Source organism: Micromonospora xinjiangensis, assembly GCF_056150165.1.
Map to the genome: position 1 here is coordinate 1 of NZ_JAXCFO010000007.1, position 55,610 is coordinate 55,610.

At 73.8% G+C, this 55,610-nt stretch carries 58 protein-coding genes, 1 tRNA gene, 1 pseudogene and 1 riboswitch (1 of these 61 running past the window's edge); of the genes and pseudogenes, 40 read left to right on the top strand and 20 right to left on the bottom strand.

Annotation, left to right across the window (positions count from 1 at the left end; genetic code table 11):
• Positions 1-139: 139 nt before the first annotated feature.
• Positions 140-1,507: a hypothetical protein gene (locus SM573_RS23705; protein WP_474617112.1), complete on the bottom strand. Its 1,368-nt coding sequence runs from the start codon at positions 1,505-1,507 to the stop codon at positions 140-142.
• Between the two features lie 269 nt (positions 1,508-1,776).
• Between SM573_RS23705 and SM573_RS23710 the strand changes: the two genes are divergently transcribed.
• Both SM573_RS23710 and SM573_RS23715 read left to right on the top strand, forming a co-directional pair.
• Positions 1,777-2,160, top strand: a complete 384-nt coding sequence (locus tag SM573_RS23710; protein WP_474609642.1) for a MazG-like family protein — start codon at positions 1,777-1,779, stop codon at positions 2,158-2,160.
• Positions 2,161-2,729: 569 nt separating this feature from the next.
• Positions 2,730-3,323 (top strand): hypothetical protein, encoded by a 594-nt coding sequence (locus tag SM573_RS23715; RefSeq protein ID WP_474617113.1) that lies wholly within the window; start codon positions 2,730-2,732, stop codon positions 3,321-3,323.
• A gap of 129 nt (positions 3,324-3,452) precedes the next feature.
• Here the strand turns inward: SM573_RS23715 and SM573_RS23720 are convergent, their stop codons facing one another.
• The gene (locus SM573_RS23720) at positions 3,453-4,895 is read right to left on the bottom strand and encodes an MFS transporter (protein WP_474609640.1); all 1,443 of its coding nucleotides are present in this window, start codon (positions 4,893-4,895) and stop codon (positions 3,453-3,455) included.
• 83 nt (positions 4,896-4,978) lie between these two features.
• Entirely contained in the window at positions 4,979-5,215 is a 237-nt protein-coding gene (locus SM573_RS23725; RefSeq protein ID WP_474609639.1) for a hypothetical protein, read from the bottom strand.
• Positions 5,216-5,375: 160 nt separating this feature from the next.
• On the opposite strand from SM573_RS23725, the gene SM573_RS23730 reads away from it, so the two are divergent.
• Together SM573_RS23730 and SM573_RS23735 are read left to right on the top strand one after the other, a co-directional pair.
• Entirely contained in the window at positions 5,376-6,527 is a 1,152-nt protein-coding gene (locus tag SM573_RS23730) for a geranylgeranyl reductase family protein (protein ID WP_474617114.1), read from the top strand.
• A 229-nt stretch (positions 6,528-6,756) separates the two neighbouring features.
• The gene (locus tag SM573_RS23735) at positions 6,757-6,942 is read left to right on the top strand and encodes a hypothetical protein (RefSeq protein ID WP_474609637.1); all 186 of its coding nucleotides are present in this window, start codon (positions 6,757-6,759) and stop codon (positions 6,940-6,942) included.
• Between the two features lie 68 nt (positions 6,943-7,010).
• On the opposite strand, the gene SM573_RS23740 is transcribed toward SM573_RS23735, so the two are convergent.
• Positions 7,011-8,798 (bottom strand): bifunctional metallophosphatase/5'-nucleotidase, encoded by a 1,788-nt coding sequence (locus tag SM573_RS23740; RefSeq protein ID WP_474617115.1) that lies wholly within the window; start codon positions 8,796-8,798, stop codon positions 7,011-7,013.
• Between the two features lie 168 nt (positions 8,799-8,966).
• On the opposite strand from SM573_RS23740, the gene SM573_RS23745 reads away from it, so the two are divergent.
• Positions 8,967-9,869 carry an SDR family oxidoreductase gene (locus SM573_RS23745; protein WP_474617116.1) on the top strand — a complete coding sequence of 301 codons (903 nt, stop codon included), beginning with the start codon at positions 8,967-8,969 and terminating at the stop codon, positions 9,867-9,869.
• A 29-nt stretch (positions 9,870-9,898) separates the two neighbouring features.
• Here SM573_RS23745 and SM573_RS23750 read toward each other — a convergent pair whose 3' ends face one another.
• Both SM573_RS23750 and SM573_RS23755 read right to left on the bottom strand, forming a co-directional pair.
• Positions 9,899-10,558: a nucleotidyl transferase AbiEii/AbiGii toxin family protein gene (locus SM573_RS23750; RefSeq protein ID WP_474617117.1), complete on the bottom strand. Its 660-nt coding sequence runs from the start codon at positions 10,556-10,558 to the stop codon at positions 9,899-9,901.
• Positions 10,555-10,896 carry a hypothetical protein gene (locus SM573_RS23755; protein WP_474617118.1) on the bottom strand — a complete coding sequence of 114 codons (342 nt, stop codon included), beginning with the start codon at positions 10,894-10,896 and terminating at the stop codon, positions 10,555-10,557. Before SM573_RS23755 ends, SM573_RS23750 begins: the two co-directional genes overlap by 4 nt.
• A gap of 190 nt (positions 10,897-11,086) precedes the next feature.
• On the opposite strand from SM573_RS23755, the pseudogene fdh reads away from it, so the two are divergent.
• From fdh to SM573_RS23795, 8 genes and pseudogenes are all read left to right on the top strand, one after another.
• A pseudogene (fdh, locus tag SM573_RS23760) lies at positions 11,087-14,341 on the top strand (formate dehydrogenase); the annotation flags it as partial.
• Between the two features lie 8 nt (positions 14,342-14,349).
• Complete coding sequence (locus SM573_RS23765) at positions 14,350-15,396, top strand: 4Fe-4S dicluster domain-containing protein (RefSeq protein ID WP_474610251.1); 1,047 nt, start codon at positions 14,350-14,352, stop codon at positions 15,394-15,396.
• Entirely contained in the window at positions 15,393-16,511 is a 1,119-nt protein-coding gene (gene nrfD / locus SM573_RS23770) for an NrfD/PsrC family molybdoenzyme membrane anchor subunit (RefSeq protein WP_474609632.1), read from the top strand. Before SM573_RS23765 ends, nrfD begins: the two co-directional genes overlap by 4 nt.
• A 58-nt stretch (positions 16,512-16,569) precedes the next feature.
• Positions 16,570-16,665: transfer RNA gene (locus SM573_RS23775), tRNA-Sec, on the top strand.
• A gap of 20 nt (positions 16,666-16,685) precedes the next feature.
• Positions 16,686-17,990 (top strand): L-seryl-tRNA(Sec) selenium transferase, encoded by a 1,305-nt coding sequence (gene selA, locus SM573_RS23780; RefSeq protein ID WP_474609631.1) that lies wholly within the window; start codon positions 16,686-16,688, stop codon positions 17,988-17,990.
• Between the two features lies 1 nt (position 17,991).
• Entirely contained in the window at positions 17,992-19,746 is a 1,755-nt protein-coding gene (gene selB / locus SM573_RS23785) for a selenocysteine-specific translation elongation factor (RefSeq protein ID WP_474617119.1), read from the top strand.
• 48 nt (positions 19,747-19,794) lie between these two features.
• Complete coding sequence (locus tag SM573_RS23790; protein ID WP_076471704.1) at positions 19,795-19,992, top strand: hypothetical protein; 198 nt, start codon at positions 19,795-19,797, stop codon at positions 19,990-19,992.
• Between the two features lie 118 nt (positions 19,993-20,110).
• The gene (locus SM573_RS23795) at positions 20,111-20,275 is read left to right on the top strand and encodes an amidophosphoribosyltransferase (RefSeq protein ID WP_474610250.1); all 165 of its coding nucleotides are present in this window, start codon (positions 20,111-20,113) and stop codon (positions 20,273-20,275) included.
• Positions 20,276-20,308: 33 nt separating this feature from the next.
• Here the strand turns inward: SM573_RS23795 and SM573_RS23800 are convergent, their stop codons facing one another.
• Positions 20,309-20,962: a hypothetical protein gene (locus SM573_RS23800; protein WP_474609629.1), complete on the bottom strand. Its 654-nt coding sequence runs from the start codon at positions 20,960-20,962 to the stop codon at positions 20,309-20,311.
• A gap of 128 nt (positions 20,963-21,090) precedes the next feature.
• On the opposite strand from SM573_RS23800, the gene SM573_RS23805 reads away from it, so the two are divergent.
• The gene (locus tag SM573_RS23805; protein WP_474609628.1) at positions 21,091-21,288 is read left to right on the top strand and encodes a hypothetical protein; all 198 of its coding nucleotides are present in this window, start codon (positions 21,091-21,093) and stop codon (positions 21,286-21,288) included.
• Here SM573_RS23805 and SM573_RS23810 read toward each other — a convergent pair.
• From SM573_RS23810 to SM573_RS23820, 3 genes are all read right to left on the bottom strand, one after another.
• Positions 21,285-21,758 (bottom strand): hypothetical protein, encoded by a 474-nt coding sequence (locus tag SM573_RS23810; protein ID WP_474617120.1) that lies wholly within the window; start codon positions 21,756-21,758, stop codon positions 21,285-21,287. The genes SM573_RS23805 and SM573_RS23810 overlap by 4 nt on opposite strands.
• Positions 21,755-21,967, bottom strand: a complete 213-nt coding sequence (locus SM573_RS23815) for a phosphatidylethanolamine-binding protein (protein WP_474609626.1) — start codon at positions 21,965-21,967, stop codon at positions 21,755-21,757. Before SM573_RS23815 ends, SM573_RS23810 begins: the two co-directional genes overlap by 4 nt.
• A 140-nt stretch (positions 21,968-22,107) precedes the next feature.
• Entirely contained in the window at positions 22,108-22,986 is an 879-nt protein-coding gene (locus tag SM573_RS23820) for a universal stress protein (protein ID WP_474617121.1), read from the bottom strand.
• Positions 22,987-23,102: 116 nt separating this feature from the next.
• Here SM573_RS23820 and SM573_RS23825 point away from each other — a divergent pair, with 116 nt between their 5' ends.
• From SM573_RS23825 to SM573_RS23895, 15 genes are all read left to right on the top strand, one after another.
• Positions 23,103-23,849: an SAM-dependent methyltransferase gene (locus tag SM573_RS23825; RefSeq protein ID WP_474609624.1), complete on the top strand. Its 747-nt coding sequence runs from the start codon at positions 23,103-23,105 to the stop codon at positions 23,847-23,849.
• 97 nt (positions 23,850-23,946) lie between these two features.
• The gene (locus tag SM573_RS23830; RefSeq protein ID WP_474609623.1) at positions 23,947-25,110 is read left to right on the top strand and encodes a PP2C family protein-serine/threonine phosphatase; all 1,164 of its coding nucleotides are present in this window, start codon (positions 23,947-23,949) and stop codon (positions 25,108-25,110) included.
• 50 nt (positions 25,111-25,160) lie between these two features.
• A complete protein-coding gene (locus SM573_RS23835) occupies positions 25,161-25,631 on the top strand; it encodes a MarR family transcriptional regulator (protein ID WP_474609622.1) in 471 nt (156 codons plus the stop codon).
• A gap of 317 nt (positions 25,632-25,948) precedes the next feature.
• The gene (gene clsA / locus SM573_RS23840) at positions 25,949-26,587 is read left to right on the top strand and encodes a cardiolipin synthase ClsA (protein ID WP_474609621.1); all 639 of its coding nucleotides are present in this window, start codon (positions 25,949-25,951) and stop codon (positions 26,585-26,587) included.
• On the top strand, positions 26,584-27,519 hold the full coding sequence (locus tag SM573_RS23845) for a DUF881 domain-containing protein (RefSeq protein ID WP_474609620.1): 936 nt from the start codon (positions 26,584-26,586) through the stop codon (positions 27,517-27,519). Before clsA ends, SM573_RS23845 begins: the two co-directional genes overlap by 4 nt.
• The gene (locus tag SM573_RS23850; protein ID WP_091588778.1) at positions 27,516-27,848 is read left to right on the top strand and encodes a small basic family protein; all 333 of its coding nucleotides are present in this window, start codon (positions 27,516-27,518) and stop codon (positions 27,846-27,848) included. The genes SM573_RS23845 and SM573_RS23850 overlap by 4 nt, the downstream gene beginning before the upstream one ends.
• A gap of 10 nt (positions 27,849-27,858) precedes the next feature.
• Complete coding sequence (locus SM573_RS23855; RefSeq protein WP_474617122.1) at positions 27,859-28,812, top strand: DUF881 domain-containing protein; 954 nt, start codon at positions 27,859-27,861, stop codon at positions 28,810-28,812.
• Positions 28,813-28,867: 55 nt separating this feature from the next.
• Positions 28,868-29,248, top strand: a complete 381-nt coding sequence (gcvH, locus tag SM573_RS23860; protein ID WP_474609618.1) for a glycine cleavage system protein GcvH — start codon at positions 28,868-28,870, stop codon at positions 29,246-29,248.
• 214 nt (positions 29,249-29,462) lie between these two features.
• Positions 29,463-29,915 (top strand): oxoglutarate dehydrogenase inhibitor Odhl, encoded by a 453-nt coding sequence (gene odhI, locus SM573_RS23865; RefSeq protein ID WP_007071101.1) that lies wholly within the window; start codon positions 29,463-29,465, stop codon positions 29,913-29,915.
• 50 nt (positions 29,916-29,965) lie between these two features.
• Positions 29,966-30,667 (top strand): transcriptional regulator FtsR, encoded by a 702-nt coding sequence (gene ftsR, locus SM573_RS23870; protein ID WP_474610249.1) that lies wholly within the window; start codon positions 29,966-29,968, stop codon positions 30,665-30,667.
• 196 nt (positions 30,668-30,863) lie between these two features.
• On the top strand, positions 30,864-31,328 hold the full coding sequence (locus SM573_RS23875; protein ID WP_120331353.1) for a bifunctional nuclease family protein: 465 nt from the start codon (positions 30,864-30,866) through the stop codon (positions 31,326-31,328).
• 216 nt (positions 31,329-31,544) lie between these two features.
• Entirely contained in the window at positions 31,545-32,141 is a 597-nt protein-coding gene (locus tag SM573_RS23880; protein WP_474609617.1) for a MerR family transcriptional regulator, read from the top strand.
• A 566-nt stretch (positions 32,142-32,707) separates the two neighbouring features.
• The gene (locus SM573_RS23885) at positions 32,708-33,106 is read left to right on the top strand and encodes a group I truncated hemoglobin (protein WP_474609616.1); all 399 of its coding nucleotides are present in this window, start codon (positions 32,708-32,710) and stop codon (positions 33,104-33,106) included.
• Positions 33,107-33,108: 2 nt separating this feature from the next.
• Positions 33,109-34,284 (top strand): globin domain-containing protein, encoded by a 1,176-nt coding sequence (locus SM573_RS23890; RefSeq protein WP_474609615.1) that lies wholly within the window; start codon positions 33,109-33,111, stop codon positions 34,282-34,284.
• 52 nt (positions 34,285-34,336) lie between these two features.
• On the top strand, positions 34,337-35,017 hold the full coding sequence (locus SM573_RS23895; protein WP_474609614.1) for a DivIVA domain-containing protein: 681 nt from the start codon (positions 34,337-34,339) through the stop codon (positions 35,015-35,017).
• A gap of 64 nt (positions 35,018-35,081) precedes the next feature.
• Here SM573_RS23895 and SM573_RS23900 read toward each other — a convergent pair whose 3' ends face one another.
• Complete coding sequence (locus SM573_RS23900) at positions 35,082-35,735, bottom strand: NAD(P)H-binding protein (RefSeq protein WP_474609613.1); 654 nt, start codon at positions 35,733-35,735, stop codon at positions 35,082-35,084.
• 56 nt (positions 35,736-35,791) lie between these two features.
• Here SM573_RS23900 and SM573_RS23905 point away from each other — a divergent pair, with 56 nt between their 5' ends.
• Together SM573_RS23905 and gcvP are read left to right on the top strand one after the other, a co-directional pair.
• Positions 35,792-36,652 (top strand): NAD-dependent protein deacetylase, encoded by an 861-nt coding sequence (locus SM573_RS23905; protein WP_474609612.1) that lies wholly within the window; start codon positions 35,792-35,794, stop codon positions 36,650-36,652.
• Positions 36,653-36,758: 106 nt separating this feature from the next.
• A riboswitch (glycine riboswitch) is annotated at positions 36,759-36,856 on the top strand.
• Positions 36,857-36,929: 73 nt separating this feature from the next.
• Entirely contained in the window at positions 36,930-39,752 is a 2,823-nt protein-coding gene (gene gcvP / locus SM573_RS23910; RefSeq protein WP_474609611.1) for an aminomethyl-transferring glycine dehydrogenase, read from the top strand.
• A gap of 103 nt (positions 39,753-39,855) precedes the next feature.
• Here gcvP and SM573_RS23915 read toward each other — a convergent pair whose 3' ends face one another.
• Complete coding sequence (locus SM573_RS23915) at positions 39,856-40,056, bottom strand: DUF5999 family protein (RefSeq protein ID WP_091588789.1); 201 nt, start codon at positions 40,054-40,056, stop codon at positions 39,856-39,858.
• Between the two features lie 147 nt (positions 40,057-40,203).
• Between SM573_RS23915 and SM573_RS23920 the strand changes: the two genes are divergently transcribed.
• The 3 genes from SM573_RS23920 to SM573_RS23930 all read left to right on the top strand — a co-directional run bounded on the left by SM573_RS23920 (position 40,204) and on the right by SM573_RS23930 (position 43,521).
• Positions 40,204-41,370 (top strand): chorismate-binding protein, encoded by a 1,167-nt coding sequence (locus SM573_RS23920; protein WP_474617123.1) that lies wholly within the window; start codon positions 40,204-40,206, stop codon positions 41,368-41,370.
• Positions 41,371-41,572: 202 nt separating this feature from the next.
• On the top strand, positions 41,573-42,262 hold the full coding sequence (locus SM573_RS23925) for a helix-turn-helix domain-containing protein (RefSeq protein ID WP_474609609.1): 690 nt from the start codon (positions 41,573-41,575) through the stop codon (positions 42,260-42,262).
• Complete coding sequence (locus tag SM573_RS23930; RefSeq protein WP_474617124.1) at positions 42,259-43,521, top strand: MFS transporter; 1,263 nt, start codon at positions 42,259-42,261, stop codon at positions 43,519-43,521. Before SM573_RS23925 ends, SM573_RS23930 begins: the two co-directional genes overlap by 4 nt.
• 89 nt (positions 43,522-43,610) lie before the next feature.
• Here the strand turns inward: SM573_RS23930 and pip are convergent, their stop codons facing one another.
• Positions 43,611-44,561: a prolyl aminopeptidase gene (gene pip, locus SM573_RS23935; RefSeq protein WP_474617125.1), complete on the bottom strand. Its 951-nt coding sequence runs from the start codon at positions 44,559-44,561 to the stop codon at positions 43,611-43,613.
• Between the two features lie 41 nt (positions 44,562-44,602).
• Between pip and SM573_RS23940 the strand changes: the two genes are divergently transcribed.
• A complete protein-coding gene (locus SM573_RS23940; protein ID WP_474617126.1) occupies positions 44,603-45,091 on the top strand; it encodes a MarR family winged helix-turn-helix transcriptional regulator in 489 nt (162 codons plus the stop codon).
• 51 nt (positions 45,092-45,142) lie between these two features.
• Here the strand turns inward: SM573_RS23940 and SM573_RS23945 are convergent, their stop codons facing one another.
• Positions 45,143-45,955: an ABC transporter permease gene (locus SM573_RS23945; RefSeq protein ID WP_474609605.1), complete on the bottom strand. Its 813-nt coding sequence runs from the start codon at positions 45,953-45,955 to the stop codon at positions 45,143-45,145.
• Positions 45,952-46,911, bottom strand: coding sequence for an ATP-binding cassette domain-containing protein (locus tag SM573_RS23950; protein ID WP_474617127.1), 960 nt, complete (start codon positions 46,909-46,911; stop codon positions 45,952-45,954). The genes SM573_RS23945 and SM573_RS23950 overlap by 4 nt, the downstream gene beginning before the upstream one ends.
• A 74-nt stretch (positions 46,912-46,985) precedes the next feature.
• Here SM573_RS23950 and SM573_RS23955 point away from each other — a divergent pair, with 74 nt between their 5' ends.
• Together SM573_RS23955 and def are read left to right on the top strand one after the other, a co-directional pair.
• Positions 46,986-47,753 (top strand): TetR/AcrR family transcriptional regulator, encoded by a 768-nt coding sequence (locus tag SM573_RS23955; RefSeq protein ID WP_474609603.1) that lies wholly within the window; start codon positions 46,986-46,988, stop codon positions 47,751-47,753.
• A gap of 10 nt (positions 47,754-47,763) precedes the next feature.
• The gene (gene def / locus SM573_RS23960) at positions 47,764-48,273 is read left to right on the top strand and encodes a peptide deformylase (protein WP_474609602.1); all 510 of its coding nucleotides are present in this window, start codon (positions 47,764-47,766) and stop codon (positions 48,271-48,273) included.
• A 33-nt stretch (positions 48,274-48,306) separates the two neighbouring features.
• Here the strand turns inward: def and SM573_RS23965 are convergent, their stop codons facing one another.
• From SM573_RS23965 to SM573_RS23975, 3 genes are read right to left on the bottom strand one after another with little or no spacing between them, the layout of a single operon-like run.
• A complete protein-coding gene (locus SM573_RS23965) occupies positions 48,307-49,080 on the bottom strand; it encodes a GNAT family N-acetyltransferase (protein WP_474617128.1) in 774 nt (257 codons plus the stop codon).
• Positions 49,081-49,085: 5 nt separating this feature from the next.
• Entirely contained in the window at positions 49,086-49,856 is a 771-nt protein-coding gene (locus SM573_RS23970) for a sulfite exporter TauE/SafE family protein (protein ID WP_474609600.1), read from the bottom strand.
• A 54-nt stretch (positions 49,857-49,910) separates the two neighbouring features.
• Complete coding sequence (locus SM573_RS23975) at positions 49,911-50,384, bottom strand: LysR substrate-binding domain-containing protein (protein ID WP_474617129.1); 474 nt, start codon at positions 50,382-50,384, stop codon at positions 49,911-49,913.
• Between the two features lie 144 nt (positions 50,385-50,528).
• On the opposite strand from SM573_RS23975, the gene SM573_RS23980 reads away from it, so the two are divergent.
• From SM573_RS23980 to SM573_RS23990, 3 genes are all read left to right on the top strand, one after another.
• Positions 50,529-51,308, top strand: a complete 780-nt coding sequence (locus SM573_RS23980; protein ID WP_474617130.1) for an endonuclease/exonuclease/phosphatase family protein — start codon at positions 50,529-50,531, stop codon at positions 51,306-51,308.
• Positions 51,309-51,450: 142 nt separating this feature from the next.
• On the top strand, positions 51,451-53,559 hold the full coding sequence (locus SM573_RS23985) for a M14 family zinc carboxypeptidase (protein ID WP_474617131.1): 2,109 nt from the start codon (positions 51,451-51,453) through the stop codon (positions 53,557-53,559).
• Between the two features lie 77 nt (positions 53,560-53,636).
• Positions 53,637-54,284: a fasciclin domain-containing protein gene (locus tag SM573_RS23990; protein ID WP_474617132.1), complete on the top strand. Its 648-nt coding sequence runs from the start codon at positions 53,637-53,639 to the stop codon at positions 54,282-54,284.
• 11 nt (positions 54,285-54,295) lie between these two features.
• Here the strand turns inward: SM573_RS23990 and SM573_RS23995 are convergent, their stop codons facing one another.
• Together SM573_RS23995 and SM573_RS24000 are read right to left on the bottom strand one after the other, a co-directional pair.
• Positions 54,296-55,312, bottom strand: coding sequence for a hypothetical protein (locus tag SM573_RS23995; protein ID WP_474609595.1), 1,017 nt, complete (start codon positions 55,310-55,312; stop codon positions 54,296-54,298).
• On the bottom strand, positions 55,305-55,610 hold the final stretch of the coding sequence (locus SM573_RS24000) for a tyrosine-type recombinase/integrase (RefSeq protein WP_474617133.1). It continues 711 nt past the right edge of the window; the window shows 306 of its 1,017 coding nt (coding positions 712-1,017); its start codon lies beyond the right edge, outside the window — the gene reads right to left on this strand; the stop codon is at positions 55,305-55,307. Before SM573_RS24000 ends, SM573_RS23995 begins: the two co-directional genes overlap by 8 nt.

Below are 55,610 nucleotides of genomic sequence, written 5' to 3' on the forward strand. Positions count from 1 at the left end.
AGTACTGGAACAGCTGACAACCCGCACAACCACAACCGCAACCACACACTGACACTGCTGGCCGGCACCCGAACCCGGGTGCCGGCCAGCGGCATGTCCGGACACCGGTCGACACCCCGGGTGGGCGACGTCGGTGTCGTCAGCAGGGGGCGTAGAGGCGGCGGGTGCCGACCCCGGCCGCGTACGCCGCCCGGTCGCTGAAGCGGCAGCCGTAGTCCGCCGCGGCCACCGCCGCCGGCGAGGTCACCGGGTCACCGGCCGGTCGTGTGCCGGTGCGTACCCAGGACACCAGGTCGTCCCAGGCGGCGCCGGCCTCGGTCGGGGTGAACTCGCAGTGCTGCGACGCCCGGATGGCCCGCTGCACCAGCAGGCGGCCGCGACCGTGCCGGGCCACGTCCTCGGCGTACGCCTGCTCCATGGAGAACGGTACGAACAGGTCCCCGAGGCCGTGCAGGCTGAGCACAGGGGCGCTGGGCCGCCCCGCCACGCGGGGCACCTCGGTCAGCGTCGGGAGCAGCCGCTGGCGCGGGTTCTCCGGTGCTACCCGGTGCACGGTGGCGTTCACGTCGACGGGGCTGTTGGGGCGGTAGCGGGTGAACAGGTTGGTCGACAGCTGCCCGGGGCGCTCCGCCGCGGAGTCGCCGCCGTTGGTGACGCTGATCGAGAAGAGGAAGTCCTTCCACACCGCGAACGCCGCGGTCGCGCCGGGGCGCGGCCCACCCGAACGGTTCACGGTGATCTCCCGCAGCTGTTTGCCTCGCTCGTTCGTGGTGTCCGGCCCTGTCGGGGTGAGACCGGTCAGGCCCAGCGCCGCCTGGATGCGGGGCACCGCCTCGGTCAGGTAGTCCGGTGGCGTCGGGTACGCCGGCACCCCGGCGAGCGCCTGCGCGACCAGGTTGTAGTCGAGGAAGAAGTCCAGCAGCGTCTGGTCGCCCAGCACCCCGCACATGGGCAGGGCGCCGTCGTAGTAGCCAGGGTACTGCTCCAGGGAACGAGCGATGATGTAGCCGCCCATCGACACCCCGGCCAGGTACGTCCGGTGCGGACGCTTCACCGTCCGCGCGAAGTGGTCGGCGAGGTCCTTCGTGCCGAGCACCCCGGACCGGATGTGGAACCCGTTGCGGTCGTACGACGACGCGGCCCACGCGTACCCCTGCGACAGCAGGCGCTCCCGCAGCCCGAAGCCGGGCACCTCGGGGGAGAGGACCTTCCCCTGGCCCCGGTAGCCGTGCGCCCACATGACCAGGTCGCCGTTCCACTTGGCCGGCATCTCGATGATGTAGCCGGCGTGGCGGTGCACGCCCTGGCGTACCGTCGTGGGCTTGCCGCCGACGACCAGCGGCGCGAGCGGCGGATTCTCGATCGTGTAGCCGGGCAGTGGCCGGGAGCCGTCGCGGTCGCGGCCGCCGGCACCCGCCGGCGCGGCGGCGGTCAGCCCCAGCAGGACGGTGACGGTGGTGGCGGCCGCGAGGACCCGGCGGAGGCTGCGGACGGACGAGGACAGCATCGGTGCTCCCCCTCGGACGGGTGCCGCCCAGCGGGCGACCAGGCGGGACGGATGCCTACCGGCCGGTAGCGCCCCTGAACGTAGGCCGGCGCGTCGAACGATGTCAATGGGAGGCCGAGCCTGCGGTCAGTGTCTTCGCCGCTCCTAGCCGCCGGCCCGCCGCCGTCCGCGCTGGTTCGGCGCCCCCCCCCCGGCCGCTGCCGCCCATCCCGCTCCAGATGGTCGGCCCGACGGATCGCGGCGGGGGCCGCTCCGGTTCACTGGACCGCGTGGAGCACTTCTCGACGCGGGAGGGCGACAGCCGGGTCTGGGCTGCGGCGCGCGCCTTCCGTACCTGGCTGGACGCGACCAACGGCACCGGCGACACCGAACTCACCTGCCGCATCCTGAAGCTCACCGAGGAGGCCGGCGAGGTGGCGGGTGCCTGGATCGGCACGCTCGGGCAGAATCCGCGCAAGGGTGTGACGCACACCCGCGAGGACGTGGCGGCCGAACTGGCAGACGTCGCCTTCACCGCCCTCGTCGCCATCGAGAGCCTGGGCCTGGACGCGCGTACGGTGCTGGACCGCTGCGCCGACAAGGTGCACGACCGGATCCCGCGCGACCAAGATCCGCGCAACTTCCGGGAAGTTGTGGCCTCATCCGGGCCGTGAGGCATCAATTTCCATGAGGTGTGGGCGGATCATCCCTGGCTGCGGCCCCGGCTCGAACGTTGCGTCCGTCCACCGGATTTCCGCACCGCCGGGCCTCGGTGGGGCGGCAGAGCGTGTCGCGAAGGAGATCAGGGCGCGTCTGGGCGGTTTCGGGGTGTGACCGGCGGCATCCGGGGGGCGGAATCGGTGGCGGGGTGGGGGCGTTGAACACCCCTGACGATCGAGGTAGCAGCCCCCGGGCGGCCGATCAAGGGCCGCTCGAACCCGGGCTGCCGGACCCCGGAATGACGGCGGACGCCCGGTCGTTGCACACGGACCGGCCCGGGTGGCCGCCCGCGGAGAGCGACCGACCACCCCGGGAATGACGGCCGGCCCCCGGTCGTTGCACACCATCCCGGCGCGGTGAGGCCCCGGCCTCCCGACCGCCGAACCCCGGGCAGACGCGAACACCCCCCGATTCGCGCACCCCGACAAACCCCCCGAGTCTTTGAGCGCCTGATGAGGTGCCGCATCCGTCACGCCACCCCCTCTTGTGGTGTGTGGGTGCCTGACCCCCAAGGAGCTTTCCCATGAACACGATCATGCGTAAGAGCGTCCTCGGTACCGCTGGTCTCGCCTTCGCCGGTGGCATCATCGGCGGCCCCGTCGCCGCCCACGCCGCCACCCCCACCCCCGAGGTGAAGCCCGTCGCGGTGGTGCAGGCCGACAAGCCGGGCGTGGACACCACCAAGCTGATCCCCCACGGCACCCAGGGCGCGCAGTCGCACATCGACCTGGACGACGAGCAGATCGCGAACGTCAAGGCGATCATCGCGGCGACGAAGAAGTCCGGCCTGGACGAGCGGGCCGCGGTCATCTCCATCGCCACCAGCCTGCAGGAGTCGAAGCTGGAGAACCTCGGCCACCTCGGTGACCGCAACGACCACGACTCGCTGGGCCTGTTCCAGCAGCGACCCAGCTCGGGTTGGGGCACGCCGGAGCAGATCACCGATCCGGAGTACTCCACGATGGCGTTCCTGAAGGGCCTCAAGCAGGTCGACGGGTGGCAGGACATGCCGCTGACCGACGCCGCGCAGACCGTGCAGGTGTCGGCGTACCCGGACGCCTACGCCCAGTGGGAGCAGCAGGCCGCCGACCTCGTCGCCCAGTACTGGAACAGCTGACAACCCGCACAACCACAACCGCACACTGACACTGCTGGCCGGCACCCGAACCCGGGTGCCGGCCAGCGGCATGTCCAGGCGTCCACACCGACCAGCGGAGGGCCGGCGTGCTCGGCGCACGGACGACGGTCAGTGGTCGTGGCGGCGGCTGAGGAGGATGTCGACCAGCGCGGCGACCAGCGCCAGCGCGATGATGATCGTGGCCGCCATGAGCGAGTGCTCGAACGCCGTCGTGTAGTCGCCGTTGTTGCTGGCCAGCGAGGCGAAGAACGACGAGCCGACGGCGGCGATCCCGGCGGCCGTGCCGATGCGCTGGCCGGTCTGGAGCATGCCCGCCCCGCTGCCCGCCTGGGGTACGGGCACCTGGGAGAGGGTGAGCGTCTGGTTGGGTGCGATGACCAGCCCGCTGCCGATGCCGGCGATCAGCAGCGGCGCCGCCGTCACCCAGGGGGCGGGGGCGTGGGGGAAGGCGTCCAGGGCCAGTGCGGTGCCGATGAGGCCGACGACCACCGCGAGCAGGCCGCCGGCGACCAGTGGTCGGCCGAGCCGGTTGACGTACCGGCCGCCGAGGGCCGACGCGGCCGCGGAGCCGAGCGCGAACGGGGTGATGGCGAGGCCGGCGACGAGCGGGCTGTACCCGTGCCCGTTCTGGAGGAACAGCGTGAAGATGAAGAAGATCGCGGTGAACCCGCCGAAGTAGATCAGCGCGATCAGCGACCCCAGGGTGTAGGAGCGGAAGCGGAACAGCCGCAGGTCGAACAGCGGTTCCCGGGTGCGGGCGTACCGGTGCTCCCAGACGGCGAAGGCCAGCAGGACCAGCAGTCCGGCCGGGATCAGCGCCCACTTCCATGGCGTACGCCACTGTTGCTCCTGCACGAGCGGCAGCAGCACGAGCAGTACGCCGACGCCGAGCAGCACCACGCCGACGGGGTCGAACCGGTGCCGGTCGCCGTGTCCCTGCTGCCGTCCCGGCAGCAGCCGCCAGCCGAGGATCACCGCGACGACGCCGACCGGCACGTTGACGAAGAAGACGTACCGCCAGCCGTGGGCCTGACCGCCGAGCGCGATGAGCAGCCCACCGAGGAGCGGCCCGACCGCGGTGGAGATGCCGATGGTGGCGCCGAGGAGCCCGAACGGGCGGGCGCGTTCGGGCCCGCGGAACAGTTCCTGGATGACGCCGGTGACCTGGGGGTTGACGATGCCGGCCGCGGCGCCCTGGAGGAGCCGGGCGATGACCAGCCAGGTGGGGGAGGGCGCGAGGCCGGCCAGCGCGCTGGTCACGGTGAAGAGCGCGATGCCGAAGACGAAGGCGTTGCGGCGGCCCCGGGCGTCGCCGAACCGGCCGGCGGGCACCAGGGCGAGGCCGAAGGTCAGCGCGTACCCGGAGAGCACCCACTGGAGGTCGCTGGGGGACGCGTGCAGGGCGCGGTCCAGGGAGGGCACCGCCACGTTGACGATGCTGACGTCGAGCAGCGTCATGAACGCGGCGACGAGACCGACCCCGAGGGCCTGCCAGCGTCGCCGGTTCTCGGCCGGGTCGATGTCCGCCGGCCGGCCACCCGCCGCGCTCATCGCGCCCCCCGTTGACCGTCGATCATGCATTCCTGACCGCTACCCCGGTCATTGCGGGGCGAACCGTCGTGGGACGTCCGTCGTCACGCCATCTGGCGCGCGCAGAACCGGGGGCCGAAGTCGAGGCCGGCCATCGGCGAGTCCTCGCGGTGCAGCAGGTTCTTCTCGGTGAGCAGGTGCAGGGGCGCGTTCAGTTGCTCCTCGGTCAGCCCCGCCTCCTCGGCGATCATGTCCGGGTACGGCACCTGACCGCGGGCCTCCAGCGCGGTGACCGCCTGGTACACCCGTTCCTCGATCTCCGACAGTTCCACCCGCTGCATCGTGTCCTCCTCGTGCTCGCGTCCGCCTCCGTGCCGGCGGTTGCGCTGCGCCGGTTACCCCCTGCGTGACCGAAGATGCCCACCCGATCGAGGGGTGGCGGCCGCTCGACACGCGCCTGCCGGCGGTCTGCGGACCCGTCCGGTGCCCTAGGCTGCTCGGGTGGTCGTCTGGGATCTCGCCGTGGTCGGCGCCGGCCCTTCCGGGCTCTCCGCCGCGCACGCCGCCGCGCGGGCGGGCGTACGCACCCTCGTGCTGGAGCGGGCCGAGCACCCGCGGTACAAGACCTGCGGCGGCGGTCTGATCGGCACCTCCCTGGCGGTGGTGTCGGACCGCGTCGAGGTGCCCGCGCACGACCGGGTGGACCGGGTCACGTTCACCCAGGACGGGCGACGCGGCTTCACCCGACGGCACCGGGGTCCGCTGCTGACCATGGTGCGCCGGGAGGAGTTCGACGACCGGCTGCGGGCGGCCGCGGTGTCCGCCGGGGCCGAGGTGCGCGAGCGGGCGCCGGTGCGCGCCGTGGCGCAGGACCCGGAGGGCGTACGCCTGCGGCTGGCCGACGGCGAGACGGTGCGGGCGCGGACGGTGATCGGGGCGGACGGCTCCTCGGGGGTGACGGCGCGGCACGTGGGCGTCCGGTACCGGCAGGTCGACCTCGGGCTGGAGCTGGAGCTGGAGGTGTCGCCGGAGCAGCAGGAGCGCTGGCGTCGGCACGTCCTGCTGGACTGGGGGCCGTTGCCCGGCTCGTACGCCTGGGTGTTTCCCAAGGGTGACCGGCTGACCGTCGGGGTGATCGCGGCGCGGGGGGAGGGGGAGCGGACCCGCGAGTACCTGCGTCGCTTCGTCGACCGGCTGGGCCTGGCCGACGCGCCGGCGGCCCACGACTCCGGGCACCTGACCCGCTGCCGGGCGGACGATTCGCCGCTGCGCCAGGGCCGGGTGCTGGTCGTGGGGGACGCGGCCGGTCTGCTCGAACCGTGGAGCCGGGAGGGCATCAGCTACGCCCTGCGCTCCGGCGAGCTGGCCGGCGCGGCGGTCGCCGAGGGGGACCTGGCGGGCTACGAGCGGACGGTGGCCGAGCGGCTCCTGCCCTCGATGCGGGCCGGTTTCCGGTTGCTCGACCTGTTCTCGCGCCGGCCGGGCGCCTTCCACGCGCTGGTGGCCACCCCGCCGGGCTGGCGGATGTTCGTCCACTTCTGTCAGGGACGGGCGAGCTTCGACCAGGCGATGGCCCGACCGGAGGCGCGTGCCGTGCTCGCGCTGCTGGACCGCCTCCCGGGGCGCGGCCGGCGGGACGTGTTGGCGTCCTGAGAGGACCGCCCGGTCCGGCGAGGCGACCCTGCCCACCCAGGTCGGCAGGGTCCGACGACGAACCCGGTTCGACGCGGTCCGCGCCCTCATGTCAACCAGGATCCTAGGATGCCTTACGCGGTGTGACGTCCATCGTGTGAACGCGGCGGGGCGAGGCAAGCGGACGAACGGACGACGCCCCTCGGCGCCGCACCGGGGCGAGAATGAGGCTGCCCGGAGGAGGTGGCCGATGAACGACACACACGGGGACGCGCGCTTCACCGACGAGGAACTCGCCTTCCTGCGACACGCCCGGTTCGGCGAGCTGCCGCCCGCGGTCCGCCCGGAGGAGCGCGTCGAGCTGACCGAGACGGACCCGGGACGGGGCGCCCCCGACGACGCCCCGGAGCGCTGGGACCTGCGGCACGGCGCCTGAGGCGCCCAGGGCCGCGCGCGGACGGGCCGCGGGCGGTCAGCGCCCGCGGCCCGTCACCGGAAGGTGGGTCAGAAGACCGGCACGCCCTCGCGCACCAGCCGCCAGTTCGGCCGGAAGAAGTCGGCCGGGTCGATGGTCCCCTTCGCCTGCGCCCAGTCGATGAGCAGCTGCCGGATCTCCTGCTGCTCGTTGTAGACCTGGGTCTTCACGATGCCGGGGAAGTTGCCGCCGCCGCTGCGCCGGTAGTTGTTCACCGCCACCACGAACCGCGCGTCGTCCGCCACCGGGGTGTCCGTGCCGGCCAGGACGAGGCGGGTGATCCGCTGGCCCACCGGCTTGGCGATGTCGATGTCGTAGTCGACGCCGGAGAGGGCGTCGTAGTTGTAGTCCGGCACCGACGGGTCGCTGATGGTCTCCGGGTCGACGGGGGCGCCGGGCGCGAGGGTGACGAAGTACTTCGCCGAGTACTCCAGGTACGCCCGGACCTCGGCGCCGGTGAGCACCACCGCCTCCAGGGTGTTGTCGAAGACGTAGAGCCCGGCCACGTCGCGGATCTTCACGTCGCCGGCGGGGAAGACCGCGGTGCGGCTGAACGGCGACGCCTGCGACAGCACCGGCAGGTCGGCGTACTCGGTGCCGGCCAGCGCCGCGGTGACGGTCTCGGCCTGGACGTGGTTGATGAAGTCCAGGATCGGGGTGTCCTTGTACCGGGACTCCACGGTGGACATCTCCTCGGTGGCGCGCGCCACGACCTGGTTCACGTACGCCACGGTCTTCTTGTGCTGGGCGCGCACGGCGGCGAGGACCTTCGGGTCCTCGACGACGGTGTTGGTGTTCAGCATCGTGGCGGACTTCCTGGTGATCGTCCACCGACCGTGCTCGCGGGCCAGCGTGAAGTCCATCCGGGTGAGCCGCTGGCCCCACTTCGACGGCTCGGAGAGCAGCACCTGCTGGCCGGTGCGCTCGTTGGTCATGAACTTCTCGACGACCTCGTTGTGCGCGTGGCCGAAGAGGATCGCGTCGATGCCGGGCACCTGCTGGGCGATGAGCGCCACCGGGTTCTCGTTCGGCAGCTCGGGGCCGTAGCTGGAGGTGCCGCTGTCGCCGCCGTGCGCGGAGATCAGGACGATGTCCGCGCCCCGCTGCCGCATGATCGGCACGTACCTGGCGGCCGTGGCGACCATGTCGTCGAACCGCAGCCGGCCCTCGACGTTGGCGCGGTCCCAGATGGCCACGCCGGGGTTGGTGAGGCCGAGGATGCCGACCCGCAGGGTCGGCGCGGCGAAGCCGAGGGAGACCTTCTTGATGACGTACGGCAGGAAGGCCGGCTTGCCGGTCTTCGCGTTGACCGCGTTGGCGGCGAGGGCCGGGAAGCCGAGCTGCCGGATCCACAGGTCCAGCAGGGGCAGGCCGTAGTTGAACTCGTGGTTGCCCAGCGTCACGGCGTCGTAGTCGATGATGTTCATGGCGCGCGCCATGGGGTGCTTCTCGCCGGTGCTGGTGATCGGCTCCTGCTTGGCGTAGAACGTGGCCAGCGGGGTGCCCTGGATGGTGTCGCCCGCGTCCAGCACCAGGGTGGCCTTGCCGCGCCGCTCGGCCCGGATCTGGTTGATGAGGGTGGCGAGCTTGGCGACGCCGATGTCGTTGTGCTTGCTGTCGTCGTACTCGGCGTCGCGGTAGTAGTCCCAGTTGTAGACGTTGCCGTGGGTGTCCGAGGTGCCGAGGAGGGTGAGGTCCCAGGTCCGCTTGGACGCGCCGGCCGCCTGGGCGGGGGTCGCGGCGATCAGCGGGGCGGCGGCGGCCGCGGCCGCGGCGGCGAGCACTCGCCGGCGTGAGGGGCCGGAGGGAGACGTCATGACGTGCCTTTCCGTGGGGGTACGCGCGCTGGTCGGCGCCGAAGCGCACCATAACCACCTCCCGTCACTCCCGTCGCGGCGGCCCGTGCCCGGCTCCCCGCGGTCGTTTCCGCTCGCGGGGTGGGGGTAGGGCCAGCGGGAGGGTTTCGACGGCGCGAGGAGACACCGGTGGGCGAGGACCAGTACGGCCAGCAGGACCCGACGAGCCAGTACGGCCAGCGGTCGGGGCAGCCGAGGCAGCAGCACCCGCCACCGGGCACCACCGGCGAGATGGTCCCGCGGCCGGATCACGGCGAGCGGTCGTACCGGGGCAGTGACCGGCTGGCGGGCCGGCGGGCACTGATCACCGGGGGTGACTCGGGGATCGGCCGGGCGGTGGCGATCGCGTTCGCGCGGGAGGGCGCCGACGTGCTGATCTCCTACCTGGGGCAGGAGGAGGACGAGGACGCGCGCGACACCGTCCGGCTGATCGAGGAGGCGGGCCGGCGCGGGGTGGCGGTGCGTGGCGACCTCACCGACGAGCGGCACTGTCGTGCCCTGGTGGAGCGGGCGGTGCGCGACCTCGGCGGGCTGAACGTCCTGGTGAACGTGGCGGGTTACCAGATGTCGCAGGGTGAGGGCATCCTCGGGGTGAGCACCGAGCAGTTCGACCGGGTGATGAAGACGAACCTGTACGCGATGTTCTGGCTGTGTCAGGCGGCGATCCCGCACCTGACGGAGGGCTCGGTGATCATCAACACGTCGTCGATCCAGGCGTACGAGCCGTCGCCGCAGTTGATCGACTACGCGACCACGAAGGCCGGTATCGCGAACTTCACCAAGGCCCTCGCCGCGGGTGTGGCGGACCGGGGCATCCGGGTGAACGCGGTCGCGCCGGGCGCGGTGTGGACGCCGCTGATCCCGGCGACGATGCCGGAGGAGGCCGTGGAGTCGTTCGGCGCCGGCGCGCCGATCGGCCGGCCCGGGCAGCCGGCCGAGCTGGCCCCCGCGTACGTCTTCTTCGCCTCCCAGGAGTCGAGCTTCGTCACCGGCGAGATCCTGGGCGTGACCGGAGGCCGCCCGATCACCTGAGCGTCGGCGCGTGGGGCACGCGGCCGGGGTCAGCGCGGCCAGGCGGCGAGGCGCGCGCGGACGCGGGCGACCGCGGCGGCGTCGAGCCCGTAGCGGGCGAACCGCTGTTCGGGGATGCGGTCCAGGTAGCGGCCGGCGGCGCGGACGTCGTCCGGGTCCAGTGCGGGGTCGACCTGGCGGGCCAGGTCGAGCAGCTCGGCGACGCCGTAGTGCTCCAGGGCGGCCGAGACGTCGATGTAGTCGCGGACCTCGCGGCGGTTGACCAGTGCGGCGATCTTGTTGGCGACCAGGTCGCGTACGTCCATGACCGGGCCGAGGTCCATGACGACCGGGCTGCGGTGCCGGTCGAGGCGGGCCAGGCTCAGCCGGATCTGCCGGCCGTCGCGGCTCACGACGAAGTCCTTCATGTCCTGTTCGTACCCCTCGAACAGGTCGGCGAGGTCGCCGTCCGGGTCGGCGTCGGCGACGGCGAACCCGGCGCGTTCCAGCGCGGCCCGCACCCCGGCGGCGGCCGCGGCGGCGGCGCCCTCGACGTCGGCGAAGAGGTCCACGTCCTCGGTGGGTCGGGCCACGAGCCCGTGCGCGGCCCAGGCCACGCCGCCGCCGAGCACGAACCGGTGCGGGCCGGCGGCGGTGAGCGCCACCCGGGCCACCTCGCGGTAGAAGTCGTGCAGGTGCGGGGTGCTCACGCCGTGCGCAGCGCCGGGTGGCGGCTCTCCCAGGCCTGGCGTACCCCGCGCGGGAGGTTGAGCAGGCGCCACACGCGGCGCAGCACACGGCCGTTGACGAGCACGCGGAGGTCCTCGGCGCGGGTCGTCTCACGGAGCACGTTCTCGTAGAGCCAGAGCAGCTGGTCGGGATCGCCCAGGTCGAAGGCGCGGTCGGCGTTCCACATCAGCCGTACCGGCAGCTCGACGACGCCGCGGGTGGGGCCGGTCAGCTCGGCGAGGGTGCGGGTGACGACGGCAGGACGACCCGGGCGGGCCAGGAAGGCCACGCCGGCCGCGGTGGGGAAGGCGCCCTGCATGCTGTCAGGGTAACCCCATCGCGACCCGTCGCCGCCCCCGCCGCGGCGGATCTTGGTAGTAGAGTGCCCCCGAGAGGCGTCTCCGACCCGGTGTGCGAACGCGGTGTTTCCTCGGGCTCGGGTCGCGCGGGCGCTCCGGCTGGCCTATGTTCGTGGAGTCGGCGTCGACGGGTGGAGGGAGGTGCCGCGGATGGGCATCCGCACCTTCATCGAGGGTTGGCCGGTCTATCGGCAGCTCACCGGCACCGATCCGCTGGGTCGGGGCGCGGCGGCGCAGTCCGAGCACTCGGCGGAGTTGACGGCTCGCACGGAGACAGCCGACAGCATGGCGCGCTCCGTCTGCCCCTACTGCGCCGTCGGTTGCGGCCAACGGGTCTACGTGTCCGACGGGCGGGTCACCCAGATCGAGGGCGACCCGGACAGCCCGATCTCCCGCGGGCGGCTCTGCCCCAAGGGCGCGGCCAGCAAGAGCCTGGTCAACAGCCCGCTGCGCCAGACGAAGGTCCGCTACCGCCGCCCGTACGCGACGGAGTGGGAGGACCTGGATCTCGACGTCGCGCTCGACATGATCGCCGACCGGGTGCTCGCCGCGCGCGACGAGACCTGGGAGGACGTCGACGCCGAGGGCCGGCCGCTCAACCGGACGCTGGGCATCTCCAGCCTGGGCGGGGCGACGCTGGACAACGAGGAGAACTACCTCATCAAGAAGCTGTTCACGGCGATGGGGGCGCTCCAGATCGAGAACCAGGCGCGCATTTGACACTCCGCCACCGTCCCCGGTCTGGGGACCAGCTTCGGTCGCGGTGGCGCGACGGACTTCCAGCAGGACGTCGCCAACGCTGACGTCATCGTCATCCAGGGCTCGAACATGGCCGAGGCCCACCCGGTGGGCTTCCAGTGGGTGATGGAGGCGAAGCTGCGCGGCGCCAAGGTCTTCCACGTCGACCCGCGGTTCACGCGCACCAGCGCGCTCGCCGACACGTACCTGCCGATCCGGGCCGGCACGGACATCGCGCTGCTCGGCGGGGTGGTGCGCTACATCCTGGAGAACGAGCTCGACTTCCGGGAGTACGTGGTGGCCTACACCAACGCCGCCACCATCGTCAGCGACCAGTTCGTCGACGCCGAGGACGCCGACGGCCTCTTCTCCGGCTTCCACCCGGAGACCGGCTCCTACGACCAGACGAGCTGGCAGTACGCGGGCCAGGAGGGGGACGCCGGGAAGGAGGACACGGCCCAGGCGCGGGAGACCGCGGCCGGCCTGCGGCACGAGTCGCACGGGATGCCGATCCCGGGCGTGGTCCACCGGGACGAGACGTTGCAGCATCCGCGCTGCGTCTACCAGATTCTGAAGCGGCACTACGCCCGCTACACGCCGGAGATGGTGGAGCGGGTCTGCGGCATCCCGCAGGAGAAGTTCCTCGAGCTGGCCCGGGCCTGGACGGAGAACTCGGGCCGGGAGCGCACCGGGGTGCTCATCTACTCGGTGGGGTGGACGCAGCACAGCGTCGGCGTGCAGTACATCCGCACCGGCGCGATCATCCAGACGCTGCTGGGCAACATCGGCCGCCCCGGCGGAGGGATCCTGGCGCTGCGCGGGCACGCGAGCATCCAGGGCTCCACCGACATCCCGACGCTGTTCAACCTGCTCCCCGGCTACCTGCCGATGCCGCACCACGAGAAGCACCCGACGTTCGACAAGTGGGCCGACAGCATCCGGCACCCGGGGCAGAAGGGCTACTGGGGCAACGCCCGCGCCTACTGCGCGAGCCTGCTGAAGGCGTACTGGGGTGACAAGGCGACGCCGGAGAACGACTTCTGCTACGGCTACATGCCCCGGATGACTGGCGACCACGGCACCTACCAGCAGGTGCTCAACATGATCGACGGCAAGGTGAAGGGCTACTTCCTGCTCGGGCAGAACCCGGCCGTCGGCTCGGCCCACGGCCGGGCGCAGCGGCTCGGCATGGCCAACCTCGACTGGCTGGTGGTCCGCGACCTGTTCATGATCGAGAGCGCCACGTTCTGGAAGAACGCCCCGGAGGTGGCCACCGGCGAGATCGTGCCGGAGCAGTGCCGCACGGAGGTGTTCTTCCTTCCCGCCGCGTCGCACGTGGAGAAGGAGGGCACGTTCACCCAGACCCAGCGGATGCTCCAGTGGCGCGAGAAGGCCGTGGAGCCGCCGGGCGACGCCCGCTCCGAGCTGTGGTTCTTCTACCACCTGGGCCGCAAGCTGCGGGAGAAGCTGGCCGGGTCCGACAAGCCCCGCGACCGGGCGCTGCTCGACCTGGCCTGGGACTACCCGACTGAGGGCCCGTTGGCCGAGCCGAGCGCCGAGACGGTGCTCCGGGAGATCAACGGGTTCGAGGTGGCCACCGGCCGCCCCCTGGGCAGCTTCACCGAGGCCAAGCCGGACGGCTCCACGGCGATGGGCTGCTGGATCTACAGCGGGGTCTACGCCGACGGCGTGAACCAGGCCGCCCGGCGCAAGTCCCGCCACGAGCAGAACTGGGTGGCCGGCGAGTGGGGCTGGGCGTGGCCCGCCAACCGGCGCACGCTCTACAACCGCGCCTCCGCCGACCCGCAGGGACGGCCGTGGAGCGAGCGGAAGAAGTACGTCTGGTGGGACGAGGAGAAGGGCGAGTGGACCGGCTACGACGTGCCGGACTTCGAGAAGACGAAGCCGCCGTCCTACCGTCCCGCGCCCGGCACCAGCGGGCCCGAGGGGATCGCCGGTGACGACGCGTTCGTCATGCAGGGCGACGGCAAGGCCTGGCTCTACGCCCCCACCGGGGTGGTCGACGGGCCGCTGCCGACGCACTACGAGCCGGCCGAGTCGTTGATGCGCAATCCGCTCTACCGGCAGCAGGCCAACCCGACCCGCAAGGTCTACACGCACCCGGTCAACTCGGTGAACCCGAGCCCGCCGGAGGAGCACTCGCAGGTGTTCCCGTACGTGTTCACGGTCAGCCGGCTCACCGAGCACCACACGGCGGGCGGGATGAGCCGCATGGTGCGACCGCTGGCCGAGTTGCAGCCGGAGATGTTCGTGGAGGTCTCGCCGGAGCTGGCCGCCGAGGTGGGGGTCACCCACCTGGGGTGGGCGCACCTGGTGAGCGGGCGTGCGGTGATCGAGGCGAAGGTGCTGGTCACCGACCGGCTCACCCCGCTGCGGGTGGAGGGCCGGGTCATCCACCAGGTGTGGATGCCGTACCACTTCGGCTACGAGGGGCTGGTCACCGGTGACTCGGCGAACGACCTGTTCGGCATCACCCTCGACCCCAACGTGCTGATCCAGGAGAGCAAGGTGGGCACCTGCGACGTACGGCCCGGCCGCCGGCCCACCGGCGCCGCCCTGCGGGAACTGGTCGAGGACTACCGGCGGCGCGCCGGCATGGTGGCGGGACGGTTCTCCCCGGTGGTCACTCCGCCCGACGCCGGGGGGCCACGGTGATCCCCGACCCGCACAGCCTCTCCGGTCCGCTCGACCCGGCGCCGGAGGCCGGCTGGTCGCAGGCGCCGCCGCGGATGGGCTTCTTCACCGACACCAGCGTCTGCATCGGGTGCAAGGCGTGCGAGGTGGCGTGCAAGGAGTGGAACGACGTGCCCGCCTCGGGCCTGGACCTGCTCGGCATGTCATACGACAACACCGGCGCGTTGACGGCGAACTCGTGGCGGCACGTCGCCTTCATCGAGCAGCCCCGGCCGGCCGGGCACCGCACGCCGCCGTTCGCCGGGGACCCGACCGGCGACGTGACGGCCAGCCCGTCGTCGGCGGCGGTCGGGGCGACCACCGGCAACCCGACCGGCACCGATCCGGGGGTGCCGCCCGGCTCGCCGGAGGCGGCGGCCCGGATGGCCGCGGGGCCCGAGTTCCTCGGCATGCCCGGCTCGCAGCCCCCGGGGCGGGCCACCGGCGCGGAGAGCCGCTCCGACTTCCGCTGGCTGATGATGTCGGACGTGTGCAAGCACTGCACGCACGCCGCCTGCCTGGACGTCTGCCCGACCGGCTCGCTGTTCCGCACCGAGTACGGCACGGTCGTGGTGCAGGAGGACATCTGCAACGGCTGCGGCTACTGCATCTCCGCGTGCCCCTACGGGGTGATCGACCAGCGCAAGGGCGACGGGCGGGCGTGGAAGTGCACGCTCTGCTACGACCGCATGGGCGCCGGGAAGACCCCGGCCTGCGCGCAGGCCTGCCCGACCGAGTCGATCCAGTACGGCCCCCTGGAGGAGCTGCGGGAGCGGGCGCAGGCCCGGGTGGCCGTCCTGCACGAGCGGGGCGTGCCGGAGGCCCGCCTCTACGGCCACGATCCCGACGACGGGGTCGGCGGCGACGGCGCGTTCTTCCTGCTGCTCGACGAGCCGGAGGTGTACGGGCTGCCGCCCGACCCGGTGGTCACGACGCGGGACCTGCCGAAGATGTGGAAGCGGGCGGGGCTGGCGGCCCTGGCCATGGCGGCGGCCGCCGTGGCCGCGTTCGTCGGAGGTTCCTCGTGAGTTCCGAGCACCCGCCGGTCGGCGACCGGTTCCGCCGCTACCGCGACGGTCTGCACGACGCGAGCGCGGACGGTGGCTCGGCGGCCGGCGGCGACACCGCGGTGGTCCCGGGCCGGCCGTCGGGCCGCCGCCGTGGCGGTCGGGGCGGTGGTGAGGAGCTGCGGGTCCCCGAGGCCGAGTTCGTCTCCTACTACGGTCGACCCGTCCTCAAGCCGCCCGTGTGGCACAAGGACATCGCCGCGTACCTGTTCACCGGTGGCCTCGCCGCCGGGTCGTCGCTGCTGGCCGCGGGCGGGCAGCTCACCGGCCGTCCGGCGCTGCGGCGGGCGGGCCGGGTCACCGCCCTCGCGGCGATCGGCGCCAGCACCGGCTTCCTGATCAACGACCTGGGCCGGCCGGCGCGGTTCCACCACATGCTGCGGGTGGCGAAGTTGACCTCGCCGATGTCGATGGGCACCTGGATCCTCGCCGTGTTCGGCCCGGCGGCCGGGGTGGCCGCGGTCGCCGAGGCGGCGCCGCTGCTGCCCGCGCGGGGACTGCTCGGGGTGGCCCGCCGGCTGCTGCCCCCGGTCGGGCAGGTCGCCGGGCTGGCCGCGGCCGCCACGGCGCCGGCGCTGGCGACCTACACCGGTGTGCTGCTCGCCGACACCGCGGTGCCGTCGTGGCACGAGGCGTACGGGGAGCTGCCCGTCGTGTTCGCCGGCAGCGCGCTCGCCAGCGGCGCCGGGGTGGGTCTGCTCGCGGCGCCGCCCGCCCAGGCTGGTCCCGCCCGCCGGATGGCGGTGGCCGGCGCCGCCCTGGAACTGGTCGCCGCGCACCGGATGGAGACGCGACTCGGTCTGGTCTCCGAGCCCTACCGCACCGGCCGCCCCGGCCGGTTGATGCGCGCGGCCCGGGCGCTCACGGCGGCCGGCGCCGTCGGGGCGCTGCTGGGCGGCCGCAGCCGCGCCGTGTCGGCGCTCTCCGGGGCCGCGCTGCTCGCCGGCTCGGTGGCCACCCGCTTCGGTGTCTTCTCCGCCGGGGTGGCGTCGGCCCGGGATCCGAAGTACACGGTGGTGCCGCAGCGGGAGCGGCTGGAACGCCGCCGGCAGGCCGCCGCCGACCCCGTCGACTGACCACCGGCCTTTCGACCTCTGCGCGCGCCCGCGCCGCCCTTGTGGTCAAATGCTCCGTGGAGGCGTTCAGGCGGCTGGTGCCCCTCCCGGTCTTCAAAACCGGTGTGGTCCGGGACCCGGGCCAGGCGGGTTCGATTCCCGTCCGTCTCCGCCAACATCGTGGGGGATGACGTGATGCGCGACGGGCAGAGCGACCTGCGGCGCCGCGTGCCCCGCACCGACCTGCTGCTCGCCGATCCCGGGCTGGCCGCCGCCACGGCCGTTCTCGGCCGTGAACGGGTCAAGGCGGCCGTGACCGCCGCGCAGGAGCGGGCGCGGCGCGGCGAGATCAGCCCCGACGAGGTACGCGACGTCGCGGTCGCGGCCCTGCCGGCGCCGGCGCCCCGGTCGGTGCTCAACGCCACCGGCGTGGTGCTGCACACCAACCTGGGTCGCGCCGCGCTGTCCCGGGCCGCGGTCGACGCGCTGCTCGCCGCCGCCGGGCACACCGACGTGGAGCTGGACCTGGCCACCGGGCGGCGGGCCCGCCGGGGCCGCGAGGCGCTGGAGGCGTTGGCCGCCGCGGTCCCCGCGGCCGGCGCCGTGCACGTGGTGAACAACGGCGCCGCCGCGCTGGTGCTCGCCGCGACCGCCCTCGCCGCCGAGCGGGAAATCGTGGTCAGCCGAGGCGAACTGGTCGAGATCGGCGACGGTTTCCGACTGCCGGACCTGCTGGCCAGCACCGGCGCCCGGCTGCGGGAGGTCGGCACCACCAACCGCACCTCGCTGGCCGACTACGCGGCGGCCGTCGGCCCGCGCACCGGCTTCCTGCTCAAGGTGCACCCGTCGAACTTCCGCGTCACCGGTTTCACCTCCGCCGTCGGTGTGCGCGAGCTGGCCACCCTCGGCGTGCCCGTGGTCGCCGACATCGGCTCCGGGCTGCTGGCCCCCGACCCGCTGCTGCCCGACGAGCCGGACGCGGCCACCACCCTGCGCGCCGGCGCGCACCTGGTCACCGCCAGCGGGGACAAGCTGCTCGGCGGCCCACAGGCCGGGCTCCTCCTCGGCGATGCCGAGCTGGTCGAGCGGCTGCGCCGGCACCCGCTGGCCCGGGCGTTGCGGGTGGACAAGCTGACCCTGGCGGCACTGGCGGCCACCCTGCACCGGCCGGACACCCCGACCCGGACGGCCCTGCACGCCGACCCGGCGGCGCTGCGGTCCCGGGTGGAACGGCTGCGGGAGCGGCTCGGCGCGGACGGGCGCAAGGCCGAGGTGGTGCCGTCGGTGGCGGTGGTCGGTGGGGGCGGCGCACCCGGCGTGGAGCTGGAGTCGTGGGCCTTGAGCCTGCCCGAGCGGTACGCCGCGCCGCTGCGCACCGGCGAGCCACCGGTGCTCGGCCGGCTGGTGCGGGGCCGGCTGCTGCTGGACCTGCGCTGCGTGCCGCCGGAGGCCGACGAGGCGGTACGCGCCGCCGTGCTGGCCGTGCCGGGGGACGACTGACGTGTGGGTCGTCGCCACCGCCGGGCACGTCGACCATGGCAAGTCGACGCTGGTCCGGGCGCTGACCGGGATGGAACCGGACCGGTGGGCCGAGGAGCGCCGCCGGGGCATGACCATCGACCTCGGCTTCGCCTGGACCACGCTGCCCTCCGGCGGCACCGTCGCGTTCGTCGACGTGCCCGGCCACGAACGGTTCGTGCCGAACATGCTCGCCGGGGTCGGCCCGGTGCCGGCGGCGCTGATCGTCGTCGCCGCCGACGAGGGCTGGATGCCGCAGTCGGCGGAGCACCTCGCCGCGCTGGACGCGCTCGGCGTGTCGTACGGCCTGCTGGCGGTGACCCGCGCGGACCTGGCCGACCCGGGCCCGGCGACGGCCCGGGCCCGGGCGGAGATCGCCGCGACCTCCCTCGGCGCGGTGGAGACCGTCGCGGTCAGCGGCCTGACCGGCGCGGGCCTGCCCGAGCTGCGCGCGGCGCTGGACCGGCTCGCCGCGCGCCTGCCCAGCCCGGCCGGCGACGGCCCGGTCCGCCTGTGGGTTGACCGCAGCTTCACCATCCAGGGCAGCGGCACGGTGGTGACCGGCACCCTCGGCGCCGGCCGGCTGCGGGTCGGCGACGAGCTGGAGCTGGCCGGCACCGGTGAGACGGTGCGGGTACGCGGCCTGCAGACGCTCGGCGTGCCCGTGCCGGAGGCGGTAGCGGTGGCCCGGGTGGCGGTCAACCTGCGGGGCACCGCCCGGGACCGGCTGGCGCGCGGTGACGCGCTGCTCACCCCCGGTCGGTTCCACCGCACGGAGGTGGTGGACGTCCGGGTCGGCGGCGACCCGGCCGCGGACCTGCCGGCCACCCTCACCCTGCACGTCGGCTCGGCCGCGGTGCCGGCCCGCGTACGCCCGCTGGGCCCGGACACGGTACGGCTGCGGCTGGCCCGGCCGCTGCCGCTGCTGATCGGCGACCGGGCCCTGCTGCGCGACCCGGGCCGCCACCACGTGGCCGGCGGCGTGACGGTCCTCGACGTGGCACCGCCGCCGCTGTCCCGCCGCGGCGCGGCCGCGGCCCGCGCCGCGGTCCTGGCCGGGCTGGACGGCCGCCCCGACCTGGCCGGGGAGCTGCGCCGCCGCCGGCTGGCCCGGGTCGCCGACCTGACCCGGATGGGCGTGCCGGTCGACGCCCGGCCGGTGGCCGGCGACTGGGTCGCCGATCCCGGGCACTGGCGGCAGCTCGGCGTCCGGCTGGCCGAGGAGGTGGCCCGGCACGCCCGGGAGCACCCGCTGGAGCCGGGCGTGCCCGTGGAGACGCTGCGGCAGCGGCTCGCGCTGCCGGACCGCGCCCTGGTGCAGGCGCTGGTGCGGCCGCCGCTGCGGCTGAGCGGGGGACGGGTCACCGCGGCCGCCGGCGACGCCCTGCCGGAGCCGGTGGCCCGTGCGGTGCGGCGCATCCGCGTCGAGTACGGCGACCGGCCCTTCCAGGCCCCGGAGGCGGACCGCCTGGCCGACCTGGGCCTGGGGCCCCGGGAGATCGGCGCCGCCGTCCGCGCCGGTGCGCTGCTGCGCCTCGCGGAGAACGTGGTGCTGCTGCCCGACGTCCTCGACGACGCGGTGCGCGTGCTGGCCGGGCTGCCGCAGCCGTTCACCCTCTCCGCGGCCCGGCAGGCCCTCGACACCACCCGCCGGGTCGCGGTGCCGCTGCTCGAACTCCTGGATCGGCGCGGCGCGACCCGCCGACTGCCCGACGACGCACGGATCGTGGTGAGCTGAGCGGCCAACCCGCTGTGCCGGCGCCCGGCCGTCACCTACCGTGACGCCATGGACCCTTCCGCGGTCTGGCGGGACCGGCAGCACAAGTGGCGGATCGAGGCGTACCGGGCGCCGGACCTGCGGTTCGCCATCTTCGCCACCAACGGCACCACGGAGTCCGCGCCGCTGTGGCTGTTCGGGATGTCGGCGCTGGCCCGGTGGCTGATGACGCACGCCATCTCGCTGGACGACCTGGAGAGCGACTGACCGGCGACGGGGTACCGCTCCGAGCCGGCCCCGGGTCGCCCGGACGGGGGACAACGCCCCGTTCCGCCGCCTTCGGCCGCTCGCCGTCCGTACTGTGCGGTATGTGAAGGACCGAGGGCTGCGGACGTTCGTGACCGTGCTCGCGGGGCTCGCCGTGATCTACTTCGGCACCAGCGGCCGGGACCCGGACGAGGGACGGGGCCTCACCGGCGGGCTCGTGGTGCTCGCCGTGCTCGCGTCGGTGCTGGTGTGGCACCTGACCAAGCCCGGCCCGGCGAAGTGATCCGCCCGCCCGCTCGTGACCGGCGCGGGCCGCTCAGCGCCGGGCCGCGTCGTGGGTGATCTGGTCGGCGGACTCCTGGCCGAGCGCCACGCGGACCAGGGCCGAGGCGAGCCGGCCGAACTCGGGCCCCCGGGCCAGTCCGGCCAGCTTCTCCGTCGAGGTGGGCAGCCCCAGCTGCTTCGCCCCGGCGAGGGTTCGCCGGTCGGCGAAGGGCCGCAGGTCGGCCCAGACCGTCTGCGCCTCCCGCAGGAAGATGTCCGCACCCGTCGGCCCGATGCCGGGAAACTCGGTGAGCAGCCGGCGCAGCGCGGCGGGTTGACCGCCCGCCTCCCGGTGCAGCCGGCGCAGGTCACCCCGCCAGCGGTCCAGGCAGAGCCGCGCGCCGTCGCCGAGCATGCTGGCCGTCCGCTCGTCGTAGCGGCGGTAGTGGCCGCGGCCGAGCGCGTCGACCCGCTGCTGCCAGGTCGCCGCCTCCATGGCCTGCGGTGTCCGGTAGCCGGCGGCGAAGAGCTCGCGCGCGGCCGCCACCGCTACCGACGCCCGGATCCGGGTGCTCAGCAAGGTGGCCAGCACCAGCAGCTGATACAGCGGTCCGGGCCGGTCGGCGAGCCGGATACCGGCTTCCTCGGCGTACGTGGTGCCGCCCCGGTCCAGCAGGACCCGGGTCACCGCACGATCATCGCCCACGCGGGTGGTGTACCCGCCCGCCGGCCGGCTAGCCCCGCACCGGGCCCGGCGATTGCCGCCGACGGCGGCGGGTAACCCACCGTGGAGGCGGTCGATGCCGAGCCGTCCACCCCGGAAGGGAGACACCGGTGGTCAATCCGCAGCAGGAGGAGTTCCGGCGCAACAACAAGGGCGCCACGAGCCAGGACAGCAAGGGGCCGAAACCGACCGGACACCCGCTCAACCGCGGGTCGTCCCGCGGCGACCAGGGCCGGCCGGTTCCGAAGGGGCAGGCCTCGCCGTACGGCCCGTCCGGTGCCCTCGCTGACGACGAGAGCGAGGACTAACGGCGTTTTCCTGGCGGCCGCAGCCGGTTCCACGTGGCGGCGGCCGCCAGTCCGTACGCCAGGTGGGGCACGATGTCGGCGATCCAGTCGGAGCGCCGCCAGGTGCGCGGGTCGGTGACCTTCAGCACCGTCAGCGAGCCGTCCGTCATGGTCATCGCGCCGAGGCCGAGCAGACCGCCGGCCGTCACCAGGGGCCAGCGGCGACCGCGCGCGAGCAGCGCGAAACCGACGCCCACGCCCACACCGGTGGCGTAGCCGAGCAGGGCCCCCAGCCCGGAGCGGCGGTTCGTCGCCTTCGGCGCCGGGCCGAGGTTCACGTGCGCGGCGCCGGCCAGGCGTCCCGCCGCGTCGTCGGGGGTGCTGCTGGCCGGTCGGGCGCGCACCGTCATGTCCAGGTACGTCACGACGTTCAGGACGGTGCTGCCGACGGCACCCGCGATGGCGCCGTCGGTCAGCTCGCTCGTCCTCACTTCGGGTCGCCCGGTTCGCGCTCGCCCTTCGGGCCGTACACCCGTTCGCCGCGGATCACGCCGCGCTGGCCCCGGTCCTGCTGCAGGATCCGGTTCGCGACCTCGTCGGCGTTGCTGTCGGGTACGCGCCGTCCGGAGTTGTCGATCGCGTTGCGTATCCGCGCCCGCTGCTTGTCGTACGCGTTGCTGCCCGGCCGTGGTCCTGGCATCACTGCCTCCTCCGGTCGCTGTCGCCGATGGCTCCGCAGCGTCTACCCGTTGCGGGCCCCGGCACACCGGGGCGCGGCGGCCCGCGGCCCGGCGCGACGGGCCCGCCGGCCGCGCGTGGAGCAGCGAGGGCGCGCCCGGTTCAGCGTGGCCCGCGGACCACGGCGACCGGGCAGCCGGCGTGGTGCAGCGCCGACTGGCTCACCGACCCCAGCAGCAACCCGGTGAACTCCCCGCGCCCCTGCCCGCCCACCACCAGCAGCTGGGCGTCGCGGGACGCCTCGGCGAGCACCCGGGCCGCCCGGCCGCGCACCGCCCGGCCGGTGACCCGCAGCTGCGGGTACCGCTCGGCGAGCCCGGCGAGGGACTCGGCGAGCACCCGCTCCTCGTCGCTGTGCAGCTGCGCCTCGTCGTACACCAGGGGCTGCATGTCGCCCGGGCCGGTGGAGACGGGGTGGCGGTAGGCGTGCAGGGCCAGCAGGTCGGCGCCGCGGGCCGCGGCGGTCTCGGCGGCGAACCCGACGGCGAGCGTGGACACCTCCGAACCGTCCACGCCGACCACGACGGGCCCGTCGGCGCGGACGGTGCCGCGGGCGACCAGCACCGGACAGTCGGCGTAGGAGGCCACCTGGATCGCCACCGACCCGACCACCAGGGCGGAGAAGCCGCCGAGACCGCGGTCCCCGAGCACGATCATCGCGGCGGTGGGTGTCTCGCCGAGCAGCACCGCGGCGGCCTCCCCGTCGATGATCTCGCCGGAGATCCGGAGGTCCGGGGCGGCCGCCCGCGCCTCGGCGACCGCGTCCGCCACCAGTTGTTCGGCCTCGTCGCGCAGCCCTCCGCCGGGCGCCCCGGCCGGCACGGACAGCGGCACGTGCAGCAGTGGCCAGACGAAGCCGTGCACCACCCGCAGCGGCCGCTGCCGGCGGGCCGCCTCGGCGGCGGCCAGGCGGACGGCGCGCAGCGCCGGCTCCGAGCCGTCCACGCCGACGACGACCGCCGCACCGTCCGATGAGTTCATGTTCACCTCCTGCGCCTGCGGCCAGTATTTCCGGCGGTGCCGTGGTGACGGAGCGATACCGCGCAGGACGCCCGGTCGGTACGCTGACGGCGACCACCGGGGAGGGAGCGTCATCGATGGTTGAACCCGATCAGCCGAGCACCGCACGTATGATCGACTTCTGGCTCGGCGGGGATCACCACTTCCCGGTCGACGTCGCCGCCGCGCGCGCCTTCGAGCAGGCGTACGGGCCCTGCGCGCCGGTCTTCCGTGAGCTGCGCGCCTTCCTCGGCCGGGCCGTGCGGGCGATCGCCGCGCGCGGGGTGGACGGGTTCCTGGTGTTCGGCGCCGGGGTGCCCACGAGGGGCAACGTGCACGAGGTGGCGTCCGAGGCCACGGTGCTGTACACCGATGTCGACCCGGTCACCATCCGGCTGGGGCAGCGCATCCTGGCCGGCAGCGACCGGGCCGGCTACGGCTACGGTGACGCCACGGACATCGGCACGATCGACCCGGCTCAGCTGCACCGGTTCGTGCCGGGGTGGGGGAGGCGGCCGGTGGGGGTGGTCTTCCTGGGTCTCGCCGCGTTCCTCGACGACGACACGCTCACCCGCACCCTCGACGAGCTGTACACGGCGGCGGCGCCGGGCAGCTGCCTGGCCATCGACTTCGACACCGAGGAGCTGGCCGGCCACCCGGAGGCCTTGGCGATGATGGGCCCCGCCTTCCGGATGCGGTCTCCCGCGGCGTTCCGGCCTCTCCTCGGCCGGTGGGTGCCCACCGAGGACGGTGTCGTTCCGGTCACGCACTGGCGTGCCGAGGGTGAGCCGCCGCCGGTTCCCGACGCCTTCCACGGTGCGGTGGCGGTGCGCGGGGAGGACTAGGCGTCGTCCACGTCGCCGGGCGGGCACCGTCCCGTCCGGGTGTCAGGCGCCCTCCGTATGATGCTTGCCCTACAGCAAGTTTCTCGGAGGAGCAAGAATGGTGGACCCGCCGGTGTCGCGTGCCCTGCGATCGGCCCCGCCCGACCAGGTGGCGGAGGCGGCCGATCGTGCGATCCGGGGAGCGCTGGGTGCCACCCGCAGCGACGTCTTCATCGCCGACTACCGGATCAGCGGGCTGTGGCCGGTGCTCGACCCCGACCTGCCGGAGGCGGGCTTCCTGCCCTGCGCTGGGGTGGCGCAGCGCTGCTTCAGCAGTCAGCGGCCGGTCCGGGACGCCGCCGAGGATGGGCGGTGCCGGCTCTACCTGCCGCTGTCGGTGTGGGGGGAGCGGCTCGGGGTGCTCATGATCGAGCTGCCCGGGGCGCCCGGCCCCGGCGTGGAGGAGCAGGCCGTCGACATCGCCGGCGACCTGGCGATGGCGCTGCGCGCCGCCGACCGGGAGACCGACCGCTACCGGCGGATGCGGCGGCGGGAACGGCTCACGATGGCCGCCGAGATGCAGTGGGAGCTGCTGCCGGGGCGCAGCGTCAGCCACCCCACCTTCCAGCTCGCCGGGCAGCTCGAACCGGCGTACACGGTGGGCGGCGACCACTTCGACTGGTCCGTCGACGGGGACCGGCTCACCGTCACGGTGCTCAACGGCGACGGGACGGGGCTCGGCGCGTCGATGCTCACCGTCGTCGCGGTCAACGCGATGCGCAACGCCCGCCGCTCCGGCGGTGGCCTGGCCGAGCAGGCCGAGCTGGCTTCCGACACGCTCTACTACCAGCACCGCGGTCGGCGTTACGTGGCGACGCTCCTGCTCGACGTGGACCTGACCACAGGGCGGGTGCACGCCGTGGACGCCGGCTCGCCGCACGTGCTGCGGATGCGTGGGGGCACCGTGGAGCCGATCGGGCTGGACCAGCAGCTGCCGTTGGGCATGTTCGCCGAGGCCCGCTACGACCTGCAGGAGTTCGCGCTGCTCCCCGGCGACCGGCTGTTCGTGGTCAGCGACGGCGTGTGGGCGGCCGACCCGACCGGCCAGGAGCCGTACGGCGAGCGGGCGATGGCCCGGGCGATGCGCTCCACACGGTTGCAGCCGGCGGCCGAGGCAGTTGGTACGGTGTTGCGCGAACTGCGCGCCCACCACGCGGACACGGATCTGCGCGACGATGCCGTCGTGGTCTGCCTGGACTGGCACGGCTCGGACGCCGGTTGAGCGGGCACCGCGGCCGGGCGCAAGCGGGACGATGGCAGGGGACGGATCGAGTGGAGCGATTTCCTGATCTCGCCGCGGCGATCGACGCCGCCGCCGCATCGCTCGTCCAGGTGCTGGACTCGGCCGTGTCGCGTCACCAGGTTTCGGTCTCGCCGACGCAGCTACGCGTGTTGTCGCTGATCAGCTCCCGGCCGGAGACGAACGTCAACCGGCTGGCCGAGCTGCTGGACGTGGTGCCCTCCTCGGCCAGTCGGCTCTGTGACCGGCTGGAGGCCACGGGGCTGCTGCGCCGGGCCGCGGATCCGCGGGATCGGCGCGAGGTGCGGCTGCTGCCCACCCCGGCGGGGGAGGAGCTGCTGCGCGACCTGGCCGAGCGACGCCACCGCGCCGTGCGGGCGGTGCTCGACCGGATGCCGGCCCGGACCCAGCACGAGCTGCTGCTCAGTCTGTCGGCCTTCGGCCAGGCCGCCGCGTCGGCGGCCGCCGAGGAGCAGGCCGACCAGAGGGTACGCACCGCCTGACGCGCGCCGCGGCGAGCCGAGAGCCGTTCCCCCGCACCACTAGTATCCTAGGACGCCTTACGGGTGGTGTCCGGCACCACACATCGCACACGCACCGGCCCCGAAGGTCGGGGCGACCAGGGGCGACGAACAGCCCGATATAGTGGCAGCGCAACTCACCCGGCCCGTGATCGGCGATCACGGGCCGGCATCAGGGGACGGTCCCGTTCGGCGGGGCCGCAGAGAGGGCGCCGGCGATGGCCGGCCCGACAGCGCGTGGTCCCTCCGCACCGCCCGGCCTCGGTCGGGGCGGCGGAGCGTGTCGCGAAGGAGGTTCGGTGTCGCGTCGGCCGGCTGGGGCGGAGCAACCACGGGCCTCCGACGACACCGAGGGTGCGTCCAGCGGCCGGGTCCTGACCGTGCCCAACCTGATCAGCTTCCTGCGGCTGATCGGCGTACCCCTTTTCCTCTACCTCCTGCTGGTCGCCCGCGCGGACGTCGCCGCGATCGTGGTGCTCGCCGTCGGTGGCACCACCGACTGGGTCGACGGCTGGATCGCCCGCCGGCTCGGCCAGGTCAGCCGGCTGGGGGAGCTGCTCGACCCGCTCGCCGACCGGCTCTACATCCTCGCCACGCTGGTGGCGTTCACCGCCCGGGAGGTGGTGCCGTGGCAGTTCACCGCGGCGCTGCTGGCCCGCGAGCTGCTCCTGCTCGGGTCGCTGGGCGTGCTGCGGCGCTACGGGTACGGCCCGCCGCCGGTGCACTACGTCGGCAAGACGGCCACGTTCCTGCTGCTGGCCGCGTTCCCAACCCTGCTGCTCGCGGCCGCCGCGCCGGGCGCCGCCGACGTGGCCGGCGCGATCGGCTGGGGTCTCGCCTGGTGGGGCCTGGTGCTCTACTGGGTGGCCGGCGCCATGTATGTCATCCAGGCCGCGCGGCTGGTGCGCGCCGCGCGCGGCGCGGGAGCGGCGGCGTGAGCGCCGGCGAGGAGGAGCGCCGACGCCCGGCGCGGGTGTACGCGCCGGACTTCCTCACCGAGCTGTTCCGCAACCCGCTGGAGCCGGGCTACGCCGCGGCGGCGGAGCGCCGGCGGCAGCACGGTCCCGCGCCGGCGTGGCGTACCCGGTCGACCCGGGCGGTCACCGTCGTGGTGCTCCTGGCGCTCGGGTTCCTCCTGGCGGTGGCCTACCGGCAGACGATGGAGGACGAGCCGGGGCGCAGCCAGGCGCGCTCGGGGCTGGTGGCGCAGATCAGGGAGCGGGAGCGGGAGACCGACGAGTTGTCCGCGCGCGCCGACCAGCTGCGGGAGGAGGTCAGCCGGCAGCGGGACGCGGCGCTGAGCGGTTCGGCCGCCGCGCGGCTGCGTGATCTGGAGGCGGGCACCGGGTTGGGCCGGGTGCGTGGCGACGGGGTGGTGGTCCGGTTGGCGGACGCCCCCGGTGGCGGGGATGCGGTGACGGGTGCGAACGCGGGTCCGCCGCGGGTGCTCTACAGCGACCTTCAGGGCGTGGCGAACGCGCTGTGGAGTGCCGGCGCGGAGGCGATCGCGATCAACGGGCAGCGGTTGACGGCGACGTCGACGATCCGTACGGCCGGCGACGCGATCCTGGTCGACTTCCGCCCGGTGACGGGGCCGTACGAGGTGTCGGCGATCGGGCCGGGGGCCATGAAGCGGCGCTATGAGCAGAGTCGTAACGCGGAGTTGATGCGGGACGTGGCCCAGCAGACGGGTCTGTCGTTCGGTGTGCGGGAGGCCGATGACCTCACCCTGCCGGCCGCACCCGAGCCGCAGCTACGCTACGCGGAGCCACCGGGCAGCCCGAGCCCCTCGCCGTCGGGTGCTCGGTCCGCCAGTCCCGGGTCGTCCGGCTCGGGGACGTCTCCCAGCCCCTCCGGAGGTGGTCGATGATCGCGGTGCTGGCGTTGCTCGCCGGTGTGGTTCTCGGGGTGTGGCTCGATCCCACCGTGCCCGCGGCGTTGCAGCCGTACCTGCCGATCGCCGTGGTGGCCGCGTTGGACGCGGTGTTCGGTGGGGTGCGGGCGAAGCTGGACCGGATCTTCGACGACAAGCAGTTCGTGGTGTCGTTCATCTCGAACGTGCTGGTGGCGGCGTTGATCGTGTATCTGGGTGACCAGTTGGGTGTGGGTGGCCAGTTGTCCACGGGTGTGGTGGTCGTGCTGGGCGTGCGCATCTTCGGAAACGTGGCGGCGATCCGCCGGCACCTGTTCCGGGCGTAGGTTCTAGGCGATGAGCGACGAGCAGACCGAGACCGGTACGGGGTGGCCGCAGCCGGCGGGCCCGGCTCGCCCGGCGGGGCCGGGTGGTGAGCCGGATCCGCGGCCGGACGCGCCGGACCCGGATGAGCTGAGCCCGTTGGCGCCGGAGGCGGAGCCGGCCCGGGAGGAGCGTTCCGACGCGGTGGTGGAGCCGGTCGAGGACGCGACGGTGGAGCTGTCCGGTGCGGGGCCGTCGGTTGGTGCGGGGGAGTCGGTGCCGTCGGCGCGGTCGCGGTTGTCGGCGGCGAGTGTGATGATCGCCGCGTTGTTGGCGCTGCTGGGCTTCACGCTGGTGGTGCAGTTGAAGACGACGTCGACGGATCCGGCTGCGGGGGCGACCCGGCAGGAGGACCTGGTGCGGATCCTGTCGGACCTGGACGCGCGGGAGAGCCGTCTGCGGCAGGACATCGCGACGTTGGAGGAGAGTCAGCGTCAGCTGCGCTCGGGTGAGCAGGGCCGGCAGGCGGCGTTGGACGAGGCGACGCGGCGCGCGGACGAGTTGGGCATTCTGGCGGGCACGTTGCGGGCGACGGGTCCGGGTCTGGCGGTGCGGTTCGAGGCGGGCGCGAAGCCGATTTCGGCGATGCGGGTGCTGGACGCGGTGCAGGAGTTGCGGGGCGCGGGCGCGGAGGCGATGCAGATCTCCGGTGGGGACCGGGCTACGGTGCGGATCATCGCGTCGACGTACTTCCTGGATGGGGAGAACGGTTCGTTGGTGGTGGACGGGCGTCGGTTGACGGGGCCGTACACGATCACGGTGATCGGTGATCCGGCGACGATGCGTACGGCGTTGAACATTCCTGGTGGGGTGGTCGCGTCGGTCCGTGGTGACGGCGGTAACGTGATCGTTGAGGATCGTGAGGCTGCCGAGGTTTCGGCGCTGCACGCGCCGATCAAGCTGGAACACGCCCGTCCGGTCTCGTGACCGGCGCGGCTGCTGCGGGTGGGTGCCCGGAGCACGATGGTGAAGGACGCGTCTGTTGATTCCTGAGGATCTGCGATACACCGCCGAGCACGAGTGGGTGGCGGGTAACGGCACCGGCTCGGTCCGGGTCGGCATCACGCACTTCGCGCAGGACGCGCTGGGTGACATCGTGTACGTCCAGCTGCCCGACGCGGGTGCGGTGGTGGCGGCCGGTGAGTCGCTGGGGGAGATCGAGTCGACCAAGAGTGTGTCGGAGATCTACGCCCCGGTGAGCGGTACGGTGGCCGCGCGCAACGAGGCGCTCGGCGACACTCCCGAGGTGATCAACACTGACCCGTACGGTGCGGGTTGGTTGGTGGAGATCACGCCGGATGATCCGACGGCGGTGGACGGGCTGCTGACTGCGGGCGCGTACCGCGAGCTGACCGAGAGCTGAGTGTGCTCGATCCGGTGCGCCTGTTGAGTCCGCGCGTCCGGTTGCCCTGCATTTCGGCGCTGGCTAGGCTCGCCCAGTCGACCGAGAACCCAATAGTTGAGCGTTGCGGAATTGCCTTCCCGGGCACGGGGAGCCAGCCGCCGGGTGTGCGACTGCCCGGCGGCCAGACCCGCCATTACCCGACGCCGACCGAACAGATCCGTGAGGTGGTCCCATGACGCGGCCAGACGACGAGTTCCCCCCGCTCGACGTCACTTCGACGCTCAATCTCGGTTCGCTCGATGAAGTGCTGGAGGGGCCGGACACCGATGTGGTGCCGAGCCGGATGTCCGGCTCGTTGCCGCCGGGTATGGCGCTGCTGGTGGTTCGTCGTGGTCCGAACGCGGGGGCCCGGTTCCTGTTGGATCACGATGTGACGACGAGTGGCCGGCACCCCGACAGTGACATTTTCCTCGACGACGTGACGGTGTCGCGGCGGCACGCCGAGTTCCACCGGGACGGTGGCACGTTCACGGTGCGGGACGTGGGGAGCCTGAACGGCACGTACGTGAATCGGGAGCGGGTCGAGGCTGCCACGTTGAGCAATGGTGACGAGGTGCAGATCGGCAAGTTCCGTGTGGTGTTCATCGCCGGTCCGCGCCCGGAGGAGGAGGCCGGCCGGGGGTGAACGAGCCTGCGGCCTCCACGTCACCGGGGGCGGCCCGGTCCCAGCCGCTGATGAGCATCGGTGAGGTGCTGGGTCAGCTGCGGGTGGACTTCCCCGATGTCACGATCTCGAAGTTGCGGTTCCTCGAGGCTGAAGGGCTGGTCGAGCCGCAGCGTACGGCGGCGGGTTACCGGAAGTACAGCTGGGACGATGTGGCGCGGTTGCGGTTCGTGCTGACCGCGCAGCGGGACCAGTACCTGCCGTTGCGGGTGATCCGGGAGCAGTTGGCCGAGTGGGATTCGACAGGTGTGGCGCCGGGGCGGTCGCGGCCGACCCTGGTGGCGGTCGGTCCCGGTGGTGAGGTGCCGGGTCGGGAGGCGGAGGAGCCGGCCGAGTCGTCGGAGGTGCGGCTCGGCCGGTCGGATCTGTTGTCCCGGAGCGGGTTGGCCGAGTCGACGCTGGCGGAGTTGGAGCGGCTCGGTGTGGTGGTGTCGGATCCGCCGGGTTGGTACGACGGGGACGCGTTGATCATCGCGCGGGCGGTGGCGGGTCTGGCGGCCTACGGGTTGGAGCCGCGGCATCTGCGGGGCTACCGGTCGGCGGCCGACCGTGAGGTGGGTTTGTTCGCGCAGTTGGTGGCGCCGTTGGCGCGGCAGAGTGATCCGGCGGCGCGGGCGCGGGCGGCGGAGACGGCGCGGGAGTTGGTGGCGTTGTCGCAGCAGTTGCACGCCGCGTTGGTGCGGGTGGGGTTGCGGTCGACGTTGGGTCGTTGACGGGTCGGGGTGTGTCCGCCGCCGCTGGTGGTGTGCGGAAAGATCTCGGTCGGGAAGCGTGTCGTAGGCTTGCCGGGGTAACCCCTTTCTGGCGCGGGCGTGGTGCGGGTAGCGCGTGGGACGGCCGTGTCGCGGTCCGTGTACCGTGCAGGGAAGGGTGCGGTGCGGCGTAGGTGACAACGACACGGAGGCGGCGGTGCGCGAGCTGAGCGTGGTCGGAGTTCGGGTGGAGCTGCCCAGCAACCAGCCGATCGTCCTGCTCAGGGAGGTCGAGGGTGACCGCTATCTGCCGATCTGGATCGGCGCGGTCGAGGCGACGGCGATCGCCTACGAGCAGCAGGGTGTGAAGCCCGCTCGGCCGTTGACGCATGATCTTCTGCGGGATGTGCTCGCGGCGCTGGAGGCGCCGTTGCGGGCGGTGGAGATCACTGAGCTCAAGGAGAACGTCTTCTACGCCGATCTGTTGATCGGTGACGGGGTGCGGGTGTCGGCGCGGCCGAGCGATTCCATCGCGTTGGCGTTGCGGGTGGGTGCTCCCATTCGTTGTGCCGAGCAGGTCCTCAGTGAGGCGGGGATCGTGATCCCGGACGAGCAGGAGGACGAGGTGGAGAAGTTCCGCGAGTTCCTGGAGCAGGTGCGTCCGGAGGACTTCGCGGGTTGAGCGGCGGTCGTCCCGGGGGTTCGGGGCGGCTGGTCGGTTTGGGGCGTGGCGTCACGGTGGGTGACGTCATGTTTCGTGTGGTGATCTTCCGGCGGCTGCGCGGCGTGTCGCGGCCGTTCCTCCGTGGTAACCCCTGAAGGTCGCTATAGGGTTGCCGTGTCGAGGGGTCGCGTCCCGGAAACGACGCGGCACCGCACGGGCGGGGAGGTTGTCCGGATGCACGAGCCGCGGAATTCCGATCCGGGTACGGAACTGGACGAGCCGGGTGTGGCGCCGCCGGGGTGGGCGACGGACGGTGACGGTTCGGTCGGCTACCGGGGAGTGACGGCCTGCCACGCGGTGGGCATCAGTTACCGCCAGTTGGATTACTGGGCGCGCACCGGGCTGGTGGTGCCGAGCGTGCGGGACGCCTCGGGTTCGGGCACTCAGCGGTTGTACTCGTTCCGCGACCTGGTGGTGTTGAAGGTCGTGAAGCGGTTGCTGGACGCCGGGGTGTCGTTGCAGAACATCCGCAAGGCGATCGACGCCCTGCGTTCCCGCGGTGTGGAGGACCTGGCCGGGATCACGTTGATCTCGGACGGCACGACGGTGTACGAGTGCCGGTCCCCGGAGGAGGTCGTCGACCTGTTGCAGGGCGGCCAGGGGGTGTTCGGCATCGCGATCGGTGGGGCGTTCAAGGAGATCCAGGGTTCGCTGTCGCATCTGCCGGCGGAGCCGGCGGCGGGTGCGGGGGTGGCCGAGGGCGAGCCGGCGGCGTCGGAGTCGGTGGGTGACGAGTTGGCGGCGCGGCGGGCGCGGCGGCGGGCCGGCTGAGCGGTCGTCGCGGCCGTTGTCGTGCGGTCCGCCGGGGCGCCGGTCGGCCTCGACGTCGGGATCTGTGACGCAGGGTGTGGGCGACACGCCGACGTTTGTTGCAATTTTCATGGTGACGCTGCGTGCATGTTGCTGCGTGGCTGTTCGCTGATCAACCGTTCGGTGTGCTGTGCCGTACCGGCGGTGGAGTGTGGGCTGGCGGGAAGGATGAGCCTGGTCAGGCGATCGGGCATGGCCTGTCCTGGGTGGTCAGCGGCGGGTGACCTGGCGCGGGGGCTCGGTGTGTGGGCTGTTTCCGCTGTGGACGGTTGGCCGTCGATGGTGACCGGTGGTGGTGTGGCGGTCGCGCTTCGTGGCTCGCGGGACGGCCTGGTCCGTCACCGTCCGTGGTGGCCGGTGTCAGGAATCCGATAGGGGGGCCCTGACCGCTGCGGCGCGACGCGCTATGGTCCGTCATCGGTCGCCCGGGGCGCGTGTCGCTGTCCGGCGTCGCCTGCGTTGCCGGTCGACCGTTTGCCCCTCCGCGCCACCCCTGCGCGATCCCCTCCACTTGGGAAGGAACGACCGTGACGGTTACGGAAGAGGCCACCCCCGTCTCGCACTACCAGCGCATCGGTGGTGCGAGTTCGGTGAAGGCGGCTGTCGAGCTGTTCTACGACAAGGTGCTCGCCGACCCGGAACTCGTCGGTTACTTCACCGACGTGGACATGGTGGGCCAGCGTCGGCACCTGGCGTTGATGCTGACCGTGGTGCTCGGTGGTCCGAACGAGTACACCGGCCGGGGGTTGGCGGAGGCACATCAGCCGCTGAACATCCCGGTGGAGCACTACGCGAAGGTGGGCGCGCACCTGAGCGCGACGCTGACCGAGCTGGGGGTGCCGGCGGACGTGCTGGCGCACGTGCAGACCGTGCTGGGTGAGGTGCAGGACCAGGTGGTGGCTGCCGGGACCCGTCCGGGCGCCTGACCGTGGACGTCGCACGGCTCAAGCAGAGCTGGTCCCTGGTCGCCGAGCACGGCGACCAGGTGCCGCTCTACTTCTACTCGACACTGTTCCTGGCTCACCCCGAGACGCGGCAGATGTTCCCGACGAACATGGCCGGTCAGCGGGACCGGTTGGTCACCGCGTTGGGGCACATCGTGACCAACGTGGACCAGGTGGACCGGCTCGTCGGGTTCCTGCAGGACCTCGGCGCGGACCACCGCAAGTTCGCGGTGCGACCCGAGCACTACCCGGCCGTGGGTGAGGCGCTGCTCGCCACGTTGCAGCACTTCCTCGGCGAGCAGTGGACCGAGGAGCTGGCCCAGGACTGGGCGGGCGCGTACGGGCTGGTGTCGAAGGTCATGATCGACGCCGCGCAGGCCGCGGAGGCGGTGAGCCCGCCGTGGTGGGTGGCCGAGATCGTGGCACACGAGCGGCGCACGTTCGACGTGGCGGTGCTGACCCTGCGCCCGCAGTACCTGCTGCCGTTCACCCCCGGCCAATCGATCGGGGTGTCGCATCCGTCGGCGCGGTCGTGGCGGTACTACTCGCCGGCGAACGCGCCGCGCGCGGACGGCACCCTGGAGTTGCACGTGCGGGCCGCGCCCGGCGGTGCGGTCTCCTCCCGGCTGGTGTACGGGTCGGCGGTGGGTGACCAGGTCCACCTGGCCGCGCCGGTGGGGGACCGGTTGACGCTGCGGCAGGCCGGGTCCAGTGATCTGCTGCTGTTGGCGGGCGGCACCGGCTGGGCGCCGGTGAAGGCGCTCGTGGAGCAGGTCGCGGCGGAGGGCTCCGGCCGCCGCGTCGACCTGTACGTGGGTGCCCGCTCGCGGATCGAGTTCTACGACACGGACGCGATCGAGAAGTTGGCGTCGTCGTTCCCCTGGCTGTCCGTGACGTACGTGGCGGGGATGGATCCGCTGCGGCCCGGGGAGTTCGTGCACGTGACGGACCGGGCGCTCGGCGACGCTGACTGGCGGTCCCGGCACGTGTACGTGTGCGGCTCGGACGAGATGGTCTCCCACTCGCTGAAGGTGCTGACCGGCGCCGGCTACCACCCGGGGCAGGTGCACCACGAGGGGTTCGGCAAGCACTGGTACGGGCCGGCGTGGCGGTCGGCGTTGGACCCGTCCGCCCCTGACAACTCCGGAGGTGCCCGGTGAGCGCGACGAGCGGACTCGGCAGCGCCGTGGCCACGAACGAAAGGTCAGCCCGGTGAGCGCGACCCCGATCAGCAGGTACGACGGGATGCAGCAGGCGTCCGCGGTGCAGGTGCGGATGACGCCCGACCGGGTGCGCCGGTGGGAGTTCTCGGCGGCGTCGTTCACCCGTCGCGGCTACGACAACGCCGAGGTGGACCGGTTCCGGATGCAGGTCGCCGACGAGCTGGACCTGCTCTCGGCGCAGATCGCGACGCTGCGGGCGGAGAACGAGCGCCTCAACGACCGGGTGGAGCTGCACCGGCACGGGGTGATTCCGAGCAAGAACACGGCGGTGAACCTGCCGGCCGCGAAGGAGGTGAACCTCCTCTCGGCGGCGCAGCGGGAGGCCGAGCAGATCATCGCTCAGGCGCACGACTACGCCCGCCGGGTCGCCGAGTACGCCCGCACGCAGTACGAGAGCTACATGCAGGCGGCGGTGGAGGAGGCGAAGCAGGAGGCCGAGCGGGCGGTGAAGGAGTACCGCAGCAACGCCGGGCCGAGCTTCGACGACTCGGTCGCCACCCGGGAGGCGCTGCGGATCTTCGGCGAGATGATGATCTCGCACATGCAGGCCGCGGCGCGGCACCTCGACGACGGTAGCGAGCAGTTGGCGCGTACGGTCGACCGGCTGGTCGGTGAGGCTGTGAGCGCCGGGGCGCGGCAGACGGCGTTGCCGCGTCACCAGCAGCGCTGACACCCTGGCCCCGGTCGGCTCGCGGGCCGCGTGGGCCGACCGGGGCCGCCACGGCGCCCGCCGGTCAGGTCGCGGCGGCGACGGCCTCGCCGATCGGGGTGTCCCCGCCGACGAGTTCCAGCACCAGACCGGCGCTGGCGGGTCGGTCCAGCAGCGCCACGAGCACCCGGGCGACGTCCGCGCGGGTCACCGCACCCCGGTCGACGTGCCGGGCCAGGGTGACATGCCCGGTCGGTGGGTCGTCGGTGAGCCGGCCGGGGCGCAGCACGGTCCAGTCCAGGTCGCGGGCGGTCAGGTCGTCCTCGGATGCCTTCTTCGCCCGCAGGTAGGCGGCGAACACCTCGTCGGTGCCGGGCGCGGGCGCGCGGTCCACCCCCATGGACGAGATCAGCAGGTAGCGGCGGACACCGGCGCGCTGGGCGGCGTCGGCGAGCAGCGCGGCCGCGGCCCGGTCGACGGTGTCCTTGCGGGCGGCGCCGCTGCCGGGGCCGGCGCCGGCGGCGAAGACCACCGCGTCGGCGCCCGCGAGGTGCCCGGCGACCTCGGTCACGTCGGCGCGTTCCAGGTCGCAGAGCACCGGCCGGGCGCCAGCCCCGGTCACGCCGGCGGTGTGGTCGGGGTTGCGGATCAGGCCGACGGCGGTGTCGCCGCGGTCGGCGAGGTCCCGGGCGAGCAGTCGGGCGATCTGGCCGTGCCCTCCGGCGATGACGACGCGCATACCGTCAACCTAGTCGCCGCTGGGCGGCCGGTCGTGCGCTGAGGCAGCATGGACGCGTGACGGAGACGATCGACGCGCTGGCCGAGCGGGTGGCCGCCGGCGGTGTCGTGGTGCTGAGCGGGGCGGGGCTGTCCACCGAGTCGGGCATCCCGGACTACCGGGGGCCCAGCGGGGTCGCCCGCCGGCACACCCCGATGACGTACCAGGTGTTCACCCGGGACCCGGTGGCGCGGCGCCGCTACTGGGCGCGCAGCCACCTGGGGTGGCGGCTGATGGCGGGGGCCGCGCCGAACGACGGGCACCGGGCGGTCGCCCGGTTGCAGGACGGCGGTCTGGTCGACGCGGTGATCACGCAGAACGTCGACGGGCTGCACACGGCGGCGGGCAGCGAGCGGGTCGTGGAGTTGCACGGTCGGCTCGACGAGGTGGTGTGCCTCGACTGCGGCAACCAGACCTCCCGGGAGGAGCTGGACCGGCGGCTGCGGGAGGCGAACCCGGGGTTCGACGCGCGGGTCGCCGCGGTCAACCCCGACGGGGACGTGGAGCTCGACGACGCCGAGGTGGAGCGGTTCCACGTGGTCGCGTGCACGTTCTGCGGCACCGGCACGTTGAAGCCGGACGTGGTGTTCTTCGGCGAGACGGTGCCGGCGCCGCGGGTGGCGCGCTGCTTCACGCTGGTGGAGCGGGCCCGGCTGCTGCTGGTGCTGGGGTCGTCGTTGACGGTGATGTCAGGGCGGCGGTTCGTGCTGCGCGCGGCGAAGCTCGGCATCCCCGTGGTGATCGTCAACCAGGGGCCGACGCGGGGTGACGCGTACGCGGCGCTGACCGTGGACGCGCCGCTGGGGCGGGTCCTGCCGGCGCTGGCGGAGGCGACCCTCGGCGCCGCGTCGACCGTGGCGCCGGTCCCCGCCGGCTGAGCGCGCGACGGCGGTCGTCTGCACGGCGACCGCCGGGCATGATCACCGATGTCGGGGTACGACATCCGCGGGAAACCCACGCGCTGGTAGCGTTGACGGTGCCGGTAACACCCACGGGGGAGAGACCGCCCAGCTGTACCCGGGCGGCGCCGAAGGGGCAAATCCTCCCCGGAACCTCTCAGGCAAAAGGACCTCGTGGGTCAGGCACTGTGGAGCGCCGCGCGGGCGCGACAGAGGGGGAGGCCGACCTGTCGACCTCGCCCCGGGAGCGCAGCCCATGACCACAGAGCAGTTCGCCACCCGTCACATCGGCCCCGGCCCGGACGACGAGCGCCGCATGCTGGAAACCGTCGGGCACAGCTCGATCGACGAGCTGATGGACGCGGCGATCCCCGAGGTGATCCGCTGGCACGGCACCCTCGACCTGCCCGACCCGGCCACCGAGGCGCAGGCCCTCGCCGAGCTGCGCGCCCTGGCCGCCCGCAACACCGTCGCCGTCTCCATGATCGGCCTGGGCTACCACGGCACGCACACCCCGGCGGTGATCCGCCGCAACGTGCTGGAGGACCCGGCCTGGTACACGGCGTACACGCCGTACCAGCCGGAGATCAGCCAGGGCCGGCTGGAGGCGCTGCTGAACTTCCAGACCATGGTCACCGACCTGACCGGGCTGGCCACCGCGAACGCCTCGATGCTCGACGAGGGCACCGCCGCCGCCGAGGCGATGACCCTCGCCCGGCGCGCCGCCAAGAGCAAGAGCAACGTGTACGTGGTCGACGCCGACGCCCTGCCGCAGACCATCGCGGTGATCACCAGCCGGGCGGAGCCGCTCGGCATCGAGGTGCGGGTGCTCGACCTGGACACCGAGGAGCTTCCGGGCGAGTTCTTCGGCCTGCACCTGCAGTACCCGGGCGCGTCGGGGGCGGTGCGCGACCACGCGGGCCTGGTCGAGGCGGCGCACGCGGGCGGCGCGCTGGTCACCGTCGCCGCGGACCTGCTGGCGTTGACCCTGCTGCGCCCGCCGGGGGAGATCGGCGCGGACATCGCCGCCGGCACCACCCAGCGTTTCGGCGTGCCGATGGGCTTCGGTGGCCCCCACGCCGGCTACCTGGCGGTGCGCTCGGGCTTGGAGCGGATGCTGCCCGGTCGCCTGGTCGGGGTGTCCCGGGACGCCGCCGGCAACCGCGCGTACCGGCTGGCGTTGCAGACCCGTGAGCAGCACATCCGGCGGGAGAAGGCGACCAGCAACATCTGCACCGCCCAGGTGCTGCTCGCCGTGATGGCCGGCATGTACGCCGTGTACCACGGCCCGGACGGGCTGCGCGCCATCGCCCGGCGTACCCACGGCATGGCGGCGCGGCTCGCGGCGGGCCTGCGCGCCGGCGGGGTGGACGTCGCGGACGTGGCGTTCTTCGACACCATCACGGCGACCGTGCCGGGCCGGGCGGCCGAGGTCGTCGCGGCGGCCGCCGCGCGGGGCGTGAACCTGCGGCTCGTCGACGCCGACCGGGTGGGGATCTCCTGCGACGAGACGACCACCGACGAGCACCTGGCGGCGGTGTGCGCGGCGTTCGGGGTGCCCGGCGCGCCGGGCGAGGTCGACGCGTCCCTGCCGGTGGGGCTGGCCCGCACCTCCGACTTCCTCACCCACCCGGTGTTCCACGAGCACCACTCGGAGACGGCGATGCTGCGCTACCTGCGCCGGCTCGCCGACTTCGACTACGCGCTGGACCGGGGCATGATCCCGCTGGGCTCCTGCACCATGAAGCTCAACGCGACGACCGAGATGGAGCCGGTCAGCTGGGCGGAGTTCGCGGACATCCACCCGTTCGCGCCGGCCGAGCAGACCGCCGGCTACCGGGAGATGATCGCCCAGCTGGAGGGGTGGCTGGCCGAGGTGACCGGCTACGACGCGGTCAGCGTGCAGCCGAACGCCGGTTCGCAGGGTGAGCTGGCCGGGCTGCTGGCCATCCGCGCGTACCACCGGGACCGGGGGCAGGGGCACCGGGACGTGTGCCTGATCCCGTCGTCGGCGCACGGCACCAACGCGGCCAGCGCCGTGATGGCCGGGATGCGCGTGGTCGTGGTGGCCTGCGACGACGAGGGCAACGTCGACCTCGTCGACCTCGACGCGAAGATCGACAAGCACCGGGACGCGCTCGCCGCGATCATGGTGACGTACCCGTCGACGCACGGGGTGTACGAGACCGGCATCGCGCAGCTGTGCGCGAAGGTGCACGACGCCGGCGGCCAGGTGTACGTCGACGGCGCGAACCTCAACGCGCTGGTCGGGTTCGCGAAGCCGGGCAGGTTCGGGGCGGACGTGTCGCACCTGAACCTGCACAAGACGTTCTGCATCCCGCACGGCGGTGGCGGCCCGGGGGTCGGCCCGGTGGCGGTGCGGGCGCATCTCGCGCCGTACCTGCCCGGTGACCCGGTCGGTGAGCGTGCCGACGGGGCGCCAGCGATCTCGGCGGCCCGGTACGGGTCGGCGGGGATCCTGCCGATCCCGTGGGCGTACCTGCGCATGATGGGCGCGTCGGGGCTGACCCGCGCGACCGGGGTGGCGGTGCTCGCGGCGAACTACGTGGCGGCGCGGCTGCGCGACCACTACCCGGTGCTGTACGCCGGCAACAAGGGCCTGGTGGCGCACGAGTGCATCCTCGACCTGCGGCCGCTGACGAAGGCAACCGGGGTGAGCGTCGACGACGTGGCGAAGCGGCTGATCGACTACGGCTTCCACGCGCCGACGATGTCGTTCCCGGTGGCGGGGACGCTGATGGTGGAGCCGACCGAGAGCGAGGACCTGGCCGAGCTGGACCGGTTCTGCGACGCGATGATCGCGATCCGCGCGGAGATCGAGAAGGTGGGCGCCGGGGAGTGGCCGGCCGGGGACAACCCGCTCGCCAACGCCCCGCACACCGCGGAGATGGTGACCGGTGACGAGTGGCCGCACCCGTACCCGAGGTCGGTGGGGGCGTACCCGGCCGGGGTGGACCGGGCCGGCAAGTACTGGCCGCCGGTGCGGCGGATCGACGGCGCGTACGGCGACCGGAACCTGGTGTGCTCGTGCCCGTCGCCGGAGGCGTTCGAGGACTGACCGGACGCGCCGGGGCGGTCGTACGGCGGCCGCCCCGGCCGTGCCACCCCGCCCGACCTGGGGAACTAGCCTGATCGGCGAGGTGGTGACGCAGAGTGGTCGCTCAGGCGACGAGGGCGTGGCGGGCGGGCCCGCGGTGCGGGGCGATGCAGCGGCCGTCGGGGAGCAGTTCGCCGGTGTCCTCGAAGACGATGACGCCGTTGCAGAGCAGGCTCCAGCCCTGCTCAGGGAAGCAGGCGATGACCCGGGCGGCTTCCCGATCAGTCGCGTCGGCAGAGGGGCAGGTGGGTTGGTGCTGGCACATCGGGTTCTCCGGACTGTGGGGGCACTGTGTCATGGTTCACATGACCAGTGACGCACAGTACCAAGCGAAAGTGGCCAGCATCGAGCACGTCCACGCGTGCGAGTCGGGAAATCCACTGAACGGACGAGGAAGAATGGGCCAGACGGCGTGGAAACGCTTGCAGTCGCGCTGATCGATGTGCCGAGGGCGCCGGTGGGCTGCCGCCGTACGCTGGTCGAGCGGGCCCGCTGGGAGTGGCGCCCCGCCGACGGGGGAGACCCGGCCGCCCGTGCCCAGGAGTTCCTCGCCGCGCACGGTCTGCCCCTGGACGACCTGGCCCGGCCCGCCGCCGGTCACGACCCGGCCGGGCCCTGCGGCGCCGCCCTGTACGTCTCGGCCGCCGCCGGGGCGCTGATGACCGGCGCGTCGGCCGGCGCGGCCAACCCGGCGCCGGCCCTGCCGGAGGTCGCCGTGGTGGTCTACGGTCACGGCGACCCCGCGCCCGCGCGCCCTCCGGTCGGCCCGTGGTGGCTCGACGGGTGGGTGGAGAGCTGGACGCCGGCCCAGCACGCCGCGGCGGTGACGGCCGTGCGCGAGGCCATCGGTCGCGGCGACGTGTACCAGGTCAACGTCGTGGGGCACGCCGCCGCCCGCTACACCGGCGACCCGCTGCCCGCCTTGGCGCGGCTCGGCGCGCTGCCCGGCGCCCGCTACGGCGGCACCCTCACCGGCGAGGGCTGGGCGATCGGCTGCGCCTCCCCGGAGACGCTGGTCGAGCTGGACGGGGCCCGTTTGATCACCCGCCCCATCAAGGGCACCCGGCCGGCCACCGCGGCCGGCGCCCGCGAGCTGCTGGCCAGCGCGAAGGAGCGCGCCGAGCACGTGATGATCGTCGACCTGGAGCGCAACGACCTCGCGCGCCTGGCCCGTACCGGCACCGTGCGCGTCGACGAGCTGTTCGCGGTACGGCGCTGGTGCGACCTGTGGCAGGCCGAGTCGACGGTGTCCGCGGTCGTCGCCGACGGGCTGGGCCTGGCCGACCTGCTGCGCGCGGTCTGCCCCGGCGGGTCGGTCACCGGCGCCCCCAAGCGGGCGGCACTGGACCAGATCGCCGCCCTCGAACCGGTCGGCCGGGGCGCCAGCATGGGCGCGCTCGGCTGGGTCGCTCCCGGCCGCGTCGACCTGGGCCTGACCATCCGCACGGCGGCGGCCGACGGGCAGCGGATGCACGTGTGGGCCGGCGGTGGCATCACGTGGGGCAGCGACCCGGAGGCGGAGGTCGCCGAGGCGGCCGCCAAGAGCGCGCCGGTGCGCGCCACCCTCGCCGGGCGCTGAGCCCGCGCTCCTCCCGCGGTGGTGCGCGGGCCCGGATGTCGCCCGCCGGACGGCCGCGCGGCCGAACCTGATTCCCGGCCCGACCCGGGGCCTGTCGTGAGGGTGACCGCCACGGCCCGCTCCGACCTGGTTCTCGGTGGAGCCGCCCGAGCTGTGCCAACAACCCGTTGCAAAGAATCCTTTGCAAATATACCTTTGCATCATGACCGGAGACCCCCACAAGCCCGGATACGACTCGGCGCAGGACATCGTTCTCGACGCCCGGACGCTGCGCGGCGTGGCCCATCCGCTGCGCCTGCGACTGCTCGGCTCACTGCGCCACGACGGCCCGCAGACCGCCACCCAGCTGGCCGCGCGGCTCGGTGAGTCCAGCGCGGCGACCAGCTACCACCTGCGCACGTTGGCCGCGCACGGCTTCGTCGCCGACGCGCCCGAGCTGGGCCGCGGCCGGGAACGCTTCTGGCGCGCCGTGCACCGCTCGACCTGGTTCGACGCACCCGACCGCGACGCGCCGGAGCGCGAGCTCGGGGAGGCCTACCTGCGCACGGTCGCGCGGATGTACGCGGAGAACGTCGAGCGGTCCATCACCGAGCTGGCCGACTGGCCGCAGGAGTGGGTCCGCGCGGCCAGCCTGAGCGACCTCGCGCTCCGCCTGAGCGCTGCCGAGGCGCAGCAACTCGCCGACGACATGATGGCCCTGCTGGTGCGGTACCGCGACCAGGCCGAGCAGCGGGCCGGTGACGGATCGGAGCGCGTCACGATGACCACCCAGTTCCAGATCTTCCCCCGGCGCGGCCAGCTGGACGCGCTGTTGGCGGCGCGAGCCGCGTCCGCCGGCGAGCCCGCCGGTGCCGTGGCCGACGATCCCTCCGCCGAGGGGGACCGGTCGTGAGGCGGGGGTCGGCGTACGGGCTGCTCGTCGCCCAGGCGGTCTCGGTCACCGGCACCCGGATGTCGGTCGTGGCGGTGCCCTGGTTCGTGCTGCACACCACCGGCGACGCCCTCCTGACCGGCGTCACCGCGTTCGTGGAGATGGGCGCCCTGGTCGCGGCGCGCGTCCTCGGCGGACCCCTGGTCGACCGCATCGGGTCACGGATGGCCAGCGTGGGCGGCGACCTGATCGCCGGGCTCGTGCTCGCCGTGGTGCCCCTGCTGTACGCCGCCGGTCTGCTCGCCTTTCCGGTCCTGCTCGTGCTGGTCGGGGTGGTCGGGCTGTTCCGCGGGCCGTCGGACAACGCGAAGTACGCGTTGGTGCCCGACGTCGCCGCCGCCGCCGGCTGGAGCAACGAGCGCGCCGCCGGGCTGGCCGACAGCGTCCAGCGCCTCGGGTCGCTGATCGGGGCGCCGCTGGGTGCGCTGCTGATCACTCTGGTCGGCGCTCCCGCGGTCATCGCGCTGGACGCGGTCAGCTTCCTGCTCGCCGCCGCGCTGGTGGCGACACTGGTCCGGGTCCGGCGCGCCGCACCCGAGCCGGCCGAGGCGGGCCACCGCGGCGGCGTCGGCGGCTACCTGGCCGACCTCGGGGCCGGGCTGCGCTTCGTCCGGCGCGATCCGCTGCTGCGGGCGATCGTCACCATGGTGCTGCTGACGAACCTGCTCGACCAGGCGATGACGGCGGTGCTGGTCCCGGTGTGGGCGGCCGAACGCTTCGACGACGCCGCACCCGTCGGGCTCGTGTTCGGGGCGCTGAGCGCCGGGGCGTTCGCCGGGTCGCTGCTCGTGTCGGTCCACGGCGCAAGGTTGCCGCGGTGGCGCACCTACACCCTGGCCTTCCTGCTCGGCGCCGTCCCACGGATCTTCGTGCTGGCGCTGCCGGTCGGGCTGCCCGTCGTCGCGGGTGTCGCGCTCGTCGGCGGGGTGCTGATCGGCGCCATCAATCCGCTGCTGTCCGCCGCGGAGTTCGAACGCATCCCGGCCGCCCTGCGGGCCCGTGTCCTCGGCGCGGTCGGCGGCCTGGCCTGGGCGGGTATCCCGCTCGGCGGGCTCGTCGGTGGCGTGCTCGCGTCCGCGCTCGGCGCCACCGGCGGCATCCTCGTGGTGGGCACGGCGTACCTGCTGGTCACCCTCGACCCGCTGGTCCGCCGGCGCACCTGGCGGTTGATGGACCGGCAGCCGGCTCCCACCACCGCCCTGGTCTCCGTGCCCGGCTGACGACGGCGGGCGCGCGGAATCCGGGCCCGTGCGGGTGGTGCCGGAGCGGTCCGAGCCGCTCCGGCACCACCCGCACGGGCGGACGCCGTTCAGCGGCGGGCGGCGAGGTCGTCCAGTGCCGCGACGACCCGCTCACCGATCCCGTGGCCGGCGCCGTGCCCGGCGGCCTCGACCACCTCCAGGCGCGCGTCGGGCCAGGCCTGCGCCAGCTCCCACGGGACGTCCAGCGGGCTGCTGATGTCGAGGCGGCCGTGCAGGAGGACGCCGGGGACGCCGGCGAGCCGGTCGGCGTCGCGCAGCAGCTTCCCGTCGGGCAGGAACGCGGCGTGGCGCCAGTAGTGGGTGACCAGCCGGGCCGAGAGCATCCGGAATTCGGGGTCGGCGAAGCGGGGGTCGGGACGCCAGCCGGGGACCGTGCGGACGTGGGTGTCGTCCCACGCGCACCAGTCGCGGGCCGCCCGCTCGCGGACCGCCGGGTCGGGGTCGGCCAGCAGCCGGGCGTACGCGTCGGCCAGATTCCCGTCGCGGTCCGCCGGCGGCACCCCGTCGCGGAAGCGGGCCCACTCGGCCGGGAACACGCGGCCCATCCCCCGGGTGATCCACTCGACCTCCCGGTGGCTGGTGGTGACCACGCTGAACAGCACCAGCTCGCTGACCCGTTCCGGGTGCCGCTGGGCGTACGCGAGGCCGAGGGTGGAGCCCCAGGAGGCGCCGAGCACGAGCCACCGGTCCACGCCGAGGTGTTCGCGCAGCCGCTCGATGTCGGCGATCAGGTGGTCGGTGGTGTTGACGGACAGGTCCACCGCCGGGTCGGAGGCGAGCGGACGGCTGCGGCCGCAGCCGCGCTGGTCGAACAGGACCACCCGGTAGCGCGCCGGGTCGAAGTAGCGCCGCCAGCCGGGTGTGGCGCCGGAACCGGGGCCGCCGTGCAGCACCACGGCCGGTTTGCCGTCCGGGTTGCCGCACGCCTCCCAGGCGACGAGCTGGCCGTCGCCGACGTCGAGCAGGCCGTGCGCGTACGGCTCCACGATCGCGTACATCCGTCCTCCCTCAGAAATAACAGCGCTGTTACAGTAGCGGGGTGAACGAGGTACCGGACCGGGAGGCCGTGGGGACGCTGCTGCGGCACGTCCTGGAGGTGCTCGACGGCGACGTGGCCGCCGTCTACGCCGAGCGGGGCCTGGCCGACTACCGGCCGCGGTTCTCGCCGCCGCTGCGGGTGCTGGTCGCCGACGGGCCGCTGCCGATCCGCGACCTGGCCCGCCGGGTCGGGGTCACCCACTCCGCGGCGAGCCAGACCGTGGCGCAGATGGCCCGCGCGGGCCTGGTCGAGCTGACCCCCGGCGCGGACGCCCGGCAGCGGATCGTGCACCTCACCGCCCGCGCCCGCGCGCTGCTGCCCGTCGTCGAGGCGGAGTGGGCGGCCACCACCGCGGCGATGCGCGAGCTGGACGCCGAGCTGCCCGCGCCGCTGGCCGACGTGCTGCACGCCGTGCTCGTCGCGGTGCGCCGCCGGCCGATGCGCCGACGCATCGCCGACGCCGGCCTGCCACCGCCACCGCGGGCCTGATCCCGGCCGGCGGGAGCGGAGCGCCCCCACCGGCCGGGCGTAATCAGCGGCTCAGCGGCTCAGCCGGCGGTAACGGCGCACGGACAGGGGCAGGAACACGGCGACGAGCAGCACCGGCCACGCCACCGCGAGGGCGACGGCGTGCTGCGCGGCGAACGAGTCACCGCCCCATCCGGGATTGCCGAACAGCTCCCGGCAGGCCGCCACGGTCGCCGACAGGGGGTTCCACTCGGCGACCGCGCCGAGCCAGCCCGGCATGGTCTCCGGTGGCACGTACGCGTTGGAGGTGAACCCGACCGGCCAGATGAGCACCTGCAACGCCACGATGGACTCCGGCCGGCGCAGCAGCAGCGCCAGGTGGATGCCGACCCAGATCAGCGCGAACCGCAGCAACAGGAGCAGGCCGACGGCCGCCAGCGCCGCGTCCAGCCCGTGGTGCCAGCGCCAGCCCACGAGCCAGCCGCAGGTCAGCATCACGGCCAGCCCGACCGCGGAGTTGAGCAGATCCGCGGCGGCGCGCCCCCCGACGACGGCGGAGCGGGCCATCGGCAGGGACCGGAACCGGTCGGTGACACCGCGGGCGGTGTCGGTGGCCACCGCGGCGTAGCTGGCCTCGATGCCGAACGCCATGGTCATGGCGAACATGCCGGGCAGCAGGAACTCCCGGTAGTCGCCGCCGCCGGGCACCGACATGGCGCCACCGAACAGGTAGCCGAACATCAGCACCAGCAGCACGGGGAACAGCAGGCCGGCGATCAGCTGCCCGGGCTGGCGGGCCCAGTGCGCCACCGCCCGGCCGGTCAGCACGAGGGTGTCGGCCACGGCCCAGCGCAGCCGGCGCGGTGTGAGGGACACGACGCTCATCCGGTCACCGCCCCGGCCGGGTCGGTCAGGCGCAGGAAGACCTCGTCGAGGGTGGGGCGGCGCACCCCCACGTCGGCGACGTCGACGCCCGCGGCCCGCAGGGCGTGCAGCACGGCGGTGAGGGCCGCGACGCGCTCGCCCACCGGCACGCTGATCCGCAGTGCCGCCGCGTCGACGCTCGGCGTGGCGGCGGTGGCGGCGGCGATCACGGCGGCGGCCGCGTCGAGGTCGTCGGCGTGGTGCAGCAGCACGTCGAGCCGGTCGTCGCCCAGGTCGCTCTTGAGCTGCTCCGGGGTGCCTTCGGCGATGACGCGGCCGGAGTCCACGACCCGGATGGTGTCGGCGAGCTGGTCGGCCTCGTCGAGGTACTGGGTGGTCAACAGCACGGTGGTGCCGTCGGCGACGAGGGCGCGGACGCAGGCCCAGATCTCGCCGCGTCCACGCGGGTCCAGCCCGGTGGTGGGCTCGTCGAGGAAGAGCACCGGCGGGGCGAGGACCAGGCTGGCCGCCAGGTCCAGGCGCCGACGCATGCCGCCGGAGTAGCCGGAGACGGGGCGGGCGGCGGCGTCGGTGAGGCCGAACCGGTCGAGCAGTTCGTCGGCGCGGGCCCGCGCGGCGGCGCGCGACAGGTGGTGCAGCCGGGCGAAGAGCACCAGGTTCTGCCGGCCGCTGAGCACCTCGTCGACGGCGGCGTGCTGCCCGACGAGCCCGATCGCGGCGCGGACCCGGTCGGGGTGGCGCAGCACGTCGTGCCCGGCGACCCGCGCCCGCCCGCCGTCGGGGTGCAGCAGGGTGGCGAGGATCCGTACCACCGTGGTCTTGCCCGCCCCGTTGGGGCCGAGCAGCCCGCACACCGTGCCGGCGGGCACCGTGAGGTCCAGCCCGGCCAGGGCGTCGGTGTCGCCGTAGCGCTTGCGCAGCCCTTCGGCCTCGATGGCTGCTGTTCCGATCGTCATGCGCGCAGGCCCCTTCCGTTTGCCGTACGACGTACCGTACAGCGTACGGCAAGGGCGGCGGTAGAGTCCGGGGCGTGACGGAGTACAGCGGCACCGGCGACCCGGCGCGCAGCCTCGCCCTGCTCTGGCGCACCCGGGAACCGGCCAGCCGCCGGGGTCGCACCGACCTCACCGTCGACCGGATCGTGCGGGCGGCCGTCGAGCTGGCCGACAGCGAAGGGCTCGGCGCGCTGTCCATGCGTCGCGTCGCCGAACGCCTCGGCGTGGGCACGATGTCGCTCTACACCCACGTCCCCGGCAAGGGCGAGCTGCTCGACCTGATGCTCGACACCGTCTACGGCGAGACCGTCGAGCCGCCGCGGCCGCCGGAGGGCTGGCGCGGCCGGCTGGAGCAGATCGCCCGGGAGAACTGGGCCCGCTACCTGCGCCACCCGTGGCTGCTCCAGGTGGCCACCACCCGCCCACCGCTCGGCCCCAACCTGATCGCCCGCTACGAGCACGAGCTGCGGGCCGTCGACGGCATCGGCCTGACCGACCTGGAGATGGACGCCGTCGTCACGCTCGTCGGCGGGTACGTCCACGGCGCCGTGCGGGGCGCGGTCGAGGCCGCCGAGGCGGCCGCGCGGACCGGCATGACCGACGAGCAGTGGTGGCACGCCCACGCCCCCTACCTGGAGAAGGCCATGGACCCGCGCCGCTTCCCGCTCGCCTCCCGGGTCGGCGCGGCGGCCGGCGAGGAGTACCAGGCCGCGGGCGACCCGGCGCGGGCGTTCGAGTTCGGGCTGGCCCGCATCCTCGACGGCATCGAGGTGCTCGTCCGCGACCGGGGACGCGCCGGATAATCTTGCCGGCATGACGATGCGGCCCATCCGGATCATCGGCGACCCGGTGCTGCGCACCTCGTGCGCGCCGGTGACGAGCTTCGACGCCGAACTGCGCGCCCTGGTCGGCGACCTGATGGACACCCTGCTCGGCGCGCCCGGCCGGGCCGGCGTCGCCGCCCCGCAGATCGGCGTGGACGCCCAGGTGTTCGTCTACGACGCCGACGGGCACCGCGGACACCTCGTCAACCCGACCCTCGAGCTCTCGGAGGAGACGCAGGAGGACGACGAGGGCTGCCTGTCCATCCCCGGGCTGTACTTCCCGACCCGACGCGCCCTGCACGCCACCGCCCACGGCTTCGACCAGCACGGCGAGCCGCTGACCATCTCCGGCAGCGGTTTCCTCGCCCGCGCCTTGCAGCACGAGACCGACCACCTGGCGGGGCGGCTCTACGTGGACACCCTGCGCGGGGAGACCCGGCGGCGGGCGCTGCGGGAGATCCGCGCCGGGCGCTTCGACTCGCCGCGCCGCCACGGCTGACCCCCGCCACGCAGGACGGGGGCCACACCGCGCCTATCCGCGGGCGGTCAGGGTGAACTCGCCGTAGCCGGCCACCGGGGTGAACCCGAGCCGCTCGTAGAGCCGTACCGCCGTGTGGTTGTCGGCGCGCACGTTCAGGGTGACGTGGGTGACGCTCGCGCGCAGCCGCCGGCACAGCCCGGCCACCACGGCCGTGCCCAGCCCGCGCCCCCGCGCCCGGGGATGGGTGGTCACGTTGCCCAGGGCGGCCACCGCGTACGCCGGTGACCACACGTGCACCCCGGCCACGGCGACCAGCTCACCGCCGTCGCGCACGCCCAGGTACTGGCCGGTCTCCACCATCCGCGGGTCGAACCAGTTGCCCGGGTACGCGGCGGCGTAGAGCGCGTGCAGCGCCGGCAGGTCCGCCGCGCCCAGCGGCTCCCCGGCGGGCGTGACCGCGGCCAGCCGCGCCGGGTCGGTCAACGCCATCTTCAGGTGCGCGCCGCCGCCGTCCAGCCGGTACGAGGCGGCCAACGCCGCCTCCAGGCCGGGGGAGAGGTGCGCGTACAGCCGGGCGGGCAGCACCGGGGCGAGGTCGGTGAGCAGCGCCGCCAGCTCGGCCACGCGCGGCGGCGCGGCGAACGCCAGCAGCGTCGGGGGAGACGCGCCGTGGTAGAGCAGGGCCACCTGGTCGCCCCGGCGAAACCACGAGGTGTACGGCCAGAAGAAGTCATCCAGGTCGCCGAGCTGGTAGGCGTACAGCACCGGGTCCCGGCCCAGCAGCCGGGCCAGCACCGACCGGTCGTGTTCGGCGGGTACCGGCATCCGCGCTAGGCCGTCCACTGGTCGTAGCCGAGCTTGCCGACCAGCGCGAGTACCACCACGAGCAGCACGATACGCACGAACCCGGCACCGCGGCGCAACGCCGTCCGCGCGCCGAGCGCCGCGCCGGCGATGTTGCACACCGCCATCGCCGCGCCGAGCAGCCACCACACGTGCCCGGTCACGCCGAACACCACGAGTGCGCCGAGGTTCGTGCCGGCGTTGACCACCTTCGCCATCGCCGACCCGTGCACGAAGTCCGCGCCGACCAGCGCGGTGAACACCAGCACCAGGAACGTGCCGGTGCCCGGGCCGATCAGCCCGTCGTACAGGGCGATGCCGATCCCGGCGACGGCCACCGCGGCGGCCACCCGCCCCCGGGTGCGCCGCTGCGGCGCGGACACCACCCCCAGCCGGGGGCGCAGCAGCACGAACAGCGCCACCGTGAGCAGCACCACCAGCACCACCGGCCGGTACGCGGCCGCCGGCACCGCACCGGCGAGCACCGCGCCCACCCCGGCGCTGACCACCGCGAACCCGGCCGCCGGCCCCGCCACCCCCCAGTCGATCTTCGTGCGGCGCGCGTACGTCGCCGCGGCGGTCGCGGTGCCCGCGATCGCGGCGAGCTTGTTCGTGCCCAGCGCGGTGGCCACCGGCACGCCGGGCGCGGCGACGAGCAGCGCCGGCAGCAGGAGCAACCCGCCGCCGCCGACCACCGCGTCGACCCAGCCGGCCATCGCGGCGGCGGTGAGCAGGGTGATCAGCGATGCGACGTCCACGGCCGGCCATTCTGCCGACCGGCACGCCGCCCGTGGGCCGCCCTGTGTCCAGCCTCACCGTCCGCGGCCGGTAGGCGGGTCGTCGGCGCCAGCGACCTCGTGCAGGGCGGCCAGCAGGGTGCGCAGGGCGGGCGTGACGGGCGCGGACTCCCGCACGGCCGCCCCGATCACCCGGACCGGACGCGGATCCCGCAGCGGTCGGACGCGCACGCCCGGGTGCACGGCACCCAGTCCGCTCTCCGGCAGCACACTGACCCCCAGCCCGGCGGCCACGAGCTTCCTGTGGACCCGACTCGCCCTCGACGGCGGCCTCACACCCCGTACCTCGCCGTGCTCCGCCGCGCCCTCGGCGCCGCCGTCCTGCTCGCCCTCGCCCGCGCCGCCCGCCAGAGCCTGCCCCGCGGGCGCCGCACCTGGGCACACCTGACCGTCGCCGGCGCCGCCGTCGTCCTGCTCGGGGTGGCCCTGACCCGCCACCGGCGACCCGAACCGGCCCGCCCACCGCGCGACGACCGACCCCACGAGCACGCCCGCCTCCGCCGTGCACCGGTCACAGCCCACGACGGCGACGCCACCACACCCCCACAGCCCCCACCGCCACGAACACCAGCACCGAACAGAGCAACGCCTTGACCACCGGGAAAGACTGCCACGGCGTCGTAGGGTGCAGGAGTGCGCCTGGCCACCTTCAACCTGCTGCACGGTCGATCGCTCACCGACGGCCTCGTCGACCCCGACCGGCTCACCGCCGCCGTCACCGCCCTCGACGCCGACGTGCTCGCCCTGCAGGAGGTCGACCGCGACCAGAGTCGCAGCGGCAACCTCGACCTCACCGCCATCGCCGCCCGCGCCCTCGACGCCCCCCACCACCGCTTCGCCGCCGCCCTCGTCGGCACCCCCGGCGAGGGGTTCCGCCCCCTCACCGGCGACGACGACGGCCACGGCGAACCCTGCTACGGCATCGGCCTGATCAGCCGCTACCCCGTCCGTACCTGGCGCGTCACCCGCCTCACACCCGCCCCCGTCCGCTCACCCGTCTACGTCCCCGGGCCCGGCCGTGGCCTCGTCCTGCTGCACGACGAACCGCGCGTCGTGCTCGCCGCCGTCCTCGACACCCCACACGGGCCGCTCACCGCCGCCGCCACCCACCTGTCCTTCGTGCCCGGATGGAACCTGCGCCAACTCCGCCAGGTCGTCCGCGCGCTGCGCGCCCTTCCGGCACCCCGCGTCCTGCTCGGCGACCTCAACCTGCCCGCCGGTGTCGTCCGGGTCGTCTCCGGCTGGCAACCGCTCGGCCGCCGCCCCACCTACCCGGCCGGCGAACCCCGCGTGCAGCTCGACCACATCCTGGCCGACCGGCAGGCCGTGCGCCGGCTGCCACCCGTCACCGCCGTCGACACGCCGCCGTCCACCATCTCCGACCACCGCCCCCTCCTGGTCGACATCGGCTGACCGACGTCAGCGCCACCAGGGGAGAGGGCCCCTTACCGCATCGAGGCGCAAGATTCCCTCAAGATCGTTGATTCGGCAATCCACGACGATCATGCTGGTCCAAACCGCGTCACGGTCAACCAGTACTCGCCATGGAGGCCATGTGAGACGCCAACGCGTCGTACTCATCGCACTGTCCACACTCCTCACGGCCAGCCTCACCACCGTCGCCGCCCCGGCGAACGCCCAGCAGCAGGCCGCCGCCCCCAACCAGGTCACCGACCTCACCGTCCGCCAAGGCGACGGATACGCCACCCTCGCCTGGAAGCCCGTCGACGGCGCCACCGACTACCAGATCGAACGCACCGCGGTCGACGCCACGGGCACGCCCACCGGCACCCCCACCATCGTCGGCATCTGGCGCCCCAACCGGCAGGTCAACCAGCAGGAACCCACCTTCGCCGACGCCGGCTTCAACCCCGGCGACCGGTTCAGCTGGCGCGTACGCGCCCGCGTCGACACCACCGAACAGCCCTACTCCGACGCCGTCGCCGGCACCACCACCGCGCCCTGGGGCGACCCCACCGTCCCCGGCCAGCAGCTGCGCACCCAGTGGGAGACCAGCCGCGCCGCCCAGTACACCAGCGACACCGACGAGTACGCCTACACGGCGGCCATCGACCAGCTCAGCGACCGCGTACGCGTCGTGGAGATCGGCCGGACGGTGCTGAACCGACCGATCAACATGTTCGTCATCGGTTACCCGGCCCCGCCGGCCACCCCCGCGGCCGTCGCCGCCACCTCACCGGTGGCCATCAACTGCAACGTCCACGGCAACGAACCCGGCGACCGGGAAGCCTGTCTCATCATGGCCCGGCAACTCGCGTTCAGCACCGACCCCCGGGTCCTCGACCTGCTCAGCCACACCACCGTCCTGATCGTCCCCACCATCAACGGTGACGGCCGCGCCGCCAACACCCGCGGCAACTCCACCGGCCAGGACCTCAACCGCGACTACTCGCTCATCCGCCAGCCCGAGACCGCCGCGTACGTCAAGATGCTCCGCGAGTACCGGCCCATCGCCGGCTACGACGGCCACGAGTACGGCAACTCCCGCGCCGGCGACCTGCCCATGCTCCCCCCGCGCCACCAGAACGTCGCCCAGCCCATCTTCGACGAGTCCATGGACATGATCGAAGGCCACATGTACAACAAGGGCGCCGAAGACGGCTGGTGGGCCTGCCCCTACGGCTGCGAGGGCGGCGGCAACGTCGGCCTCAGCGAGGAGACCATCCTCCGCAACACCCTCGGCCTCAAGAACGTCGTCAACTCGCTGCTCGAACTGCGCAGCTCCGGCGGCCAGACCCGGCCCGACGAGGGCAACTCGGCCAACAACCGCCGCCGCAAGACCTTCTCCGCCCTCTGGACCTTCCAGCAGTTCCTCGACTACCACCGCGCGAACCTGCCCGCCATCAGCCAGGCCCGCGCCGAGGCCATCACCGCGCAGGCCGCCAACACCGGACGCCTCGTCTTCCGCGGCTCCCGCCCCATCCCCGCCCACCCGGCGCCGCACCCCGGCGACAGCCCGCCGCCGATCGACGCCCCGCCGGCCAACCTCATCCTCGACAACGCCCCCTGCGCCTACCGGCTCACCGAGGAGCAGTACCACGGCGCCCGCACCGACGGACCCGGCGGCGTCGGCGCCACCGTCGCCGACCGCATCGCCGCCCACGGCTGGCAGGTCGTCAAGGTCGGCGACAGCTACTACGTCCCGCTCAACCAGCCCGAACGCGGCCTCATCCCGCTGCTGCTCGACGGCGTGGGCGTGGAGAACCTCGTCGACGGCGAACGGATCTACCCGACCCTCACCGGCCGGCGCACCGGCCCGCTGACCGTCACCGGGTTCACCTGCGCGGCCGACGCCACCATCACCGGCCCCGTCACCGTCCGACCCGGCGCCGCGCTCGTCGCCACCGGCACCACCGTCACCGGCCCGGTCAACGCCACCGGCGCCGCCGGTGTCCTGCTCGCCGACAGCACCGTCACCGGCCCGGTCCGGCTGACCGGCACCACCGACGCCATCTCGCTGATCGACGTCAAGGTCACCGGCCCCGTCGACCTGTCCGCCAACCGCACTTCCACCGAGCCGCTGCTCGTCGGCAACCAGGTCACCGGCCCGATCGCCTGCAACGGCAACACCACCGCACCGATCAACCTCAACATCCGCAACACCGGGACCGGCCCCCGCGCCGGCCAGTGCGCCACCCTGTGACACCCACCCGGTGACCCCAGCCGGCAGGGCGGACCCGCTCCGCCCTGCCGGCACCCCGCACCCCGCAAGGAGACGTCGTGTCGTACCCCCGCACCCGCACCCCGCGGCGCGCCGGCGCCCTCCTCGCCGCCGCCCTGCTCCTGACCACCACGGCCTGCACCACCGACCCCGACACCACCACCCCCGACCCCAGCCTCGCCGCCGCCGTCCAGGTCACCGGGCCACTCTGCGCCGCCCTACCCACCGGCACCGAACCCGGCAACCCCACCGCCCTCGCCGGCCTCCCCGTCGACCAGGCCCTCACCTGGATGCCCACCCTCACCACCTTCGAGGCGGCCCTGCGCACCAGCGGACTCCTCGCCGACCTCGACCGCGACGGCATCACCGTGCTCGCCCCCACCGACGACGCCTTCGCCAGGAAGTTCTCCGACGACAACTGGGACACCCTCATGACCCGCGACCGCGACACACTGCGCACCCTGGTCAAGGCCCACCTCATCGACGGCGCCCACACCGTCGACCAGCTCGCCACCACCGGCACCACCACCACCCTCGACGGCACCACACTCACCGTCACCCGCACCGGCGACACCACCCGCTTCGGCGACAAGGCCGACGCCGTCTGCGCCGACTACCAGGCCGCCGGCGCCCGCATCCACCTCGTCAACGCGGTCCTCGGCCCCCTGCCCACCACCGCCGACGGCACCGGACACCGCGCCCACTGACCACCCCGCCGCTACGCCGCCGGACCGGCCACCAACCCCTCCGCCAGCGACCACCACCCGGGCAGGCACCCCAGCACCGCGTCCGCCCGCCGACGGCGCCCCGCCGCCGACGCCACCCCCAGATCCGCCAACGCCGCCTCGAACAACGGCGCCAGCTCCACACCCCACCCCGGCGCGTCCGCCGCCAGCACCGCGTGACAGCGCGCGTACGTCGCCAGGATCCAGAACATCGCCTCCCGGTGCCGGCCCGCCGCCACCAGCTCCCGCGAACCCTCCACCACCACCGGCCGCGCCGCCACCGTCACATCCGCGCTGAAGAAGAACGGTGTCCGCGCCACCGAGGCCGCCACGTCGAACGTCCGCACCAGACCCGCCAGGTGCTCGCGCACCCGCCCCGCCGACACACCCCCACCGTCGAACAGCTCCAGCAGCTCCGTGTACCGGCCGGCCAACCCGTACGCGGACAACACCTCCCGCGCCACCACGTACCGCCGCCGCACCGTCGGATCCCGCCGCACCGCCACCACCGGCAGCAACGCCAACACCGACGTCGGGAACAACCACCCCGTCACCTGGGCGTGCAACGGCGCACCCTCGTCCAGCACCCGCAACCCGTCCTCGACCCGCCGCCGGACACCAGCGCACCGCCGGCGCACCCACACCGGATCCGCGAACCCCGCCGACACCCGCTCCCGTAGCGCCGCCAACCGGCCCGACGGATCCACGATCACCGTGTCCGTCCGGAAGCACGGCGCGAACACCCACGAACCCAGCACGTCCTCCGCATCGCCCAGCTCACCCCACGTCACGGTGCCGACCTCCAGCAGCACCCCCGCATGGCGGAACTTGCCCGGCTTCACAGCCGGTCGGTCGCGTACCAGCACCACGTCCACGTCGGACGACATCGGCAGCACCGCCTCGTCCGGTAGACCCACCGTCGAGCCGCTGAAGAACGCCCCCCGCACCCCCGGATCCCGGCGCGCCTCCTCCCGCACCCACCGCACGGCCACCGCGCGTGCCTCACCCACCCGCACCCGGCACCTCCCGCCCGGCCACCAACCCCGCCAACGCCCGGTTGGTCCGGTTGGACCGCACCGCCGCGCGCTGCTGGCCCGCCGTCACCTCGATGTACGCCTGCGACGCCGTCAACGACGCGTGCCCCAGCAACCGCATGATCTCCGCCGCGCTCGCCCCGTCCTCCGCCAGCCGCGTCGCGAACGTGTGCCGCAACGCGTGCAGCCGCGCACCGCGCGGCACCCGGTCACCGATGCCCGCCCGCCGGTAACAGGACTCCACCAGGTACTGCAGCCCACCCCGGCGCAGCGG

What these genes read in the sequence shown, in the direction of transcription:
- SM573_RS23705 (WP_474617112.1), bottom strand. Translation starts at nt 1,507, where the DNA reads ATGCTGTCCTCGTCCGTCCGCAGCCTCCGCCGGGTCCTCGCGGCCGCC.
- SM573_RS23715 (WP_474617113.1), top strand. Translation starts at nt 2,730, where the DNA reads ATGAACACGATCATGCGTAAGAGCGTCCTCGGTACCGCTGGTCTCGCC.
- SM573_RS23720 (WP_474609640.1), bottom strand. Translation starts at nt 4,895, where the DNA reads ATGAGCGCGGCGGGTGGCCGGCCGGCGGACATCGACCCGGCCGAGAAC.
- SM573_RS23725 (WP_474609639.1), bottom strand. Translation starts at nt 5,215, where the DNA reads ATGCAGCGGGTGGAACTGTCGGAGATCGAGGAACGGGTGTACCAGGCG.
- SM573_RS23735 (WP_474609637.1), top strand. Translation starts at nt 6,757, where the DNA reads ATGAACGACACACACGGGGACGCGCGCTTCACCGACGAGGAACTCGCC.
- SM573_RS23740 (WP_474617115.1), bottom strand. Translation starts at nt 8,798, where the DNA reads ATGACGTCTCCCTCCGGCCCCTCACGCCGGCGAGTGCTCGCCGCCGCG.
- SM573_RS23755 (WP_474617118.1), bottom strand. Translation starts at nt 10,896, where the DNA reads ATGCAGGGCGCCTTCCCCACCGCGGCCGGCGTGGCCTTCCTGGCCCGC.
- selA (WP_474609631.1), top strand. Translation starts at nt 16,686, where the DNA reads ATGCGCGACGGGCAGAGCGACCTGCGGCGCCGCGTGCCCCGCACCGAC.
- SM573_RS23790 (WP_076471704.1), top strand. Translation starts at nt 19,795, where the DNA reads ATGGACCCTTCCGCGGTCTGGCGGGACCGGCAGCACAAGTGGCGGATC.
- SM573_RS23815 (WP_474609626.1), bottom strand. Translation starts at nt 21,967, where the DNA reads ATGCCAGGACCACGGCCGGGCAGCAACGCGTACGACAAGCAGCGGGCG.
- SM573_RS23820 (WP_474617121.1), bottom strand. Translation starts at nt 22,986, where the DNA reads ATGAACTCATCGGACGGTGCGGCGGTCGTCGTCGGCGTGGACGGCTCG.
- SM573_RS23825 (WP_474609624.1), top strand. Translation starts at nt 23,103, where the DNA reads ATGGTTGAACCCGATCAGCCGAGCACCGCACGTATGATCGACTTCTGG.
- SM573_RS23830 (WP_474609623.1), top strand. Translation starts at nt 23,947, where the DNA reads ATGGTGGACCCGCCGGTGTCGCGTGCCCTGCGATCGGCCCCGCCCGAC.
- SM573_RS23850 (WP_091588778.1), top strand. Translation starts at nt 27,516, where the DNA reads ATGATCGCGGTGCTGGCGTTGCTCGCCGGTGTGGTTCTCGGGGTGTGG.
- SM573_RS23855 (WP_474617122.1), top strand. Translation starts at nt 27,859, where the DNA reads ATGAGCGACGAGCAGACCGAGACCGGTACGGGGTGGCCGCAGCCGGCG.
- odhI (WP_007071101.1), top strand. Translation starts at nt 29,463, where the DNA reads ATGACGCGGCCAGACGACGAGTTCCCCCCGCTCGACGTCACTTCGACG.
- ftsR (WP_474610249.1), top strand. Translation starts at nt 29,966, where the DNA reads ATGAGCATCGGTGAGGTGCTGGGTCAGCTGCGGGTGGACTTCCCCGAT.
- SM573_RS23880 (WP_474609617.1), top strand. Translation starts at nt 31,545, where the DNA reads ATGCACGAGCCGCGGAATTCCGATCCGGGTACGGAACTGGACGAGCCG.
- SM573_RS23900 (WP_474609613.1), bottom strand. Translation starts at nt 35,735, where the DNA reads ATGCGCGTCGTCATCGCCGGAGGGCACGGCCAGATCGCCCGACTGCTC.
- gcvP (WP_474609611.1), top strand. Translation starts at nt 36,930, where the DNA reads ATGACCACAGAGCAGTTCGCCACCCGTCACATCGGCCCCGGCCCGGAC.
- SM573_RS23915 (WP_091588789.1), bottom strand. Translation starts at nt 40,056, where the DNA reads ATGTGCCAGCACCAACCCACCTGCCCCTCTGCCGACGCGACTGATCGG.
- SM573_RS23925 (WP_474609609.1), top strand. Translation starts at nt 41,573, where the DNA reads ATGACCGGAGACCCCCACAAGCCCGGATACGACTCGGCGCAGGACATC.
- pip (WP_474617125.1), bottom strand. Translation starts at nt 44,561, where the DNA reads ATGTACGCGATCGTGGAGCCGTACGCGCACGGCCTGCTCGACGTCGGC.
- SM573_RS23945 (WP_474609605.1), bottom strand. Translation starts at nt 45,955, where the DNA reads ATGAGCGTCGTGTCCCTCACACCGCGCCGGCTGCGCTGGGCCGTGGCC.
- SM573_RS23950 (WP_474617127.1), bottom strand. Translation starts at nt 46,911, where the DNA reads ATGACGATCGGAACAGCAGCCATCGAGGCCGAAGGGCTGCGCAAGCGC.
- def (WP_474609602.1), top strand. Translation starts at nt 47,764, where the DNA reads ATGACGATGCGGCCCATCCGGATCATCGGCGACCCGGTGCTGCGCACC.
- SM573_RS23965 (WP_474617128.1), bottom strand. Translation starts at nt 49,080, where the DNA reads ATGCCGGTACCCGCCGAACACGACCGGTCGGTGCTGGCCCGGCTGCTG.